Source organism: Bradyrhizobium sp. 21, from assembly GCF_023073335.1.
Taxonomy (GTDB): Bacteria; Pseudomonadota; Alphaproteobacteria; order Rhizobiales; family Xanthobacteraceae; genus Bradyrhizobium.
Genome location: NZ_JADPJG010000004.1, coordinates 111282 through 166683 on the forward strand (window position 1 = coordinate 111282; position 55402 = coordinate 166683).

55 protein-coding genes and 1 tRNA gene (1 of these 56 running past the window's edge) are annotated in these 55402 nt (G+C 64.6%); 23 read left to right on the forward strand and 33 right to left on the reverse strand.

The genetic code is table 11. The annotated features are described in order from the left end of the window. The 4 genes from IVB31_RS07960 to IVB31_RS07975 all read right to left on the reverse strand — a co-directional run. Positions 1–912: GAF domain-containing protein (locus tag IVB31_RS07960; protein ID WP_247320571.1), on the reverse strand; the 912-nt coding region annotated here is incomplete at its 3' end. Between the two features lie 95 nt (positions 913–1007). Next, the gene (locus IVB31_RS07965; protein ID WP_247320573.1) at positions 1008–4313 is read right to left on the reverse strand and encodes a carboxyl transferase domain-containing protein; all 3306 of its coding nucleotides are present in this window, start codon (positions 4311–4313) and stop codon (positions 1008–1010) included. Positions 4314–4440: 127 nt separating this feature from the next. Further along, the gene (locus IVB31_RS07970) at positions 4441–5124 is read right to left on the reverse strand and encodes an aspartate/glutamate racemase family protein (RefSeq protein WP_247320575.1); all 684 of its coding nucleotides are present in this window, start codon (positions 5122–5124) and stop codon (positions 4441–4443) included. A 12-nt stretch (positions 5125–5136) separates the two neighbouring features. Further along, a complete protein-coding gene (locus IVB31_RS07975) occupies positions 5137–6819 on the reverse strand; it encodes a cache domain-containing protein (RefSeq protein WP_247320577.1) in 1683 nt (560 codons plus the stop codon). 406 nt (positions 6820–7225) lie between these two features. Between IVB31_RS07975 and IVB31_RS07980 the strand changes: the two genes are divergently transcribed. Both IVB31_RS07980 and IVB31_RS07985 read left to right on the forward strand, forming a co-directional pair. Further along, the gene (locus tag IVB31_RS07980; RefSeq protein ID WP_247320578.1) at positions 7226–7594 is read left to right on the forward strand and encodes a hypothetical protein; all 369 of its coding nucleotides are present in this window, start codon (positions 7226–7228) and stop codon (positions 7592–7594) included. A gap of 11 nt (positions 7595–7605) precedes the next feature. Beyond that, the gene (locus tag IVB31_RS07985; protein WP_247320891.1) at positions 7606–8079 is read left to right on the forward strand and encodes a hypothetical protein; all 474 of its coding nucleotides are present in this window, start codon (positions 7606–7608) and stop codon (positions 8077–8079) included. Positions 8080–8082: 3 nt separating this feature from the next. On the opposite strand, the gene IVB31_RS07990 is transcribed toward IVB31_RS07985, so the two are convergent. Beyond that, positions 8083–8682, reverse strand: a complete 600-nt coding sequence (locus tag IVB31_RS07990; RefSeq protein ID WP_247320579.1) for a TetR/AcrR family transcriptional regulator — start codon at positions 8680–8682, stop codon at positions 8083–8085. A 168-nt stretch (positions 8683–8850) separates the two neighbouring features. Here IVB31_RS07990 and IVB31_RS07995 point away from each other — a divergent pair, with 168 nt between their 5' ends. After that, positions 8851–9228 carry a tautomerase family protein gene (locus tag IVB31_RS07995; protein WP_247320580.1) on the forward strand — a complete coding sequence of 126 codons (378 nt, stop codon included), beginning with the start codon at positions 8851–8853 and terminating at the stop codon, positions 9226–9228. 13 nt (positions 9229–9241) lie between these two features. On the opposite strand, the gene IVB31_RS08000 is transcribed toward IVB31_RS07995, so the two are convergent. Then, a complete protein-coding gene (locus IVB31_RS08000; protein ID WP_247320581.1) occupies positions 9242–10210 on the reverse strand; it encodes a GTP-binding protein in 969 nt (322 codons plus the stop codon). A gap of 3 nt (positions 10211–10213) precedes the next feature. Then, positions 10214–11704, reverse strand: a complete 1491-nt coding sequence (locus IVB31_RS08005) for an amidohydrolase family protein (protein WP_247320582.1) — start codon at positions 11702–11704, stop codon at positions 10214–10216. A 1347-nt stretch (positions 11705–13051) separates the two neighbouring features. Between IVB31_RS08005 and IVB31_RS08010 the strand changes: the two genes are divergently transcribed. Then, positions 13052–13336, forward strand: coding sequence for a type II toxin-antitoxin system RelE/ParE family toxin (locus IVB31_RS08010; RefSeq protein ID WP_247320583.1), 285 nt, complete (start codon positions 13052–13054; stop codon positions 13334–13336). A gap of 39 nt (positions 13337–13375) precedes the next feature. Next, positions 13376–13672 carry a HigA family addiction module antitoxin gene (locus IVB31_RS08015; protein ID WP_247313578.1) on the forward strand — a complete coding sequence of 99 codons (297 nt, stop codon included), beginning with the start codon at positions 13376–13378 and terminating at the stop codon, positions 13670–13672. Between the two features lie 35 nt (positions 13673–13707). Here the strand turns inward: IVB31_RS08015 and IVB31_RS08020 are convergent, their stop codons facing one another. From IVB31_RS08020 to IVB31_RS08030, 3 genes are all read right to left on the reverse strand, one after another. Beyond that, positions 13708–14253: a 2'-5' RNA ligase family protein gene (locus IVB31_RS08020; RefSeq protein WP_247320584.1), complete on the reverse strand. Its 546-nt coding sequence runs from the start codon at positions 14251–14253 to the stop codon at positions 13708–13710. A gap of 61 nt (positions 14254–14314) precedes the next feature. Then, positions 14315–14389 (reverse strand) — tRNA-Glu (locus IVB31_RS08025). Positions 14390–14645: 256 nt separating this feature from the next. Next, positions 14646–14990 carry a hypothetical protein gene (locus IVB31_RS08030; RefSeq protein WP_247320586.1) on the reverse strand — a complete coding sequence of 115 codons (345 nt, stop codon included), beginning with the start codon at positions 14988–14990 and terminating at the stop codon, positions 14646–14648. Between IVB31_RS08030 and IVB31_RS08035 the strand changes: the two genes are divergently transcribed. The 3 genes from IVB31_RS08035 to IVB31_RS08045 all read left to right on the forward strand — a co-directional run bounded on the left by IVB31_RS08035 (position 14989) and on the right by IVB31_RS08045 (position 17830). Further along, positions 14989–15996 (forward strand): RluA family pseudouridine synthase, encoded by a 1008-nt coding sequence (locus IVB31_RS08035; RefSeq protein WP_247320588.1) that lies wholly within the window; start codon positions 14989–14991, stop codon positions 15994–15996. The genes IVB31_RS08030 and IVB31_RS08035 overlap by 2 nt on opposite strands. A gap of 218 nt (positions 15997–16214) precedes the next feature. Next, positions 16215–17114, forward strand: coding sequence for an RNA polymerase sigma factor RpoH (gene rpoH / locus IVB31_RS08040; protein ID WP_247320590.1), 900 nt, complete (start codon positions 16215–16217; stop codon positions 17112–17114). 374 nt (positions 17115–17488) lie between these two features. Beyond that, positions 17489–17830, forward strand: a complete 342-nt coding sequence (locus IVB31_RS08045) for a hypothetical protein (protein WP_247320592.1) — start codon at positions 17489–17491, stop codon at positions 17828–17830. A 4-nt stretch (positions 17831–17834) separates the two neighbouring features. Here IVB31_RS08045 and IVB31_RS08050 read toward each other — a convergent pair whose 3' ends face one another. The 4 genes from IVB31_RS08050 to IVB31_RS08065 all read right to left on the reverse strand — a co-directional run bounded on the left by IVB31_RS08050 (position 17835) and on the right by IVB31_RS08065 (position 21367). After that, entirely contained in the window at positions 17835–18461 is a 627-nt protein-coding gene (locus tag IVB31_RS08050) for a peptidoglycan recognition family protein (protein WP_247320594.1), read from the reverse strand. 33 nt (positions 18462–18494) lie between these two features. Further along, a complete protein-coding gene (locus IVB31_RS08055) occupies positions 18495–19706 on the reverse strand; it encodes a GGDEF domain-containing protein (protein ID WP_247320596.1) in 1212 nt (403 codons plus the stop codon). Between the two features lie 581 nt (positions 19707–20287). Continuing rightward, positions 20288–20899, reverse strand: a complete 612-nt coding sequence (locus tag IVB31_RS08060) for a LysE family translocator (RefSeq protein ID WP_247320598.1) — start codon at positions 20897–20899, stop codon at positions 20288–20290. 96 nt (positions 20900–20995) lie between these two features. After that, positions 20996–21367 carry a response regulator gene (locus tag IVB31_RS08065; protein ID WP_247320601.1) on the reverse strand — a complete coding sequence of 124 codons (372 nt, stop codon included), beginning with the start codon at positions 21365–21367 and terminating at the stop codon, positions 20996–20998. Between the two features lie 139 nt (positions 21368–21506). On the opposite strand from IVB31_RS08065, the gene IVB31_RS08070 reads away from it, so the two are divergent. Further along, a complete protein-coding gene (locus IVB31_RS08070) occupies positions 21507–22340 on the forward strand; it encodes an SDR family oxidoreductase (protein ID WP_247320603.1) in 834 nt (277 codons plus the stop codon). Positions 22341–22550: 210 nt separating this feature from the next. On the opposite strand, the gene IVB31_RS08075 is transcribed toward IVB31_RS08070, so the two are convergent. Then, positions 22551–23375, reverse strand: a complete 825-nt coding sequence (locus tag IVB31_RS08075; RefSeq protein WP_247320605.1) for a lytic murein transglycosylase — start codon at positions 23373–23375, stop codon at positions 22551–22553. Between the two features lie 149 nt (positions 23376–23524). On the opposite strand from IVB31_RS08075, the gene IVB31_RS08080 reads away from it, so the two are divergent. Both IVB31_RS08080 and IVB31_RS08085 read left to right on the forward strand, forming a co-directional pair. Continuing rightward, positions 23525–24469, forward strand: coding sequence for an OmpA family protein (locus IVB31_RS08080; RefSeq protein WP_247320607.1), 945 nt, complete (start codon positions 23525–23527; stop codon positions 24467–24469). Between the two features lie 583 nt (positions 24470–25052). Beyond that, positions 25053–25289 (forward strand): hypothetical protein, encoded by a 237-nt coding sequence (locus IVB31_RS08085; RefSeq protein ID WP_007596614.1) that lies wholly within the window; start codon positions 25053–25055, stop codon positions 25287–25289. 18 nt (positions 25290–25307) lie between these two features. Here IVB31_RS08085 and IVB31_RS08090 read toward each other — a convergent pair whose 3' ends face one another. From IVB31_RS08090 to dnaG, 3 genes are all read right to left on the reverse strand, one after another. Next, positions 25308–25688, reverse strand: coding sequence for a DCC1-like thiol-disulfide oxidoreductase family protein (locus IVB31_RS08090; protein WP_247320892.1), 381 nt, complete (start codon positions 25686–25688; stop codon positions 25308–25310). A gap of 212 nt (positions 25689–25900) precedes the next feature. Continuing rightward, complete coding sequence (rpoD, locus tag IVB31_RS08095) at positions 25901–28057, reverse strand: RNA polymerase sigma factor RpoD (protein WP_247320609.1); 2157 nt, start codon at positions 28055–28057, stop codon at positions 25901–25903. A 374-nt stretch (positions 28058–28431) separates the two neighbouring features. After that, complete coding sequence (gene dnaG / locus IVB31_RS08100; protein ID WP_247320611.1) at positions 28432–30447, reverse strand: DNA primase; 2016 nt, start codon at positions 30445–30447, stop codon at positions 28432–28434. A gap of 161 nt (positions 30448–30608) precedes the next feature. Between dnaG and IVB31_RS08105 the strand changes: the two genes are divergently transcribed. Then, a complete protein-coding gene (locus IVB31_RS08105; RefSeq protein ID WP_247320613.1) occupies positions 30609–31172 on the forward strand; it encodes a chlorite dismutase family protein in 564 nt (187 codons plus the stop codon). Between the two features lie 57 nt (positions 31173–31229). Here the strand turns inward: IVB31_RS08105 and IVB31_RS08110 are convergent, their stop codons facing one another. Next, entirely contained in the window at positions 31230–31628 is a 399-nt protein-coding gene (locus tag IVB31_RS08110; protein ID WP_247320615.1) for a gamma-glutamylcyclotransferase family protein, read from the reverse strand. 202 nt (positions 31629–31830) lie between these two features. Next, the gene (locus IVB31_RS08115) at positions 31831–32742 is read right to left on the reverse strand and encodes a transglutaminase family protein (protein ID WP_247320617.1); all 912 of its coding nucleotides are present in this window, start codon (positions 32740–32742) and stop codon (positions 31831–31833) included. 91 nt (positions 32743–32833) lie between these two features. Here IVB31_RS08115 and IVB31_RS08120 point away from each other — a divergent pair, with 91 nt between their 5' ends. Next, on the forward strand, positions 32834–33640 hold the full coding sequence (locus IVB31_RS08120) for an N-formylglutamate amidohydrolase (protein ID WP_247320619.1): 807 nt from the start codon (positions 32834–32836) through the stop codon (positions 33638–33640). Here the strand turns inward: IVB31_RS08120 and IVB31_RS08125 are convergent. Next, positions 33637–34608, reverse strand: a complete 972-nt coding sequence (locus IVB31_RS08125) for a DUF3592 domain-containing protein (protein WP_247320621.1) — start codon at positions 34606–34608, stop codon at positions 33637–33639. The two genes, IVB31_RS08120 and IVB31_RS08125, sit on opposite strands and share 4 nt — an antisense overlap. Before the next feature lie 89 nt (positions 34609–34697). Further along, positions 34698–35315, reverse strand: coding sequence for a LysE family translocator (locus tag IVB31_RS08130; protein WP_247320894.1), 618 nt, complete (start codon positions 35313–35315; stop codon positions 34698–34700). 204 nt (positions 35316–35519) lie between these two features. Between IVB31_RS08130 and IVB31_RS08135 the strand changes: the two genes are divergently transcribed. The 3 genes from IVB31_RS08135 to IVB31_RS08145 are packed head-to-tail and all read left to right on the forward strand — an operon-like array spanning position 35520 to position 36806. Beyond that, on the forward strand, positions 35520–35834 hold the full coding sequence (locus tag IVB31_RS08135) for a helix-turn-helix domain-containing protein (RefSeq protein WP_247320623.1): 315 nt from the start codon (positions 35520–35522) through the stop codon (positions 35832–35834). Continuing rightward, the gene (locus tag IVB31_RS08140; RefSeq protein WP_247320625.1) at positions 35827–36297 is read left to right on the forward strand and encodes an SRPBCC family protein; all 471 of its coding nucleotides are present in this window, start codon (positions 35827–35829) and stop codon (positions 36295–36297) included. The genes IVB31_RS08135 and IVB31_RS08140 overlap by 8 nt, the downstream gene beginning before the upstream one ends. Then, positions 36294–36806, forward strand: coding sequence for an SRPBCC family protein (locus tag IVB31_RS08145; protein ID WP_247320627.1), 513 nt, complete (start codon positions 36294–36296; stop codon positions 36804–36806). Before IVB31_RS08140 ends, IVB31_RS08145 begins: the two co-directional genes overlap by 4 nt. 18 nt (positions 36807–36824) lie before the next feature. Here the strand turns inward: IVB31_RS08145 and IVB31_RS08150 are convergent, their stop codons facing one another. Beyond that, entirely contained in the window at positions 36825–37004 is a 180-nt protein-coding gene (locus IVB31_RS08150; RefSeq protein ID WP_247320628.1) for a hypothetical protein, read from the reverse strand. Positions 37005–37750: 746 nt separating this feature from the next. Between IVB31_RS08150 and IVB31_RS08155 the strand changes: the two genes are divergently transcribed. Further along, a complete protein-coding gene (locus IVB31_RS08155) occupies positions 37751–39979 on the forward strand; it encodes an ATP-binding protein (protein WP_247320629.1) in 2229 nt (742 codons plus the stop codon). On the opposite strand, the gene IVB31_RS08160 is transcribed toward IVB31_RS08155, so the two are convergent. The 7 genes from IVB31_RS08160 to IVB31_RS08190 form a co-directional block, all read right to left on the reverse strand. Further along, positions 39980–40423 carry a hypothetical protein gene (locus IVB31_RS08160; protein ID WP_247320896.1) on the reverse strand — a complete coding sequence of 148 codons (444 nt, stop codon included), beginning with the start codon at positions 40421–40423 and terminating at the stop codon, positions 39980–39982. 19 nt (positions 40424–40442) lie between these two features. Further along, on the reverse strand, positions 40443–40811 hold the full coding sequence (locus tag IVB31_RS08165; protein ID WP_247320630.1) for a nuclear transport factor 2 family protein: 369 nt from the start codon (positions 40809–40811) through the stop codon (positions 40443–40445). An 81-nt stretch (positions 40812–40892) separates the two neighbouring features. Then, entirely contained in the window at positions 40893–41360 is a 468-nt protein-coding gene (locus IVB31_RS08170) for a MarR family transcriptional regulator (protein ID WP_247320631.1), read from the reverse strand. An 8-nt stretch (positions 41361–41368) separates the two neighbouring features. Continuing rightward, positions 41369–42979, reverse strand: a complete 1611-nt coding sequence (locus IVB31_RS08175) for an acyl-CoA synthetase (RefSeq protein WP_247320632.1) — start codon at positions 42977–42979, stop codon at positions 41369–41371. A gap of 2 nt (positions 42980–42981) precedes the next feature. Then, positions 42982–44118 carry an epoxide hydrolase family protein gene (locus IVB31_RS08180; protein WP_247320633.1) on the reverse strand — a complete coding sequence of 379 codons (1137 nt, stop codon included), beginning with the start codon at positions 44116–44118 and terminating at the stop codon, positions 42982–42984. A gap of 128 nt (positions 44119–44246) precedes the next feature. Continuing rightward, entirely contained in the window at positions 44247–44702 is a 456-nt protein-coding gene (locus IVB31_RS08185) for a GatB/YqeY domain-containing protein (RefSeq protein ID WP_247320634.1), read from the reverse strand. Positions 44703–44735: 33 nt separating this feature from the next. Next, complete coding sequence (locus IVB31_RS08190) at positions 44736–45464, reverse strand: alpha/beta hydrolase (RefSeq protein ID WP_247320635.1); 729 nt, start codon at positions 45462–45464, stop codon at positions 44736–44738. Between the two features lie 146 nt (positions 45465–45610). Between IVB31_RS08190 and carA the strand changes: the two genes are divergently transcribed. Further along, positions 45611–46801 (forward strand): glutamine-hydrolyzing carbamoyl-phosphate synthase small subunit, encoded by a 1191-nt coding sequence (gene carA / locus IVB31_RS08195; protein ID WP_247320636.1) that lies wholly within the window; start codon positions 45611–45613, stop codon positions 46799–46801. Positions 46802–46918: 117 nt separating this feature from the next. Then, entirely contained in the window at positions 46919–47443 is a 525-nt protein-coding gene (locus tag IVB31_RS08200; protein ID WP_247320637.1) for a cupin domain-containing protein, read from the forward strand. 169 nt (positions 47444–47612) lie between these two features. Here the strand turns inward: IVB31_RS08200 and IVB31_RS08205 are convergent, their stop codons facing one another. Continuing rightward, positions 47613–48137: a DNA starvation/stationary phase protection protein gene (locus tag IVB31_RS08205; protein WP_247320639.1), complete on the reverse strand. Its 525-nt coding sequence runs from the start codon at positions 48135–48137 to the stop codon at positions 47613–47615. Between the two features lie 113 nt (positions 48138–48250). On the opposite strand from IVB31_RS08205, the gene IVB31_RS08210 reads away from it, so the two are divergent. Continuing rightward, positions 48251–48952 carry a methyltransferase domain-containing protein gene (locus IVB31_RS08210; protein ID WP_247320641.1) on the forward strand — a complete coding sequence of 234 codons (702 nt, stop codon included), beginning with the start codon at positions 48251–48253 and terminating at the stop codon, positions 48950–48952. A gap of 243 nt (positions 48953–49195) precedes the next feature. Here IVB31_RS08210 and IVB31_RS08215 read toward each other — a convergent pair whose 3' ends face one another. Further along, positions 49196–49567, reverse strand: coding sequence for a helix-turn-helix transcriptional regulator (locus tag IVB31_RS08215; RefSeq protein WP_247320644.1), 372 nt, complete (start codon positions 49565–49567; stop codon positions 49196–49198). Positions 49568–49677: 110 nt separating this feature from the next. Between IVB31_RS08215 and IVB31_RS08220 the strand changes: the two genes are divergently transcribed. The 3 genes from IVB31_RS08220 (at position 49678) to greA (ending at position 55139) form a co-directional block, all read left to right on the forward strand. Then, a complete protein-coding gene (locus IVB31_RS08220; protein WP_247320646.1) occupies positions 49678–50847 on the forward strand; it encodes an MFS transporter in 1170 nt (389 codons plus the stop codon). A gap of 141 nt (positions 50848–50988) precedes the next feature. Beyond that, a complete protein-coding gene (gene carB, locus IVB31_RS08225) occupies positions 50989–54453 on the forward strand; it encodes a carbamoyl-phosphate synthase large subunit (protein WP_247320648.1) in 3465 nt (1154 codons plus the stop codon). Positions 54454–54665: 212 nt separating this feature from the next. Continuing rightward, positions 54666–55139 carry a transcription elongation factor GreA gene (gene greA / locus IVB31_RS08230; RefSeq protein ID WP_027534300.1) on the forward strand — a complete coding sequence of 158 codons (474 nt, stop codon included), beginning with the start codon at positions 54666–54668 and terminating at the stop codon, positions 55137–55139. Between the two features lie 232 nt (positions 55140–55371). Here the strand turns inward: greA and IVB31_RS08235 are convergent, their stop codons facing one another. Next, positions 55372–55402, reverse strand: the end of a protein-coding gene (locus IVB31_RS08235; protein ID WP_247320651.1) for an Lrp/AsnC family transcriptional regulator. 449 nt of this gene lie beyond the right edge of the window; 31 of the gene's 480 nt are visible here — the last part of the coding sequence; its start codon lies off the right edge, out of view; the stop codon is at positions 55372–55374.

Sequence of the window (55402 nt, forward strand, 5' to 3'; positions counted from 1 at the left end):
TGGCCTCGCCCGCAGCGGCGGCGCGACATGGCCATGCCCCAACCGACTGCCATCGGCCCGGCGCAACTCGACGATGTCGTCCGCATTCTGCGCGGTGGGATGATCGAACTTGACGTAACGCGACAGATCGATGCCGGATGCGATCAGGCCGTCGGTGAGACCCAGCAGTGCGCGCGCCGAACGGCAGGCGCCGACGATGCGGCGATCGTCGTCATAGGCGAGCAGGCCGCTGCCACCGTCATCAGGCACGGTCGCGATCCAGGCGTTGCGGAAGTGGCTGCGGAAGATCGCGCCCTCCATGCGCCGCGTCGCCTCCATCGTCACTGCGAGCGCGAGCTGATGCGCGGCGCGTTCGAGATCGTCGCGGCATGAGGTGATGTTCACGGCACCGGCGAGGCGACCGGCCTGGTCGAACAAAGGCGCCACGGCGCAGGAGAACATGTGCCACTGCGCGCGAAAATGCTCGTCGCGATGCACCAGGATCGGCTTCTGCTCCGCAAGCGCCGTGCCGAGCCCGTTGGTGCCTTCGAAGGCCTCGGAAAAATTCGAGCCGGTATAGACCTTCCAGCGCATGAAGATCTCGGTGTCGGCCGCGCCGGGCAGCCGGCTCCACAGCATAGTGGCGCTGGGGTCGGCGAGATTGACGCAATAGCCGGTCTGGCGCAGCACGCGGGCGAGATCTTCCAGCTCCGGCGTTACGAGCCGGATCAGTTGCTCCATCGGCTCGGCGACATTGCGGACCTCGGCTTCGGTCAGCGTCTGCGGCGGGCCCTGACGGGCGGGATCGAGCTTGTGGCTGATCAGGCAGCGCCGCCAGGAATCGGCAATGCGCGAAGAGGCATCGACGTCGGCCACTTGGTTGGCGACGGACAAGACACGGGCGACATGGTTCGAGGCCGAAAGGCTGGCCATCGCGGACGTCTCCACCCTGTATTATTGTGCAAAGTCTGGCACCACAGGCCGGGATGTCAATCGGGAACCGGGCCGCAAAACTTGCTGCACCGCCCTCACCACGTATCGATGCATGGCCGCTTCTTCCCCGTCCTCGGCGGTGGCTTCGGCACTGATCGCAGCCCCGCCATGATCCAGCGCCGCGTCTCCGCGGGATCGATGACGTTGTCGATCTCGAACACGGAGGCGATCGAGACCGCTTTGCCGTTGGCATAGAGCTCGGCGACCTTGTTGCGATAATAGGTCTCGCGTTCGACGGGGTCGGCGATCGCTTCCATCTCCTTGCGGAAGCCGAGGCGGACGTAGCCTTCAAGACCCATGCCGCCGAACTCGCCGGTCGGCCAGGCCGCGGTGAAGAACGAGGCGTGGAAACCGCCGCCGATCATCGACTGCGCGCCGAGCCCATAGCCCTTGCGCAGCACGATGCCGAACAGCGGCACGGTGAGGCTCGCGCCTGTCACGAACATGCGCGAGACGTGGCGGACGATGGCGGTCTTCTCCGCTTCCGGGCCGACCATGAAGCCGGGTGTGTCGCAGAGCGAGACGATGGGTAGGTCGAAGGCGTCGCAGAGCTGGAGGAAGCGCGCGGCCTTGTCGCCGGCATCGGCGTCGATCGCGCCGCCGAGATGGCGGGGATTGTTGGCGATCAGGCCGAACGGTTTGCCCTCGATGCGGATCAACGCGGTGATCATGCCGACGCCATAGTCGCGGCGCAGCTCCAGCACGGACTCCTTGTCCGCGACGAGGTCGATCACGCTGCGGATGTCGTAGACGCGCAGGCGGTTCTCGGGAATCGCGCGGCGGAGCAGGCGCTGGTCGGCCGCCTGCCACTCCGTCAGCCCGCCCTGGAAATAGGACAGGTATTTTTGCGCGGCCCGCGTCGCCTCCTCCTCGTCCTCGACCAGGAGGTCGATGACGCCGTTCGGCGACTGGAACGTAACAGGGCCGACTTCGGCGGGATGATAGACGCCGAGGCCACCGCCTTCGATCATGGCGGGGCCGCCCATGCCGATCGAGGCGTTTTTCGTCGCGATGATGACATCGCAGCAGCCGAGCATCGCGGCATTGCCGGCGAAGCAATAGCCGGAGACTATACCGATCACCGGCACGAGGCCGGAGAGTTTTGCAAATTGCACGAAGGACGGGCCGTCAAGGCCGGTCATCCCGAGCCGGTCGGTATCGCCGGGCCGGCCGCCGCCGCCTTCGGCATAAAATACCAGTGGAACGCGCCAGTCTTCGGCAAGCGTCAGCATGCGGTCGATCTTCTTGTGGTTCATGTGGCCCTGCGTGCCCGCGAGCACGGTGTAGTCATAGGCCACGACCATGCAGCGCCCGCCTTCGGGACCAAACTTCTCGGCGTTGACGGTGGCAACGCCCATGACGAGGCCGTCGGCTGGTGTGTTCTTGACGAGATCGTCGAGCTTGCGCCGGCGCCGCTGCGCCGCGATCGCAAGGCTGCCGTACTCCATGAACGAGCCGTCGTCGACGAGCTGCGCGACGTTTTCGCGCGCGGTGCGCTGGTTGGTGTTGCGGCGGCGCTCGACCGAGGCCGGGCGATTTTCGTCGAGCGTATTGGCCTGGCGCGCGATCAGCTCGGCGAGATCGGGACGGATGTGGTCGAGATCGATGTCGGCCTCCGTTGCCGACGCATCGGCCGCGACATCGAGCGGCTCGAGATAGAGGATCGGCTCGCCATGCATCAGCGTGACGCCGTCGCCGGCGACGAGCTTCATGACCCGGCCGCCTTGCTCGGCCATGACCAGATGCTCCATCTTCATGGACTCGATCACGGCGAGCTGCTGGCCCGGGCGCACGACCTCGCCTTCCTTCACCTGAATAGTGACAATGGTGCCTTGCAGGGGCGCCGCGACCATTACCGTCCCTTCGGGCACGGTCTGTGCCGTATGCGCCTCGGTGCCGGGACCGCCGCTTCGCTCCGTCGCCGCAAAATAGAGTGGTTTGGCCGCGCCATCCGCGGCTTCGACGAGCTTGCCGATATTGCGGTCGATGAAATCGGTCGCGATGCAGTTGGTCCTGAAATCGGGATGCGCCAGCACGGCCTGGAGGAAGCCGATATTGGTGACGACGCCGTCGATCCTGAATTCGCGCAGGGCGCGCGAGGCCTTGGCGGCCACATCGTGCCAGGCTTCACTCGGCGTGTGGACGATGACTTTTGCCAAGAGCGAGTCGAAGGCGGCGCTGGTCTTGTAGCCGGCGTAACCGAAGCTATCGACGCGGACGCCCGGTCCCGACGGCGGCTCGAACACGGCAAGCACGCCGCCGGTGGGATGCGTCGCCCCTACCTCGTCCAACGTCTCCATGTTGACGCGGAGCTGCATGGCATAACCGCGCGGCTTCGGGATGGCCCCTTGCGCCAGCCCGAGCGACGCCAGCGACGCGCCGGCAGCGACGGCGAGCTGGGCGCGGACGAGGTCGAGGCCGAGCACCTCTTCGGTGACGGTGTGCTCGACCTGGAGCCGCGGATTGGCCTCGATGAAGGCAAAGCTGTCGTCCGCAGTGCCGTCGACCAGGAATTCGAACGTGCCGAGATTGTCGTAACACGCGGCAGCGGCAAGTTGCTTCGCCGCCTCGATGATACGGCCGCGCAAACTGTCGCTCAGCGACGGGCTCGGCGCCACCTCGATCAGCTTCTGGTGCCGGCGCTGGATGGTGCATTCGCGCTCCCAGAGATGGGAGATCGCGCCCTGGCGGTCGCCGATGATCTGCACCTCGATATGGCGCGCCTGCCGGATCAAGCGCTCGGCATAGACGCCGTCGAAGCCGAACGCGGCCTTGGCCTCGGACTGGCAGCGCGCGTAGGCCTCCGCGAGATCGGCAGCGCACTCGACCACGCGCATGCCACGACCACCGCCACCGGACATCGCCTTGATCACGATCGCCGCATTGCTGCCGAGGGAAACGAAGAACGCCGTGATCTCCTCAAGGCTCGACGGCCCGCTGGTGCCAGCAATGATCGGCACGCCACAGCGTTTTGCCAGTTGCCGTGCTGCGACCTTATCGCCAAACAATTCGAGCGCGGCCGGTGTCGGTCCGACGAAAGTTATGCCTGCATCCCCGCAGATTCGGGCGGACGCGGCGTTCTCGCTGAGAAAGCCGTAGCCGGGATGCACGGCATCGCAGCCGGCGTTGATCGCCGACTTCACCACCGCGTCGATATCGAGATAGGCCCGCGCGCCGCGACCGGGAATTTCGATCGCCTCATCAGCAACACGCACATGCAGCGACAGCGCATCGTCCGCCGGATGGATCGCGACCGTCGCAAGGCCGGAATCGGCCGCGGCGCGCGCGATGCGGATGGCGATCTCGCCGCGATTGGCGATCAGGAGCTTCTTGAACGACATGCAGCGTCTCCATGTCCGCGCGCCGAGGCGCGGGTCGGCAAGTCCGATGGTTCTGCTTCGTCACTTTAGCCGAGGCCGTCAAGCGCAAGGAAGCTGGTCGCTGCGGCCGTTCCCGCGGCCCGGAATATCAGTTGGTTGCACGCGCCGTGATGAGGCGGATAATCCGCGCCACGGCAGACGGAATCGGCGCGATGACCGGGACATTGAACATCGGCTGAAGCTCGCGCGCGGCTTCGCCCAGCGGCCCGCCACCGATGATGACGGCCTCGGCGCCATCCTGCGCGATGCAGGCCTCGACTGCGCCGGCGAGCGCTACGCGCAGCCGCGCGGTATCGCGCATCAGGTCGTGCGGATCGCCCTCCGCGAAGCGGGTGCCGGTGTAACGCGATCGCAACCCCAGCGCGTCCGACAAGGCGTCGATCTTCGCCTCGAGCAACGGCGTCGTGGTCGCCACGCCGAAACGGCGGCCATTCTCGGCGGCTGCCAGCATGGAGGACTCACCGATGCCGACCGCGGGCAGTTTTATCGCGGCCTTGATCCCGGCAAGGCCGGGATCGCCGAACGCGGAGACGATGATGCCGTCGCAGGAGCCTGCATGCGCCCGCGCGATCTCACCGACTTCGGGCGCGGCTGCGTCGAGCGCATCCGGCGACACGATCATCGGCGGCGCCCGCGTTGCCGTGGCGCCGACGATGTCGAAATTATCAGCCACGGCCGACGTCGCGATGGCGACCATCATTGCGGTGGTCGCCTCAAAACTGTTCGGATTGATCAGAAGGATGCGCGCCCGACGATTGGAGTTTTGGTCCATCCCCCTGCTATACTAGGCCGCCCGCACCCCCGCAACGAAAGCGCTGACTTCGTCTTCCAGCGATTGCAGCTTCTGCGTCAGCCGGCCGCTCGATTGCAGCACGAGGCCGGCGGCCTGGCCGGTCTCGGCCGTGGCATCGGTAACGCCGGAGATATTTTGTGAGACCTGGTCGGTGCCGGAGGCGGCCTCCTGGACGCTGTGGGCGATCGCCGCGGTCGCGGCGCCCTGTTCCTCGACGGCTGCGGCGATCGAGGAGGAAATCTCGTTGACCTCCATGATAGTGCTGCGGATGCTCTCGATGTTGCCGACCACCTGGTTGGTCTCGGCCTGGATCGCCGATATCTGCGCGCCGATCTCGTCGGTCGCCTTCGCGGTCTGGCTCGCCAGCGATTTGACCTCGCTTGCCACCACCGCAAAGCCCTTGCCGGCCTCGCCGGCCCGCGCCGCCTCGATGGTGGCGTTGAGCGCGAGCAGATTGGTTTGCGAGGCGATCTGGTTGATGAGGTCGATGACCTCGCCGATCTTGTGCGCGGCGGCAGCAAGTCCCTGCACGGTGTCGTTGGTGCGCTGACCGTCGGCGGCGGCCTTGTCGGCCACGCTTGCAGCCTGCGCGACGCGCTGGCTGATTTCGGCGATGGACGCCGACAGCTGCCCGGCGGCGGAGGCCACCGTCTGCACGTTGCTCGAGGCCTGCTGGCAGGCGGTGGCGACGAAGCTCGCACGGTCGGTCGCCTTGTTCGCGGTCTCCGACATGCCCTGCGCGGCCTGCTGCATCGCCCGCGCCTCGTTGAAGACGTCGCGGACCACGGCCTGAACGTTCGCCTCGAACTTGCCGGCGAGATCGGTCATCGTCTTGCGCTTCTCCTCGTCGGCCTTCTGCTTCGTCGCCTGCTGCTCGGCGTGCATCTGGCCGACAGCCGACGCATTGTCCTTGAACACGGCGAGCGCCTTGGCGAGCCCGCCGACCTCGTTGCTGCGGTCGGTATAGGGTACCTCGAACGCGCTGTCGCCGGCGGCGAGGCGCTCGGTCAGCGCGGTGATCTTGGCCAGCGGCCGGGTGACGCTGCGGCCGATCACAAAGGAGGCGCCGAGCACGAGCACGAACACGACGAGGCACACCAGCGCGAAGGTCGTCGCATCCTGGCGGAAGACGGCGTCGACGTCGTCGAGATAGATGCCGGTGCCGATAATCCAGCCCCAGGGCGCGAAACCCTTCACATAGGAGATTTTCCCGACCGGCTGGTCGAAACCAGGCTTGGGCCAGAGATAGCTGTAGAAGCCCGCGCCCTGCTTCTTGACGACGTCAACGAAGCCCGAGAACAGACGATTGCCCGTCGGGTCCTTCATGTCGGAGAGATCCTTGCCGTCAAGCTCGGGCTTGATCGGGTGCATGATCATCTTCGCGGCCATGTCGTTGAGCCAGAAATATTCGACCTTGTCGTAACGCAGGCTCTTGATCTCCGCGATCGCGCCGGCCTGCGCCTGCTCGCGAGGCAGCTTTCCATCGCTCTCGAGCTTCTGGTAGTGGGCCAGGATGCCGTAGCCGACATCGACCATGTGCTGCGTCTTGGCCTGACGGTCCGCGATCATCTGCGTGCGCAGGGTCGAGAGCGCGATCGGCGCCAGCGCGATCATGCCGAGAAGGCTGATGCCGACAATCAGGACCAGCTTGAAACTGATGCGGGAGAAAAACATCGGTGCTCGCAAGAATTGGAAGGGCTGATATGCCAGTTTATCCCGCTCCCCTTAGCAAAGCTTTAAGCATTCGGGTTCCCGAAATCCCCGCAAAACTGCGTGGAGAGGCCGCAGGCTGCCGGGGACGGCCGCATCCGAGATGCGAGCTCTTCAAAACTAGAAGGCCTCGATATCGCCCCTCCGAGCGTTGACTTGCCGGGGGCTCCGGCGGAACGATCGGCGCAGATCACCAGCGCCGGAACTGGCGTGAGCGCAGCCGAAGGCGAGAGGCTCAATGCATCAAACGACATCGACAGGGTCCCTCGATCTTCCCGCGCTGAGCGCGGCCGAGCGGCTTTTCATCTGGGGATTTCGGGCCAAAGCCCGCAGCGGAAGCGTCGTTCCGACCGCGGCCGACATCCGGCAAGTGTACGACCATTTTCGCGTGGGCGATGCCGTGCCTTCGCTGGAATCCATCATCGAGATCTTTGCGTGCACGGCGCATACGGCCATCGAGGTGCACTGCCCGACCTGCCCGCGCATGTCCGACTGCGAGCACGGAATCTTGCGGGCGATCGCCGCGGCACAGCAGCAACGCATCGACGCCGCGCGCGCGCAGTTCGAATGCTGGCTGCCGCCGGTCGGGGCCGATTGGGCGCTCGCACCCGTCCGGGGGCTTGCAACGATCTTCAGCATGGCGGGTCTCATCCTGCCCGACAGACAGGCTCCGCCTTTCGGCCATGACCGGACGATGGCGATGAAACGCTGGCTGGTCGGTAGCCCCACATTGCACTGACGAGATCGCTCATAATGCAGGATATTTGCGGCTCCGTGCCTGTCACGGAAGCCGGCCAGCCGCGGCTCTGTCCGCTCCAGGCCGCGCTTGCGGCGCGGCCTGACGTCGAAAGCTACGATGATTTTTGCCGCGTCGCGCTTTCGCTGTTACGGTTCATCGCAGCTGCCTATGCGACCGGCGCGTCCGATTGCTGGGAGGCGGCCTATCGCTTTGCCGACGAGGCGCCTGGTATCGCCGACAGCCCGCTGCTGGTCGCGCGCGTTGCCGCGCTCGTCAGAATCCTGCGCAGCGGAAGCCCATGCGAATTGTGCTTCATGCCGCCGTCGTGCCGGCGCCTGTCGAAGGACGAAACAGAGTTGATGCGACTGCTGGCGGTGGCGCGCCGCAACCAGCCCGGTGAACTCGAATCCATCGTCTGCCAGGTCGTCGGTCCCGGCAAGGAGGACGCGGCGACGCGGGCGGTCAACGCGCTCGCCTTGTGCTGACACCTAGCCTCCCTTCTTGCCGAGCACGAGATCGATCGTGTGGGCGGCGATCTTGCGCAGCTGCGGCTCGTCGCCGAAGGCGCGTTCGAGCACGGCGAGTCCGCGCGTCACGGTGATGATGTGCAGTGCTGCGGCCGCGGCATTGCCGTTGAATTCGCCGCGCGCTGCGCCCGCCGCCAACGTTTCCTGAACCAGAGCAGTGATGCGCGAGACGAGGTTCGCAAACGCCTGGCGCGCCTCCTCATCAAGCCCTTCGCCTTCGGCTGCGCCGAGTTCCATCAGTCCGCGCGTGGTCGGGCATCCGCGCGGCGGCGAGCCGGAGCGGAAGTTCGTGATGGTGAGGTCGAAGAACGCGGTGAGGCGCTTGCGCAACGAGCCCGCGCCGAGCGCCTTTTGCAGGGCGACGAGATAGTCGCCCGCATAGCGCTCATAGGCCTGGAGGAACAGCGCTTCCTTGCTGCCGAAGGCGTTGTAGAGGCTGCCGCGCTGAACACCGGCGTCGCGCGCGATGTCCGACAGCGACGTGCCACGGACGCCTTTGCGCCAGAACTGGTCGAACGCGATGCGCAGGACGTCGTCATGGTCGAACTCGCGCGGCCTCAAGACTTACTCCTCTGCCCGACAAATATATTTGACACGGTGTCAAGAATTTGATTTCTAGACATCGTGTCAAAAACTAACTGGGATTGATAGCCCGTTTCGTCAATGGGCCGAACGGCCGCGCCTGCATGCGCCCAGGCCGAACGAGCCCGCATGCAAAGGGACCAGCTCATGCCTCTCCTTCACATCTCGATGCGCGCCGGGAAGCCGGAAGCCTACCGGCAGGCGATTCTCGACAGCCTTTACCGCGCCATGCGCGAGGCGCTGAGCGTCCCTGAAGGCGACGAGTTCATGACCATCAGCGAGCATGCGCCTGCGAACTTCCGCTGCGGCAATGCCTACGGCGTCATTCGCAGCGACGACGCCGTGCTGATCCAGATCACCGTGTTCGCCTCGCGCACCCCTGAGCAGAAGCAAGCGCTGTACCGGCGGATTGCAGACCTGCTCGGCGAAAGCCCGGGCATCCGCCCCGAGGACGTGTTCGTGAATGTGCTCGATGCTCCCGCGGAGAACTGGTCCGTCGGCCACGGCATCGCGCAATTCGCGTGAGGCGGTTACAGCTTCACTTCGCAACACACGTCTCCATGATCCCGTCGAGCTCGGCCTTCGAGAGCACTCCGAGCTCGGCGATGAAGACGATCCGCGCGCGCGGCACGCCTAGCGTCGGCGCATCGCCAGAGGCGAGCGCGGCATCGCCGGGAGCGAGCGCGGCATCGCAAGGGGCGAGCGTCGCGCGGCCGGCGGCGAACTGGAACACCATCTGGCGCCCGGGCTGCTCGACGGTCTCGAACAGGCCTTTTGCGCGCGCCAGCTTCGGCGCCAGCCGGCCGATGGCCTGCTGCAAACGCGGCAGCGAGAGCGGCTGGTCCGAGGTCCAGCTCAGCGTTTCGAAGCGCTCTTCTGCGGGCCGTCGCGGTCCGGGCTCGCGTGGCGCGGACGCGCGAGCCGTGGTCGGGGGGAACAGCAACGCGGACGGAATCTTGCCCTGCTGGGCATCGACCACCACGGCGGGGACGCGCTGTGCGCGGACGGCCTCGCGCATCCGGATGCCCGCGCCCTCGCCCGCCAGATCCAGCTTGCTCAACGCCACGATATCGGCGACGCGCAATTGCGAGCGCTGGAGCGCATCGTCCAGGGCGGCTGGCGGCGCCGTCGCATCCAGCACGCAGAGCACCGTCTCCAGCGGCGCCTCGCGCAGGATCACGGGGTCCATCAGATTGCGGACGATGTCGGCGGGATCGGCGACGCCACTGGTCTCGATCACGATGTAGTCGGGTTTCGGATCGCGCCGCAGCAGCGTCGACAGCGTGCGCAGCAGGTCGCCTTCGAGCGAGCAGCAGATGCAGCCATTGGCGAGGCTGACCACGCCGTCGCTCGCGCCCGCGATCAGCTCGGCATCGATATTGATCGCGCCGAAATCGTTGACCACGGCGGCGATCCGCCGTCCCTCCGCATGCGCCAGCAGATGGTTGACGACGGTGGTCTTGCCGGCCCCCAGAAAGCCCGTCACCAGCAGAATGGGGACCGGCATGTCTCAGCTCCCGACGACGGGGCGGCGCACGGGGCGGCCGGGCCGCGCCGCCACGTCCAGCACGCCGTCCGTGATGAGCATCTCGCCGCTGACGACCAGATGCCGCACGCCTTCGGAGGGACGGTTCATCGCCGTGAAGGTGGCGCGATCAGAGAGCTTCTCGTAGTCGAACACGACGATGTCGGCATCGGCGTCCTTCGTGAGCCTGCCCTTGGCGCGCATCGCGGGCGTGCTCTGCGACAGGATTTCCGCCGGGATCAGCGCGCATTTGCGCACGCCTTCAAGCAGTGACACGGTCTTGCGCTCGCGCACCCATTCGCGGATGAATTTCGTGAAGCAGCCGGCCGAACGCGGATGCGAGGTGGCGTCATCCGGCAGCGGCCAGGCGTCGCCGGTGTAGGTCTTGCCGTCCGACGTCGTCCACGGCATCGCGTCGGATGCGATCGCGCCGCCGGGATAGAGCACCGACATGTCGAGCAGGTCGCGATGATGCGCATTGTTCTCGGTGTCGAGGATGTGCCAGAGCACCAGCGAGGACGGCTCGTCGGCCTGCGCCTTCAAGAGCTCCTCGCGATCGCTGAAGCGGTGGCCGTCGGTCACGCGCTGCACGGAGTCGTAGCCGGTGCCGTTGCGCGCGACGAATTCCGGGTCGCTGAAGAACGCCGCCGCCAGCACGGTCGAGCCGGTGCCGTAGGGATAGGCCTCGACCGTGATGGGCAGGCCCTGCGCCTGCGCCTTCTCGACCAGCACGCGGCAGCGTTCGATGTCGGTCTTGCTCGACGAGTTGAAATGGCAGATGTGCATGTGCGCGCCGGTGGCGCCGGCATAGCCGATCAGGCGGATATAGGCTTCCGCCGCGCTTTCGGGGTCGACGCGCGACATGTAGGCGACGTGGGTGAAGGTCGGCACGTCCTGCTTCGCCGCGAGCTGGCAGACCGCCGTCAGCTCCTGCACGCCGGCGCCCGGCGCATAGGCGTTGAGGATGCCGATGCCGATGCCGCCCTCGTTCAGGCCGCGCGCGAGTCGCTCCAGGATGCCTGAGACCTCCGCATCGCTCGCGACGTTGTCGATCCAGCGCCGATCGCGCATCGCGTTGCCAAACGCCTCCAGCGAGCTCTCTGCATTGGAGCCCGTCATCGCGCCAATCCGCGCGAAGGCCCAGTTGGTGGCGGCGCCGTAGTTGAGCACGCGGCCCTTGCGCGCCTGGCGCTCGTACCAGGAGCCAACCGGCAGCACGCCGGCCTCGAGATCGAGCGTCGTCGTGACGCCGTCGAACGCCTGCATCCGGTCCGCGGGGATCGACTGGCCATGCGCGTGCAAATCGATGAAGCCGGGCGCGACCACGAGCCCGGTCGCGTCGATCACCCGCTCGGCACCGCCGAGCGAGGTGCCGACCGCGGCGATCTTGCCGTCCACCACCGCCACGTCACCGATCGCATCCATCCCGCTCGCGGGATCCACCACCCGCCCGCCAGAAATCACCAAACCGCTCATATCGTCACTATCCTCCGCGCTGAAACCGCATCAAGGCAGATTCCGGGAGTAACGACCACCTCCACTGAAGCCGACGCAGCATGCTCGCACGGAAGGTCATGTCGTAGGAAAAATGTGGACAGGCGCGCGCGCTCTCGCGGCAGGTTTGGCCCGAGCTATGCTTCTCGCTTCACCCCTTCGCGAAGAAAGGGCGCAGGGAAGACCGGGCGCCGACTGGCACCCACAAAGCCCCCATGCGAAATGATTGCACACGCAATGCACAGGGGAGACACAGGGCAGCCGAGACCAGGCCTTCCCTGCGCGATGGTTTGACGGCCTATGCCGCGCTCTCCCCGGAGACGAGTTCCTTCTTGCCTCCGTCACCTCCGCGAAATGCACGGCACCGCGCCGGTTGACGCGCTGACGCCTTCGCAAAGGCTTGACCGTAGCAACGACGGCCAGGACCACACGGTTTCGCCGTACGCGAGCTGCCCTGCGTCGCCAAAGCTCCGCAAGACTTGAGCGCCGTCCGTCGATGCGGTTTGTGCCATGCTCACGAGGTTCATCTCGCCCTGCACGCACAAGCCCGCCTTTAACGCCGCCCGCGTCCACCGCACTCCAGCCCGCGTTCGTGACGACGTACGACCGCCCCTTTGGTGGGCTGGGATGGGTGATGGTTACGATATTTCCGAATTTCGGTAAAGTGGAATATTTTTGCGGGGAGGGGTTGACAGCAATCCTTGGTGTTTCGCCCGGCCGACACTCAGCGCGAAAATAAATCTGGGCCGGCGGCCTTCCGAGCATCTCGTTAGTCCCAAATCATGCAAATGTGAATCGCTCAGGGGCGCGAAATTGCGCCTGGATTCACCAGCAATCTCAGAGGGTAAACGGCCGCACAAATGATTATCTTGACTACGCATTGAGGCGAAATCCGCGTAACCCTTTGTAATTAAAAGCGCGGGGTCCAGACCGTGCCAGCGATTTTGTGAATATTTGCGAGCCGTGGTCCCGATAGAAGGTCGCCCAGATGGATTCGCTCTCTGATTTTTAAAGGAGAGCTAGGTCATGTCTGACCACCAGTTGCGTTTTAGAGGTCCCGGCTTTGATCTCGACGCCAAGGGTCCATTGGGGATTCTTGCTGCCATCATCATTGTCGGCATGGTGATGTGGTGGCTCCGCTAATCGGATTGGTGCACAGTCGCCGTAACCCGCTTATGCTTTCACCTTGCTTGGCATCAGACCATAGTCCTGTGTTGCCCGTCGACCTGTTCGCTCGGGCCGGCCCCAACCAAGCGCGGCGCCAACCTATAGTATCGCGCCGAGATACGAAGACCTTGCAATACGTATCCCAATGAGATACGTATTGCCATGATCAGGAGCTTCAAGGGGAAGTTCGCCGAGACGATCCTTCAGGGCCGCATGGTCCCGAAGGGATTTCCGGCGGACCTCGCAAAAGTCGCGCGCCGAAAAATGATCATGGTGGATGCCGCCGACTTTCTCGGCGCCTTGAATTCGCCTCCGGGCAATCGCCTTGAGGCCCTTAGAGGCGAACTGGCGGGCAAGCACTCGATCCGCATCAACGATCAATGGCGGATCGTGTTCAAATGGACCGATGCTGGCGCCGAAGACGTCGAGATCGTGGATTACCACTAATCAGACGGGCACTTGTGTCCGACCAAAAGGAGTTCGCTGATGGCAAGGAAATTGCCGCCGATTCACCCCGGGGAAATCCTGCGTGAGGAATTTCTCGTTCCGCTCAAGCTGACACCCTACGCCGTAGCGGCTGCCCTGAACGTGCCGCGCACCCGGATCGAGCGCATTGCGCGCGAAGAAAAGCCGGTGACAGCCGACACCGCGCTGCGGCTCGGCAAATTCTTCAAGACCGGCGCTGCCTTCTGGATGAACATTCAGACGCGTTTCGACCTCGAAACGGCCGAAGACGTGCTCGCGCCGCAGATCAAGAAAATCGCGTCTTACGAGGCAGTTTGAGCGCGATGCAGTCGCGCTGACGCCGGAAGGACCGGTCAAAATTGCAAGGCTGTCGGCAGTCTCTGCTCAGCGATGACCCGCACTGGCGGAAAGGCAACGCAATCCACCACGTCGAACACCACTTCAATGCTGCGATCAAATGCCCGTGCAAAGGCAATGGCATCATCGCGCCGTTCGTCGGCGACGCCAATGCCGAGCGTACAATGCGGCGTCCATGCGCCAGGCCGGTAATAAGGACGGCAATGTTCTGGATCGATTGCTGCGCTGATGGAGGCATGGATACGGGCCAGGTGCTCGTCGACCGCCGGCTGCGCCCAAACGACAAGGGGAGGACCTTCGAACCAGCGAATTCGTGTGAATTCGACGCGCAGTTGCGTTTCGCCAGTTGCGGCTGCCAGCATGGCGTCCCATGCGGCCTGCTCGTCGATCGTAGGCTCGTCGTAGATCGCAAATGTAAAATGCGGCAGGTAGCCGAGGGCACGCATCGACAGCTCGATTTCGAATGCGCCGACCTGCTCCCACAGCCGCTCGATCTCGCCTGCTGAACTATTGTCGGCCCGGATGTTGATCGCCAATGCCACAGGCTCACCCGAAGGGTGGAACAATCAAATCGAGATCAAGGCAAGGTTGGCTTCAGGCAAATGGCGCTCCCTAGGGGAATCGAACCCCTGTTTCAGCCTTGAGAGGGCCGCGTCCTAACCGCTAGACGAAGGGAGCGTGTGGGGGAGGACATAGCTGCGAATTTTGCCGGCGGCAAGGTGGGATTCACGGGTTTCGAGCGGCCTCTCGCCACCGTCGTCCTGGCGAAGGCCAGGACCCATTACCCCGAATGGTAATGGTTAAGGCACATCGGAGGGACGATCTCGTTCACGCAACTAGCGCCGGTGGTTATGGGTCCTGGCCTTCGCCAGGACGACGGCTGAGATTTGGCGGGCGCCCGGGTCTGCTACAGGGCGAGTTCCCGACCCCGGCCCTACGGCTCATTGGCGAATTTCAGCTTTCCGGCCGGTTTCAACGTGTGGACGTCGAAGGTGCGGATCTCGGTGACGCCGCCGATTTCGAGCGTGACCACGAGGCGGTCGCCGGCGACCCCGGTCGCCACGATCTTGGCGCCCTTCGGCAGGGCGGCGGTGACGTCGCCTACCGGTTCGGCCGCCCTTCCCTCGGACTTGAAAAGGCGGTAGCCCACGCCGATCAGGACGGCGCAGATTGCCAGCGCCGTGGTCAACCCCGCGATCAGCATCATCCGACGCACCCGCGCGAACAGCGCGGCCTGCTCGGGGCTCGGTTCGGGAACAGCGGTATCAGACGTCGTCATGGAAAATTCAGGCTCTGCGCAAAGGTTGGAGGTTGCCGTCACCGGCGACGAGGACTCGACCCGGCTCGACCGCGTGCTGGCAGCGCACCTCGCCGACCTGTCGCGATCGAGGCTGAAAGCCCTGATCCTGGCGGGCGCGGTAAGCCTCAAGGACGCCGCGATCCGCGACCCCGCTTATCACGTCGCATCCGGCGATACGATCACAATCGACGTGCCGGAAGCTATCCCGCCGGAGCCGAAAGGCGAGGACATTGCGCTGGACATCGTGTTCGAGGACGACGACATCGTCGTGCTCAACAAGCCAAAGGGGCTGGTGGTGCACCCCGCGGCCGGCCACGAGACCGGCACGCTGGTGAATGCGCTGATCGCCCATTGCGGCGGCTCGCTGTCCGGCATTGGCGGGGTGCGGCGGCCCGGCATCGTGCACCGGCTCGACAAGGACACGACGGGGCTGATGGTCGTCGCCAAGAACGACCTCGCCCATGCCTCGCTCACCGCGCAATTCGCCGACCACGGCCGGACGGGTGCGATGCGCCGCGGCTACATGGCGTTCGCGTGGGGGCTGCCGGGCCGCCATCGCGGCACCGTGGACGCGCCGATCGACCGCCACCCGCATGCACGCGAGAAGATGGCGGTGCGCCAGGGCGGCCGCGAGGCCGTGACGCATTGGGAGCTGCTGGAGACTTATGCCGGGCGGGACGGCAAGCCGATCGCCGGCCTGCTCGCCTGCGAGCTCGAGACCGGGCGCACCCACCAGATCCGCGTCCACCTCGCCCATATCGGCCATCCCCTGCTGGGCGACGGCGTCTACGGCCCGCATTTCAAGACCAAGGCGAACCAGCTAGGCCCTGAGTCGCAAGCCGCGCTGGCCGCCCTCGGACGGCAGGCCCTGCACGCTTATCTGCTGGTATTGGAGCACCCGAGGACCGGAGAACTTCTTCACTGGGAGGCGGCTTTGCCGGAGGATTTGCTTCTCCTCCAAGGGGCTTTGAAAGCGGCGCTATGACGCAGGCCGATTCAGAAAACCTTGACATTACAAAAAGTTATAGCTGCCACACGGGGACGTGACGTCAGCAATCCTTCCCTTTTTGCCCCCTCATGGGGTATATTGCGCCTGCGTTGGAAAGGACCAACGCGGAACATCGCAGCTACGGCCGGCTTTAACCCAGCGGTCGTCTGCCTGGCCCGCCGCTATCGGGGGCCTGAACCTTGGAGGGCTTCATAATGGCCCGTACCGCTACCCTGCCGGTCCTCAATGGAGAATCCGGCCTCTCTCGCTACCTCGGCGAAATCCGCAAGTTTCCGATGCTGGAACCCCAGCAGGAATACATGCTCGCCAAGCGTTGGCGGGAACATGATGATCGCGACGCCGCACATCAACTCGTCACCAGCCATCTCCGGCTCGTGGCCAAGATCGCCATGGGCTATCGCGGCTACGGCCTGCCGATCTCCGAGGTCGTCTCGGAAGGCAATGTCGGCCTGATGCAGGCGGTGAAGCGTTTCGAGCCCGAGAAGGGCTTCCGTCTCGCCACCTACGCCATGTGGTGGATCAAGGCGTCGATACAAGAGTATATTCTGCGTTCCTGGTCGCTCGTGAAGATGGGCACCACCGCGAACCAGAAGAAGCTGTTCTTCAACCTGCGCAAGGCGAAGAGCAAGATTTCGGCGCTGGACGAAGGCGATCTTCGCCCCGACCAAGTGGCCATCATTGCCAAGCGTCTCGGCGTCACGGCTCAGGACGTGGTCGACATGAACCGCCGCCTCGGTGGCGACGCGTCGCTCAACGCTCCGATCCGCGACGACGGCGAAGCCGGGGAATGGCAGGACTGGCTGGTCGACAACTCGCCCAACCAGGAAGCCATGCTGGCCGAGCACGAGGAGTATGATCACCGCCGTGACGCTCTCAACGGCGCCATGGGCGTGCTCAACCCGCGCGAACGCCGCATCTTCGAGGCCCGTCGCCTCGCCGATGAGCCGATGACGCTGGAAGACCTTGCGTCTGAGTTCGGCGTATCGCGCGAACGCGTCCGCCAGATCGAGGTCCGCGCTTTCGAAAAGGTGCAGGCCGCGGTCAAGGGCACGATTGCAAAGGCCGAACAGGCCGCGCTGGAAGCCGCGCTCTAAGCGCGGTTGCTTCCAGCCCCAAGAGGTTGGCGGATCGACAAGAGACAGAAAGCCGGCGGCAACGCCGGCTTTTTTGTTTGCGTGGGCATCATTTCGCATTCGACGTCATGCCCCGCCTGGTGCGCAATTGCGCACGGGGGCCGGGGCATCCAGTACCCCGCGGCGATCGTGACTGAACCGAGACGCTGGGGATTGCTGGATCGCCCGGCTTCTCCGGTCTAAACACTTCGCGGGCGATAGCAGCGGTGAATGAGACGGCCATCACAGTCTCCTTCCCTCAGCCGAAGTACAACCGAGTTCACCTTGAACCGACCCCGCCGGTCAACCGACCCAGAATGATCGGACCGACTGCGCCAATTGGACGACCTCCCATCGTGTCGATCATTTTGCAATCCACCGTCGGCGGCTTTTCCGCCCAGTTCATGCGCAAGCTGCCGCTGGTCGAGCAGGCGATGCGCGACCACGGCCTCGAGCCGTCGGAGTTCGTGATCTCCAAGGACTATGCCTCGACCGCGACGATCCCGATCATGGGACCGTTCTTCTTCAATTACAGCGTCTTCTTCGGCGAAGAAAAATTCACCGTCACCGAGCCGAACGACATGGTGTTCCTGGATTACTTCTTCAAGCGCGTGCTTGCGGCGGATGGGCCACCGGCCGTGCCGCGGCGTCCGGGATTGATGCGGCGCTTCTTCGGGTGGATGGCGCAGCCGGTGTGACGCGTCACTCGCCCCACATCCGCGCCAGCGTCGCGAGCCAGCAGCCCTCGCAATAGCGCGCATCCTTGTAGTCGATCCAGTTGTGCGCATAGACGTGGTCGAGCGGGATGCCGTAGCGCGCGCGCAGGACTTTTACGAGGATCTTCCACGCCGCGACCTGCGCCTCGGTCGGGCCCGTCGTGACGTCGGGATAGTTGCCGGCGAACTCGACGCCGATCGAATTGTCGCGCACCACCTGGCGATAGGTCGGTTTGTTGTCGATGTATTTGTTGTCGTTGCGGTTGGCGCCGTCGCCATGGGTCGGCATCAGATTCTCCGCGACCGCCCAATAGACCGTGCCGTCGGTTTCGACCCACAATGTGACGCCGCGCCGCGTGGGATTCTTCGATTGCTCTTGTGCGCCGCCGCGGGCCGAACCTGTCGGCCCCTCGGTCTGGTGCACGATGATGTTGCGCCAGGGTCTGGCGTTGCCGACATCGCCCCATGGCGCCAGCCATACCAACTTCAGGCCGGGAATGTCGGGCGTGCCGGAGACCCGCGCGAGCTTTGCGAGCTCGGCGTCGGTTGCGGCGGCGGGTGCGATCAGAATGAGGGCGGCGAGAATGGCCGCGAGCAGGCGGGGCATCATCATGAGGGTCCAACAACGGACCCAGCGTAGCAGGCTTTACGCGAATTTGCGCGCGGCCTCACTGAGCCCGGCCGGCTCGGGCGAGAGTGGCGGCCCCGGATCGTAAACCGCAAAATCGTTCTTGCCGTTGTTCTTGGCCGCATAGAGCGCGTGGTCGGCATGTGCGATCAGGCGGTCCGGATATTGGCCGATGTCGCGATCCCACTGCGCCACCCCGATCGAGATCGCGATCGGGATGTCGCCGCCTGTGCAATTGGCTGCATCCTGACGGCAGACCTCGAGCACGCGGCGGGCGATCGCGGCCGCCTCGCGGGAGGACGATGACGGCAGCACCACGCAGAACTCGTCTCCGCCGGTGCGGGCGAGCATGTCGCCGGGCCTGAGCCGCGTCTGCGCCATCAGGGTGAAATGCCGCAGGCAGGCATCGCCGGCGGCGTGTCCATGGGTGTCGTTGATGGTCTTGAAGCCGTCGAGATCGATCACCAGTAGCGAGAATGGCTCGCCGCTGCGCTCCGAGCGGGCGCATTCTTCACCCAGCCGCTGCAACAGATGCCGCCGGTTGGCGACGCCGGTGAGATCGTCGAGCAGCGCGAGGTCGGCGACCTCGTTGCGCAGACGATCCATCGCCATCAGCAGGAAGCCGAAATTGAGAGTCATCGACAGGAACAGGAGCCCCAGCACCATGACGGCATGCGCCTGACCGCCGGCCTTGGCCGAGAAATCGGCGCCGAGCAGATTGCCCACCGTGCGGACCGCGAGGATCGCGATGATCGCGAGAATGACGATGCCGGACAATCGGGCGCCCGGACTGACGCGGCCTTCGGGCGGCGACAGCAGGAGACGCAGCGCCAGCACCAGCGGCAGGCCCTGACCGAGCGTGTAGCTGAGCATGCGCAGCGGCATGTGATCGAAGCCGACCATGAAGACCACGACGCCGGCGAGGCTCACGCCTCCCGCCGCGGTCATGATGCGCCACGAGACCGGCCGGTGATAGAAGCGTTGAATGCCCATGGCGGCGAGGCAGCTCGCCGCGATGACACCGGCCGCGCCGAGCAGGAGCGGCAGGGGAGAATCGACCAGCAGGCGGATCAGGGCCGTCATCGCGCCGGTCGCACCGACGAAGGACGACGCCATCCAGAACCGCGCGGCCGCAAATTTCGGATAGGAGCGCGTCACGTAGGCCCAGATCAGGCCGAGCGCCAGGAAGTTGACGACGAACACCATCCAGAGTGTCGGCACGTTCAGCATGGCGCGCGCAGCCTCGCGCTCCCCGTCCCTCGCAGCCGTCCGTGCATGACCCGTCCCCGTTTTCTTGCCGGGAACAATGCCGCTGTCGCGCTTAACGGAGTCTCACTGCGGTCCTCGAAAGCGCGCCTTTGGTTTTGGATTCATGAACGGCCGGCCGCGGTTGTCGAATGGTTAGGCATGTCGCCCGCGATGACGCGACCGACGCGGCGAAGCGGATTCGCGAGCCAAAATCACCTGAAAACGCATCTGAGCTGTGGATAACGCGATGACACGGATGTGACAGCGCGGGGCAGACGGGCGCGAATCTGCTGAGCTTGTCGTCGAGGATGTTGCGAGGCTGGCCCTCCGCCGAGCATCCCTCGTGTCGCGTTTAACCATGAACCCTTAAGAGGATACTATGGCTAAGAAAGCGAAGAAGGCGAAGAAGGCGACGAAGAAGAAGGCCAAGAAGGCAGCGAAGAAGAAGTAACGAGGCTTCTTATTCTTTGCCCGGGTGGAGCACGCTCCGCCCGGGCGTCGGGTGGGAGTTCTGATCTAGAAGATGGCGGGCGCAAGGCCCGCTTTTTTATTGGGCGGAGGATCTACCGCTCGGCGAACGCGAGCTTGGCGCCGAGCGCGGCGAAGCCGGCGGCAAAACTGCGGCGCAGCCAGGCCATGACGCGCGGGCGGGAGATGACGCGCTCGCGTACCGAGGCGGCACACAGGCCGTAGACCACGAACACCGCAAACGTCATCGCCATGAAGGCGCCGCTCAATTCCAGCATCCGCCCCAGCACATTCGCCTCGTCCGCGGCGATGAACTGCGGCAGGAAAGCGAGGAAGAAGATCGACAGCTTCGGATTGAGGATGTTGATCAGGAAGCCGGTCACGATGACGCGGCCGGCCGAATGCTCGCGGATCTCGCCGTCGACCGCCAGCGCCCCGGTCTCGCGCAGCGCCTGCCAGGACATGTAGAGCAGATAGGCGACGCCGCACCATTTCAGCGCGGCGAAGGCGAGCGCGCTGGTGTGCAGCACGGCGGCGAGCCCGAGCATCGCGGCCATCATGTGCGGCACGATCCCGAGCGTGCAGCCGAAGGCGGCAGCGATGCTCGCGCGCGAGCCGCGTGTCAGCGCAGCAGCCAGCGTGTAGAGCACGCCGGTGCCGGGCGAGGCGACCACGATGAGCGAGGTGAGCAGGAAGGACAAGGTCATGGACGAACCTTATCACCGCTCCTTGCGGCAAGAAAGCGGGGCCGAGAAAGCGAACCCTAGAAAACAAGCCGAAGAAAGCTGGTCCGGGCTCCGCCTTCAAGACAGCGCGATCTCCGCCTCGCGGAGCACGTCGAGCGGCGCCCATGGCTTGGCCCAGAATTTGGCGCCGTCGGGCAAGGGCTGCATCAAGGGGCGTCCGGAGGTGACGACGACGTCGAGCTTCGGATGGCGGTCCTTGGCGACGTGCGCGAGTTCGACGCCGCTCATGCGGCCGGCAAGCTGCACGTCGGTCAACATCAGGCATAGCGCTCCGCCGTTCTTGTCCAGCACGCGCTCTGCCGCTTCGGCGCTTTCACACTGAATGACCTGGTAGCCGCTCTCTTCCAGAAGGAGACAGAGCATCTCCCGCTGCATGACGTCGTCTTCGACGATGAGTGCAGTTGCAGGAAATGGCTTTGATTGTCCCATCGATCGCTCCCAATGCTGCGTGCCGCCGCCCAGGTCAGCCCAAGTAACTTACGTTAAGGACCCAACTCGGATACGGTTCGGTTCCATTCTGAAAAAATGTAAATCTTGGTTCCCGATGCGGGGCTTGACGGGAGAGAACATGACGATGATTCGCGGTGCGGCCGCCATCACGGGAGCGGCGAGCGGCATCGGCCGTGCGCTTGCGATCGAACTGAGCCGACGCGGCTGCGATCTCGCGCTCGCCGATCGCGACGAGGCCGGGTTGAAGACGCTCGCGGCCGAGATGGGGCAAGGACCCAGGGTCAGCCTGCATCGCGTCGACGTCAGCGAGCCCGCCGACATCGCGCAGTTCGCGACCGAGGCGACAATGGCCCATCCCGCGCTCGGCATCGTCGTCAACAATGCCGGCGTGGCGCTGATGGGCTCGTTCGAGGAGATCGACCAGGCGCAGATGGACTGGCTGTTCGACATCAATTTCTGGGGCGTGGTGCACGGCACGCGCGCCTTCCTGCCGCATCTGAAGACGATGGCAGAGGCGCACATCGTCAACGTCTCCTCGATCTTCGGCATCGTCGCGCCGCCGGGCCAGTCGGCTTATGCCGCCGCGAAATTCGCGGTGCGCGGCTTTTCCGAGAGCGTGCGGCACGAGCTTGCGGTGGCGGGAAGCCCCGTCAAACTCTCGGTCGTGCATCCCGGCGGCGTCGCCACCGCCATCGCGCGCAATTCGCGCACCGGGGTCGGCGTCACCGACAACGCCCGCCGCTCGCAATCAATCGAGCGGTTCGAGAACGCGGCAAGGACCACGCCGAAGGACGCCGCGCTGCGCATCATCAGGGGCATCGAGAGAAACGAGCCGCGCATCCTGATCGGCAACGACGCCCGCTTCATGGACCTGTTGCAGCGTTTTCGCCCCGGAACGTACTGGGCGCCGTTGCAGCGTAAGCTGGAGAGGATGGCGAAGGGGACGAAGTGAGGCACGACGCGATGGCGCGATGACAGACGTCACCGGTGCGCCACACCCGCCGCCGTCGTCCTGGCGAAAGCCAGGACCCATAGCCACCGAATTCAGTTTGGCGAAGACTGGCAGTTACTCAGCATGTGACTGTGAGTCGTTGTAACGAGTCGCGCCTGGGGTAAAGGGTCCTGGCTTTCGCCAGGACGACGGCGGAGAGGCATCACGCCCTCACTGTCCCGCCAGCCGATCGGCAAAATACCCGATGGTCTTGCGATAGATCACCGCCCTGTTCCATTCGCGCATCGCTTCGAAATTGGCGGTGCCTTCGCCGTAAGGCTGGCCCATCTTGAAGCCGCTGGTGTGGAGCAGGTTCGCGGTCGAGGCGAGCACGTCGGGGACGCTGTGGCGGAGATCGACGTGGCCGTCGCCGTCGAAGTCGACGCCGTATTTGATGTAGGAGGACGGCAGGAACTGGGTCTGGCCGATTTCGCCGGCATAGGCGCCGATGAGGTCGCGCAGCGGCAGGTCGCCACGCTGCACGATCTTCAGCGCCGCGAGCAGTTCGCCCTGAAACAGATCGGTACGGCGGCAGTCATGCGCGAGCGTCGCCAGCGTGCGGATCACCGGCAGCTTGCCGATGTCGCCCTTGCCGAAATCGCTCTCCAAGCCCCAGATCGCGACCAGGATAGTGCGGGGCACGCCGAACTGCTGCTCGATGCGCGAGAGCAACGCGGCGTGACGCTGCAACAGCGCCTTGCCGCCATTGATGCGGCCGGGGCCGACGCGGGTCGAGACATACTGCTCAAAACTCTTGTTGAAGGTGTAGCGCTGGCGCCGGTCGAAGGCGAGCACCGCGCCGTCCTGAGCCACCCCGCTGAGCGCCGCGCTGGTCACGCCTGCCGAGACGCCGGCTGCCTGCGCTTCCGCGGTCATGCTGGCGACAAAGCTGTTGAAGTCGCCGCCGCAACGCGCGGCCTGCGCCGATCCGCTGGCGAGACAAACAAGGAAGGCGGTGGCCAAGCCTCGTCCGAACATCGGGGCGTGTCTCAACATGCGGGAAAATCCTTTGGAACTATGCGGGAAAGGCAGCGCGATCATGCCCGGGAACAGGATTCGCGTCAAAGCGGCAAAACCTGGCCAGAACCCATCACGTCGTGGCCGCGACAAAGGAGCAGCGCTCCCCCCGTCCCCAACCGAACGAGATGACCATGCCCATTCCGCGCCGGATGCTCGCTGTCGTCGCTTTGCTCTCCTTCACCTTCACCGTCACCGCCGCATCCGCACAGACGCGCGATGTCGCCGGCTCCCGCGACTATCCCGGCATCGGCCGCTTTGCCGGCAGCGTCATCACCGGCTATGTAATGAAGGATTTTGACGCGGCGCGGATGCAGGCGGCCCCCTTCAAAGACGGCCAGCCGGCCGATGCGCGGCGGCTCGAGGGCCGCGTCTTCCGCATCGCCTATCGCACTAATCCCGGCCCCTCGATCCTGGAGGTGTCGCGCAATTTCGAGACGCAGTTGGCGAAAGCCGGCTTCGAGACCCTGCTCGCCTGCGACACTGATGCCTGCGGCGCCATACCGTTCACCGAGGCCATCGACACGCTGCCCGTGCCGCAGATGTGGGTCGATGGTTTCAACTATCGCTATTACGCCGGCCGCAAGACCGAGGGCGGGCGCGAGACCTATGCCAGCGTCCTCGTCAGCCAGAACAACCAGGAGATCACCGCGCAGGTCACCGTCGCCGAGTCAGGCGCCATCGCGAACAAGATGGTGGACGCCGCCGCGATGGCGAAGGGCCTCGGCGAGACCGGCCACATCGCGCTCTACGGCATCTATTTCGACACTGACAAGGCCGTGCTCAAGCCGGAAAGCCGTCCGACGCTCGAGCAGATCGCAAAGCTGCTGACGAGCCAGCCGCAACTCAACGTCTTCATCGTCGGCCACACCGACAGCCAGGGCGCCTATGAATACAATCTCGACCTGTCGAAACGCCGCGCCGAAGCGGTCGCAGCCGAGCTGGTGAAGAGTTTTCGCATTACGCAGGCGCGGCTGCGCACTGCCGGCGTCGGCTTGCTGGCGCCGGTCGGTTCGAACGCATCGGACGCCGGCCGCGCGCTGAACCGGCGCGTGGAGCTGGTGGCGCCGTGAGAGCGCACCTCTCGGGCTGACAGCGCGCGTACGTATTGAGATGTGCGTCGTGTTGAGGGAACTCGCTTTCCGCGCAACTCGCTTTTGCACATCGGATCACACAATCTGCACGCAGGCGGGAAGACATGCAGGCGGGAAGACATGCAGGCCGAAGACATGCAGGCCAACGCGCTTTCCTACAAGGCGGAAAACGCTCGCTGCGTTGCGGCAGCGCGAAGATGAACAAAGTGATTTGTTCGTCCAAGCAGATCGTTTGGGAACTCAACGCGCGCGGGATCCAACGCATATCTGATCCGCTGGCAGCGACTCGACGCCGTCATGATTGGCCTTGCCATCGCATGGCGCAGCCTATAGCCTTCTATTCTAGGTTGTCGCCCCGCCAGCCCCGGGCGACGCTGGAGACCAAAAATAAACGGCGGGCTTCTCGGCCCGCCGTTTATTGAGGAAGCGGCACTAGCCACCCCACAGCGCTCGGCGCCTCCCTCCGGCAAGCGAACCTCGTCGATCGATCGGTCCCGCGGCTTGCCCCCCCGGCCACCCCAAAGCCATTTGACTATGGCGCCCTGATCGACGACAAGCCGCCATGGCCAAAAAACCCGGAACCAATCCCAAAGGCGAATTCGCCTTCTTCAACGTCTTCTATGAAGACGGCTCCCAACGCTCCAACCGGCGCGTGCCCGCGGAATTGCTCGGCGGCCTCGACGGCGACGAACCCGCGCGCGCCTTCATCATGGAGCAGGACCGCGAGATCGCCGAAAAATCCGGCCGCCCGGCGCTCGAGATCAAGAACCTCGAGCGGGTCGGGGCGAAGAAGAAATAGGCCGATCCAAGCCGGCGCTCACCAGCGCCCGCTCCGCTTGTTCCAGGCAAACAGCAGATCGGCAAACCGGTCATAGACGAACCGCGTGAACGGCAGCGCCGCGCGATTGCCGAACAGCGCCGCAAGCCACCCCTCCCCCGGCGTCAGCCGCCAGAGCGCGATCGCCACATCCGCACCGACGATGAGCCCGCCCGCCTCATCGGTCGCGTGCAGGCGGCGCCTGATGTCGTCGAGCGTAGCGCCGAACTGCGCCAGCGCATCGGGCTGTTCGTTGATATCCCTGAATTCGATCGTGCCCGCGCGCACCAGCGCCAGCAGCTTGTTGCGCTGCCAGTCGATGCCCGCGTCGCAGACGGGGCAGCGGGTGTTGTACCAGACGGTAAGCTTGGCCAGCATCATCGAAGCATAGATGTCGATCCTCACGACGTCGAGGCTGGAGCCATCCACGTGGAATTCCAGAATCGATGCGCCTTTCGCGCCGGAAGCATAAGCCGATAGAAAAGCAGATGAGCCTCTTGGCTGAACGCTGCCGACAAGTAGGCACCAACGAAAACGGCGGGCTTTCGCCCGCCGTTCTTGCCTCAACAGACCGCCAAGCAGTGGCGCCTGAACTAATTATCCAAAAAGCTCCGCAGCTTCCTTGACCGCGACGGATGCTTCAGCTTCCGCAGCGCCTTCGCTTCGATCTGACGGATACGCTCTCTCGTCACCGAGAACTGCTGGCCGACTTCCTCCAGCGTATGATCCGTGTTCATGCCGATGCCGAAGCGCATGCGCAGGACGCGTTCTTCGCGCGGCGTCAGAGATGCCAGCACGCGCGTGGTGGTCTCGCGCAGGTTCGACTGGATCGCGGCGTCGATCGGCAGGATCGCGTTCTTGTCCTCGATGAAATCGCCGAGATGTGAATCCTCCTCGTCACCGACGGGGGTTTCGAGAGAGAGCGGCTCCTTGGCGATCTTGAGGACCTTGCGGACCTTCTCCAAGGGCATGCCGAGCTTCTCGGCGAGCTCTTCCGGGGTCGGCTCGCGGCCGATCTCGTTGAGCATCTGGCGGCTCGTGCGCACGATCTTGTTGATCGTCTCGATCATGTGCACGGGGATGCGGATGGTGCGCGCCTGGTCGGCGATTGAGCGGGTGATCGCCTGCCGGATCCACCACGTCGCATAGGTCGAGAACTTGTAGCCGCGGCGGTACTCGAACTTGTCGACGGCCTTCATCAGGCCGATATTGCCTTCCTGGATCAGGTCGAGGAACTGCAGGCCGCGGTTGGTGTATTTCTTGGCGATCGAGATCACGAGACGGAGGTTGGCTTCCACCATCTCCTTCTTGGCCTGACGGGCTTCGCGCTCGCCCTTCTGCACGGAGTGCACGATCTTGCGGAACTCGATGATCTCAAGGCCGGTCAGCGCCGCGAGCTGATGCACCTCGTGGCGGAGGTCCTTGATGCGGTCCTTCTCGTGATGGACGAAGTTCTTCCAGCCCTTGGCCGACAGCTTCGAGACACGGTTGAGCCAGCGCGGATCGAGCTCCGAGCCGGTGTAGTTGCGCAAAAAGTCCTCGCGCGCGACGCCGTGGCTGTCGGCCAAGCGCATCAGGCGGCCCTCATGCGAGACGAGGCGCTTGTTGATGTCGTAGAGCTGCTCGACCAGTGAGTCGATACGCGCCTGGTTCAGGCGCAGCGACTTCACCTCGACGATGATCTCGTCCTTGAGCTTGCGATATTTGCGCTCCTGGTGCGGCGAGAGCGAAGGCCCGTGCGAGGTGCTCTCGAGCTGGTTCTGGATGTCCTGTTCCTGAAGCTTGCGCAGCTTCTTGTAGCTGTCGGCGATCTTGTCGAAGATCTCGACGACCTTCGGCTTGAGCTCGGCCTCGATCGCCGCAAGCGACATCTGGTTCTCGAACTCGTCGTCCTCGTCCATGTCGGCTTCGGCGGCGGACTCGGCCGGGTCCTTCTCGCCTTCGCCGGCATTGCCGGGCGCAGGCGCGGCGCGGAACGGGGTCGGCGACGGCGGAGCGGCGGGCGGCGCCACATGCGCGGGCGCGGCACCAGCGACGGCGGCCTGGCCGCCCTCGGCCGGCGCTTCGCCATTCTCGCCGTTGGGACCGGCGATCATCGCGTTGTTCATGCCGGCCTTGGCGTCGGGACCGGCATAGGTCGCTTCGAGATCGATGATGTCGCGAAGGAAGATCTTGCCTTCGTTGAGCTCATCGCGCCAGATGATGATGGCCTGGAAGGTCAGCGGGCTTTCGCAAAGCCCTGCGATCATCGCCTCGCGGCCGGCCTCGATGCGCTTGGCAATCGCGATTTCGCCTTCGCGGGACAAGAGCTCGACTGTGCCCATCTCGCGCAGATACATGCGCACGGGATCGTCAGTGCGCTCGCCCGGCTCGCTCTTCTTGACCTCGGTGACGGCCTTCTGGGTGACCTCGACGAGCTCGTTGTCGGTCTCGTCCTCGCCGCCCTCGTCCTTGTCCTCTTCGCCTTCGCTATCGTCGGCTTCGGTGACGTTGATGCCCATGTCCGAGAGCATCGACATGATGTCCTCGATCTGCTCGGGCGAGGTCTGGTCGGACGGCAAAACTTCGTTGAGCTGATCGAAGGTCACGAAGCCGCGCTTCTTGGCCTGCTTGATCATCTTCTTCACGGCCGCGTCGGACAGATCGAGCAACGGCGAGGGCGCGTCCTGGGAGTCCTTCTCCGGCGCGTCCGCTGCCTTGTCGTCTTTTTCCTTGTCCTTCGCCTGCAGCGTCTTTGCCTTGGTGGCCATCCATTGCTCCTAAACGCGTTTCACACAGACGCTCGCCGCGCCCGCGCGAAATCACTTGAACCTGTTGCTCGACGCTCTCGCTTCGTCAGATCTCGACACGGAAAGGGCGGCGCGCATATCTCTCGCCACCCCGACCTTTCTCTCGCCGGATTTGCCTAACGCTTCGTGAGCCTCTTTGTCGCAGCGGATGCAGGTGAAGTGCCAACAGCTCTTGCGCGGATTCATTCCTGACGCGTCTGTTCTGCCTGCGGCCGCCTGGTGGCCAAAGTGCTACAAGACCGTTAAGCCTCGATTAACCCTGTTTTTGCCGCCAAACCTCGGATTTGGCGAGTCTTTTAGCGGTTCCGGCCTTGGCCGTCCGCATGATTCTTTCATCACACGCTCTTCTGGAACCGGCCCGACAGCTCGCCAAAACCCTCGATCAGGGCCTCGGTGCCGTCGACTTCGCCTATCCGAGCCTTGACGTCGCGCAGCCACGCCATATTGGCCTCGCTGGGATCTTCCCCCAAGGCCAGCTCGGCGTCTTTCAGCTCTCTAAGTAGTGAATGCCACTGCCGATGCAAGGCAACGAGCTGATGCCAGGTGGAGAGAACGTCGTCCCGTGCGGCGCCCTCGCGGGCGCCCCACACCGCCTGGGTCGTGATGCCGCCCTCAACCCTTTGAATAAGCTGCAAAAAACCACCCTTTTCGAGATCGTCGCGCATCTTTTCGGCCAGCTCGCCGGGGTCCGGTGAATGGTGATGGTCGTTGGCAAAGGCGGCGATGATGCCGGCCCGGAGCTTATGGGCCTCGGGATGGGCCAGCTCCAGGGCCGCGACCTCCTCGAGATGCTCGTGCAGCAGCCAGGGGTGGTTGATCAGGCTCTGCAGGATCAGGGCCTCGCGGCGCGAGATGGCGCTGCGCTGGCTGCGCATGATCGGGCTCGCCGCCAGCTGGGCGCTCGCGGCCTGATAGGGGCCGGAGGGCAAAGGGGCGGATCCGGGCTGGCCGCGGCGTCCCTGGCCGCCAAATCCCTGACCGCCGAATCGATTCGCGCCCCCCCCGCCCCGGGGCTGGAACTGGCGGCCGGCGGCGCCGGAGCGGAAATTGCCACGGCCGGCAAAGCCGCCGCGTCCCCCGTCGGGGGCGAAGGTGCGCTGGAGCCGTTCGGCAAGATCCTGCCGATAATAGCGCCGCACCACCTCGTCGCGAATGCCGTCGGAGAGCTCCTTGACGCGTGCCTCCAGCGCCGCGCGGCGCTCGGGCGTGGCAAAGTTGCCGCCTTCGAGCTCGCGCGACCAGATCATTTCGGCGAGCGGCTTCGCCGCCGCGATCACCTCCTCGATGGCGCCGCGGCCACTGGTACGCACGAGATCGTCGGGGTCCTGCCCTTCCGGCAGCAGCGCGAAGCGCAGGCTCTTGCCCGGGCTCAGGAACGGCAACGCGAGATCGGCCGCGCGGTAGGCGGCCTTCTGGCCGGCGCGGTCACCGTCGAAGCAGAGGATCGGCTCGTCCGCCATCTTCCAGAGCAGCGCGAGCTGGTTTTCGGTGAGCGCGGTGCCGAGCGGCGCCACGCTGCCGGCAAAGCCCGCGGTGACCATGGCGATGACGTCGACATAACCTTCGACCACGATCAGCGCGCTGCCGTCATGGGTGGCCTTGCGCGCGGTCTGGTGGTTGTAGAGATTGTCGCCCTTGTGGAAGAGCGGCGTCTCCGGCGAGTTCAAATATTTGGCCGGAACGTCCTTCTCCAGCGCGCGCCCGCCGAAGGCGATGACGCGGCCGCGCAGATCCGTGATCGGAAACATCACGCGATCGCGGAAGCGGTCATAGGGCACCGGGATGTCGTCGCCGGCCACCAGCATGCCGGTCTCGACCATGTCCTCGACGGAGACGCCGAGCTTACCGAGATGCTCCTTCAGCGCGAAACGATCGGGTGAGGCGTAGCCCAGCCGAAACTGCAATTGCGTCGCCGGCGAGATCGCGCGGTCGGCGAGATAGCCGCGCGCCTTGGCGCCGACGCGCGAGGCCAGCGTCTCCGCGAAAAACTTGGCCGCGAGATCCATGACCTCATGCAGCGATTTGCGCCGCTGCTCGTGCCTGGCAGCGTCGGGCGTCACCGCCGGCAGTGGCAGGCCCGCCATGTTGGCGAGCCGCTCGACGGCCTCCGCGAACGGCAGGCCGTCGGTCTCCATCACGAAGCTGATGACGTCGCCATGCTTGCCGGAGGAGAAGTCGTGGTAAAAGCCCTTCTGGTCGTTGACGTAGAAGGACGACGTCTTCTCCTGCTGGAACGGCGACAGCCCCTTCCACTCCCGCCCGGCCTTCTTCAGCTTGACGCGCTTGCCCACGACTTCGGAGACCGAAAGCCGGGCACGCAGCTCGTCGAGGAATTGGGGCGTGAAGCGCATGATGTTGATTTCTGGGGTGAGTCGGGCGTTAGGCCAGTCGGATAGGCATATAAGGATGGCCCTGGGAAATACGAAGCACTTGGGGCTTCTCCCGGTTATTCACAGGTCGAAAGCTTCGACAGGGAGCTTGAACTGAGCCCGGTTCCACGCTTCCATGGGCCATGTTCAGGACCTTTCGAGGCGGCCAGAGCGGGGGGTGGCGCATCACCTCGATTTCGCCGGTGAAGGGCGAGCCCCTCGCCTTCATGCCGGCGCTGTCGGTCACCGACAGCGAGGCCATCTCATTGCCGCTGGTGCCCTCGCGCAACGCCTGGCGGCTGGTCGGTGTCGCCAGCAGTTTGCGCTACACCGAGCGCGGCGAGAAGCAGCAGCTCACCGCCGTGCAGGCTGGCCTCGGCCGGATCGAGGCCACCTCTGCGGCGCTGATCCCGATCCGCAAGTCGCAGGCCTGGTGGGAGCTGACCCAGGAAGAGCGCCGCCGGATATTTGAAGACAAATCGCACCACATCGCGAGCAGCCTGCGCTTCCTGCCGGCCATCGCACGGCAGCTCTATCATTGCCGCGACCTCGGCGGGCCCTTCGATTTCCTGACCTGGTTCGAATTCGCGCCCGCGCACGCCTCGCTGTTCGAGGAGCTGGTGGCGATGCTCAGGCGAACCGAGGAGTGGACCTATGTCGAGCGCGAAGTCGATGTGCGCGCGGTGAAGGAAGTGCTTTCGGCCTAAATCATGATCCGGAAAAGTGCGCAGCGGTTTTCCGAGAAGATCATGCTCGGCAAATAACTAGTGCTCCAGGAAGCGGCCGGTCTCGATGAGGGGCAGATCGGTCACGGGCCAGTTGTAGATGTAGGTCCAGGCTTTCTCAGCGGTACCGTCCGGCAGCGTGACGTCGATCAGCTTGCGCAGATATTCGGTCGGCTCCGGAAAGCCCTCGCCGCAGGCCTCGTACATGTCGAGCTCGCCCAGGAGCTCGTCGGGCACGCGCATGTGAAAGAGTTCGCCGTGGACGCGGTCCGACGGCCCATCGGATAGCAGCAGCCCCGGATAATGCTTTACCAGGACGAGCCGGCCGCGGCAGGTCGCCTCTCCCAGAAAATCCGCGTGGCCCGCGAGCAGCCGCGCCATCGGATGGTCGAAGCCGCGCATCAGCGTGCCGTAGACGAAAAGACGATCGGAGGTCATGGGCGCTCTATAGCCGTGAATTAAGCGGAGCGACAGCGCTACACATTCGCTGTCGTCCCGGCGCAGGCCGGGACCCATACCGCGTGATCTATCGATGCGGATGGTAGGAATACCGAACGACGATCTTCGCCAAATTTCTTCCTGTGGTTATGGGTCCCCGCCTTCGCCGGGACGACGATGGAGAGATTGTGCGCGCATTTCTTTAAGAAACCTCGGTTGCCAGCGCCCGGCCGCTGCGCTGCTCGTCCGAGACCACCTTGATGCTCACCTCCATGGCGTCGAACGCGTCCTGCGCGCCGATATAGACGCCGTGCAGCGGGATCGCCTGGCGCGGGTCGCGGGCGACCGCGACGCGGATGAGGTCGCGGGTGCCGACGATGCCGTTGGTCGGATCGAATTCGATCCAGCCCGCGCTCGGCAGATAGACCTGCACCCAGGCATGCGTCGAGCCGCCGCCGACATGGCGCTGCGCGATGTCTTCCGGCACGAAGATGTAGCCGGAGACGAACCGCGCGGCGATGCCGAGCTGGCGCAGCGCCTCGATCATGAACAGCGCATAGTCGCGGCAGGTGCCGGTGCCCGATTGCAGGGTCAGAAGCGGATGCTGTGTACCGGGCTCGTGACGCTTGCGGTAATTGAACTGCTTGCGGATGGCGTGCGTGATGCCGCTCAGGATCTTGAAGGTCGGCGACGGCGAATCCTCGTCGAGGAAGCCGCGTGCCCACTCCGCGATCTCGCCTCCGGTATCGGCATATTGCGGCGTGATGTACTGGACGAGATCGGGAAACTCCTCGTCGTCATAGACGAAGGGATAGAAATAGGCGGGATCGTCCGGCGTCAGTGCGAACTCCTCGACCGGATTGTGTTCGACGGTGACGTGCCAGTCAAAGCACAACGTGTGCGCGCGTTCGTCGAAATCGGCGATCGCGACCGAATTGCCGAACACGTCGTGGATCCAGTGCAGCGACATCGGCTCGGGCGAGATTTTGAGCTGGCTGTCGAGCACGCGCAGATCGTGCCCGTCACGCGGACGCAGCATGATCTTGTGTTCGCCGAACGCCACGGGGCGGTTGTAGCGATATTCGGTCTTGTGATGAATGGTCAGCAGCGGCATCGTCAGGCAATCATGATGAGTTAGGGCGGAGCAATCTATAGCGATTTCCGCCCGATTCTTGGAGTGACTGCTTCTACATTAGGCAATCAGGATGGCTTTGGACACAGTCGACGCGGCCGATCAACTCCTCGGCGAGGGTGACATTCCGCCAGTGCATGAGGTGAATGCGCAGGCGACATCGCCTTTTTTGCTCATTTCGGATCATTACGGACGGATCCTGCCTCGCGCGCTCGGCGATCTCGGCGTCACCGAGGCCGAGCTGACGCGGCACATCGCCTGGGACATCGGCATCGCCGGTGTCGCCGATCGGCTGGCTGGGATGCTGGATGCGCATCTGGTCGCGCAGCGCTATTCGCGGCTCGTGATCGATTGCAACCGGCCGCCAGGGGCCGTGAGCTCGATCCCCGTCATTTCCGAGGCAACAGCAATCCCGCGCAACGAGGGCATCTCCGAGGGCGAGCGCGCCGCAAGGCGCCGCGAGATCTTCGAGCCCTATCATCACCGTATCGATGCCGCGATCGACCGCCGCCTGCACGGCCAGCGCCCGACGGTGCTGGTGTCGCTGCACAGCTTCACGCCGGTCTATGCCGGCGTCGCCCGGCCCTGGCACATCGGCGCACTGTACAACCGTGACACCGTGCTGCCGCAGCTGCTGCTCAAGCATCTGCGCAGCGAGAGCGATCTCGTCGTCGGCGACAACGAGCCCTATGCAGTGAGCGACCTCACCGACTACAGCATTCCCGTGCACGGCGAAGCCCGCGGCCTCGTCAACACCGGCATCGAGATCCGCCAGGATCTCATTGCCGACCAGTCCGGCCAGCAGCAATGGGCCGAGCGGCTGGCGCGGATTTTTGCGGAGATCGAGCTGGAATTGCGCAGGGAGCGGCTGGTCGATTAGCCGCCGCGCGTCGCGACGAACATTGCGAGCGCGGCAAAGATCGCGGCGATGCCCCACAGTAGCCAGGCGATGCGGCGGGGGCCACTCGTATCGAGCGTGGCCTCGGCCGGGTTGTCGGGATTGACACGCACCTCGACGGTCGCGCCATCCTGGTAGCGCGCCATGAGCTTCTTCAGCATCGCATCGGACCCCGACGCGACGCGCGCGCATTCATTGGTGTAACTGACGTTGTGATAGCGATAGGTGTAGGTCACGCGCTTGCCGAACATCTCGGTGCCGCGGCGCTCGCCCGGCTCGCTGGCCTCGTGATATTGCTCTAGTCCCGACAGCTTGATCGTGCCCCGCACCACCGGCCAGCGCGTCGCCATCGACGCCTGCCGTCGCACCCCATACCCCATCAGCGCGATGACGAGCCCGAACGCGCCGAGGCCGACGACGAGGCCCGCGAGATCGGGCCGGGCGACGTGGTGCGCGAGGTATGCGTAAGTCTGGTTGAGCCCGAACGCCGAGCCGAACACGATGCCAAGTGCGATCGCCGTGCCGATGCCGAGGCAGCCCCACAGGCCCTTGGGCAGGTCGCGCTCGAGCACGGCCTGATCGGGATGGCGCGGATGGTAATAGACGGTGACGATGCTGCCGGCGGGATATTTCGCAAGCTTCTCGGCGACCTCGAAATTGCCGAGATCCTCGCCGATCGAGATGCGGTTACAGCGCAGCTTGCGGCTGCCCACCGCATATTCATACGTCACGTTGGCGAAATTGCGTTTCTCAAGGCGATAGCCCTCCTCGCGGTCGCTGTCGGAAACCCTGACCTCGCGCGCCTCGGCAACCGAGGTGATGACCTTGCCCGGCGCTTGCGGCCAGTTGCGCGCCTCGCGCACCTGCCAGGTCTTGACGATTGCGGCGACCAGGACCAGTCCGAGCGGTCCGAGCAACATCGCATAGACGAACCAGGGCAGATCGGGCACGGCCAAATTCCTTCGTCAGCGGCAATGCCCGATTGGACGCATCGCCGCGGACGAAGGTTCAACCGGCAAGCTCGCTCACTTAGTCTTGCTCATTTGGCCCGGATCAACGCCAGCCAGATGCCGCCGCCGATCATGAAGCCGCCGGACACGCGCGACACCATGCGGGTGCGGCGCGCCGAGAAAAAGCCGCGAGCCTGACCGGCAAGCAGCGCGTAGATGCCGTCCGTCAGGCCGGCAAGCACCATGAAGGTGACTCCGAGCACCAGGACCTGCGACAGGTGATCCTTGCTCATGTCCATGAATTGCGGAATGAACGCGCCGAAGAACACCAGCAGCTTCGGGTTCGACAACGCCACGACAAAGCCCTGTAAAAGAAAGCCACCGCGTGGGGGAGGCGGCGGCGCGTCGGTGTCGACGCCCTCAACCGGAGAGCGGATCAGCTTGATACCGAGCCAGACCAGATAGGCCGCGCCTGCAAAGCGCACCCAGTTGAACCAATAGCCCATCGTCGCCATGAGCGAGGTAAGGCCGACCGCAAGTATACCAATCACGATCAACAGCCCCACCTGCACGCCGAAAATGTTGGTCAGCGCAGCACGCGTGCCATGACGCAGCCCGTTGGCGATGACGAGAGTGACGATCGGCCCCGGCAGCAGCGCCAGCGCAATGCAGGCGGCGACGAAGGCGAGATAGGCTTGCATGGACATCATGGGGAGGACTCGGCTCGGAGCGGTTTGCGGCATTAATGCATGGCGGAGCCGGGAACGGAAGCTCGTCGTCCGCAACGCTGCGGTCGCAATTGCAGAAGCCGCGTTTTGCGCGCCGTACAGCTCGGCGCCGTCGCAGCGGAACGCGCCGGGCGGCTAGCACCATCTTGACATGCAACCATTTGGTTGCCTATTATTGCCGCCATGGATGACGTCTTCAAAGCGCTCGCCGATGCGTCGCGACGGTCGCTGCTCGACGGGCTTCACGCCAGAAACGGCCAGACGCTGAACGAACTCTGCGAAGGCCTCGCGATGACGCGCCAGGCCGTGACCAAGCACCTTGTCATCCTCGAAGAGGCCGATCTGGTCACGACCATCAGGCATGGCCGCGAGAAGCTGCACTATCTCAACCCGGTGCCGATCCACCAGATCGGCGAACGCTGGATCAAGAAATTCGAGCGCGGCAAGCTCGCCGCGCTCAGCGAGTTGAAACGCCAGTTGGAGAAGCGCGATGAGTAAGCCGGAGTTCGTCTACGTGACCTACATCGAGACCACGCCTACGAGGCTGTGGGAGGCGCTGACGTCGAGTGAATTCACGCGGCAATACTGGTTCGGCGCCGAGGTCAGATCGGACTGGAAGATCGGCTCCCCCTTCGCGCTCCTGATGGAGGGCGAAATCACCGATTCCGGCGAGATCCTCGAGGCAGATCCGCCGCGGCGCTTGTCCTACAGCTTCAAGCACCAGAAATACGAGGAGCTGCGCGGCGAGCCGATATCGCGCGTCGTTTTCACGCTCGAACCGTTCGGTTCGCTCGTGCGTTTGACCGTGTTGCATGACGGCTTCGTCGCGGGCGGCAAATATCTCGGTGCCGTCTCCAATGGCTGGCCGGCGATCCTGTCCGGGCTCAAGAGCCTGCTGGAGAGAGGTCAGGTGCTCGCGATTCCCCGCGCCGCGCTCAACAAGGGATTCGACGCAAAATGAACCTCGAACAGTTCAAGCCGCTCACCGTCTACACCATCTACATCGCCGCAACGCCGGAGCAGGTGTGGGAAGCGCTGACGTCGGCCGAGTTCAGCCGCAAATACTTTTCCGGCTTTGCGGTGGAGATGGAGCCGAAGCTCGGCGGTCGCTTCATCGTGCGCGCACCCGACGGTTCGGAGCACATCTCCGGTGAAGTGTTCGAATACGATCCGCCGAACAAGCTGACGGTGACGTGGAACGTCAACTGGCCCGACCTCGTCGCCAAGCTCGGCACCACGCTCGTCACTTACGCGATCGAGCCCGCCGGTGAGGCCGTCCGCCTCACCATGAGCGAACGCCACGACCGTCCGCTCGGCGACGACATCCTCTCCGGCGGCCGCGCCGGCTGGCCCGCCATCCTGTCGGGGTTGAAGAGCCTGCTGGAAACCGGCAAGGCGCCGCAGATCAAGATGTCGCCGCCGGCGCAGATGCTGGAGGCGTTGAAGGCGATGGGTATCAAGACGCCGTAGCGGACGGCATCTGCGCCCTCATTGCTTCTTCTTCGTCAGCGGTGGATGGATTTCGTCGATCTTGCGAAGGCAATTCGCTTCCGAATCGTGCGGGCCCGAGACAAAGGTCCCGCTGACCTTGATCGCGTACCAGCCCGACTCTACGCCGAGCCGGAGCGCTTCCTCAGTCTTGACGTGCCGTGGGGAGAGAGTTTGCATCAGGTGCTTTCGGTTGGCGTTCGATCTCGGATCGAAGCACGGGGGAATTTTAGCGAGCGTCCGCGGCACGGGCCTGCCGCGTCTGACCCACCCGCTGGCACGGGCATAGGCGCAACGACCGCCTTACGACGTCGCGATGAGTCGGCTCCGCCGGTGCCAGGAATGAGTCGTTTCACGTCGTGCGCGAATAGTCGTGGCGCTGGGTATGCGCAGGGACGACCTGTTTTTCCGACATTGCCGCACCGTGCGCGCAATCAGTGCAATTAGCTATCGTTTTCTCGCCCGTGTCGCGCTTTTGAAGCGCCGAATGCACTCTCGGTCGGATAAGGCGGGCCGCTGCATGAACGGAGGAAGCTGGCAGGTCTTCGATCCGCGCAACACCACGCCGCGGATCGGCCGGGTTCTGATCGCGCAGGGACGTGATGGGCGAATGGCTCGCAGCCGGTCGCGTCCGGCACCAGATAGACCATGCAGCGCACGCGAATGACCTCTATATTGGCGATCTGCGTGCACGCGCGAGTTGAGTGCCGGATGAGAGTATCCCGGTGCCGCCGGCGGAGACCCGGGAACAGCGCCAACTCAGCTTCGACTCGTCCTTCAGAGAGCTCATCCGTGCTGCACGCGGCTCGAATCTTTCCCGCCGAGGAACTTTTTCGGCCCGATGGCTATGGACTGGGCGGAGGGTGGTGCCGCAGATTGGGTCTTTGAACCAGCACGCGCGATGATCCGGATGGACCGCCCGACCGATGAGCTTGCGTACCCGGCTACTGATACTCGTCATCGCGGCCATGCTGGTGCCGGCGAGCCTCGTTGGCTTGCGGTTCGTGCAGAACAGGACCAGCGAAATCAACGCCGCCCTGGCCAATCTGGCGGCGTCGGCCGACGACATTGCGAGCGATCTCGGCGAGAAGATTCAGGGCACCGCGCAGCTTCATTACGGCCTGGCCCGTGCGCGCGACCTCGACACGCGCGACAAGGCGGCGTGCTCGGCGTTTCTGTCGGATGTGCGTGAGGAATACCCCCAATTCACCGGAATCTTGACCATCGATCCGGACGGCAGCCTGTTCTGCGACTCGTTGCGAACCAATCGCACCCTCGATCTGCGGGATCGCGCCTATTTCAAGCAGGCGCTGGTCTCGCGCAGCGTCGTGGTTGAGCCGGTATTCGGGCGGCTGACCGGAATATCGGTGCTCCAGATCGCATATCCGGTGCGAACGGAGGCGGGCGCGCTGAAAATGGTGCTGCTCGCCTCGTTCAACCTGCGCAAATTCGCCGAGTATCACCACAAGCGGCTGCTCGCCGAGAAGGAGATCCTGCTCGTCGACGGCAAGGGCACGGTTCTCGTCGCGCCTTCGGGAGGCGGCTGGACCGAGCCCGTCGGCGCGTCGATTGCGGGATCCGAGCTGCTGCGCTTCGCGACAGCTCCCGATCAAAAGGCATTTCAGGAAGTGACCGGGCGCGACGGCCGCGCGCAGGTCTGGGCCGTCGCCCACTCGCCTTCGACCCGCGATGCCGGCCTCTACATCCTGGTCGGACGGTCCAAGGACGGACTGGTCGCGGCGGCTAGCCGCCGACTCTACGAGGACATGGCGATCCTCGCGCTGGCCTCGCTGCTGCTGCTGGCCGGCGTATGGATCCTCGCGACCGTCAGCGTCGGCCGCCAGGTCGGGCGGCTCGCCAGCATGGCGAAGAGGCTCGGGCTCGGCGATCTCAGCGCACGAATTCCCCCTCCCCATCCGCGCGGCGAGCTGGGCGGATTGATGAGCCTCCTCAACGGCACCGCGGAGTCGCTCCAGCAGCAGCGCGCCGCCATCGCGGACCTCAACCAGAAGCTCAGTCAATCGCAGAAGATGGAGGCCATGGGCCAGCTCACCGGCGGCGTGGCGCATGATTTCAACAATCTGTTGACCGTCATTCTCGGCAATTCGGAGCATCTTGCCGAAAGGCTGGCGGGAAACAAGGAGTTGCACCGGATCGCCAGCGACATCGCGACCGCCGCCGAGCGGGGCTCCGACCTGACGCGGAGCCTGCTCGCCTTCGCGCGCAAGCAGCCTCTGAGGCCGCGAGACATCGACATCCGCGAGAAGATTCGCGAGATGGAGCCGTTGTTGCGCCGTCCGCTGGGCGAGCACATCGAATGCACCTTCGCGCTCGAACACGATGTGTGGTTGACCAGCGTCGATCCCGGCCAACTGACGACTGCGCTGCTCAATCTCGTGCTCAACGCGCGCGACGTCATGCCGCTGGGCGGCAGGCTGACCATCGAGGCGCGCAACACCTCGCTCGGTGACCTCGACCTCGACGTCAACGGCGAGCCGCGGCCAGGCGACTATGTCATGGTGGCCGTGACGGACACCGGCAGCGGCATGACCGCCGAGGTGGCGAGCCGTGCGTTCGAGCCGTTCTTCACCACCAAGGAGGTCGGCAAGGGCACCGGGCTCGGCCTGAGCATGGTCTACGGGTTTGTGCGGCAGTCCGGCGGCCTGGTGCAGATGCAGTCCGAACCGGGGCAGGGCAGCGCCGTCAGGCTGTTCTTTCCCCGCCTTGCCACGCCGCCGAACGCGGCTCCGTCACCCCCTGAGCGCATCGTCGCGCTCGACGGACGCGAGACCATTCTCGTCGTCGAGGACGACGACATGGTTCGGGCCTATGTCGAAAACGAGCTGAAGACACTCGGCTACCGCGTCATCACGGCGGCGAACGGCCCGGCGGCGCTCGACTTGTTGCGCCAGTCCGGGGCCATCGACCTGCTGTTCACCGACGTCGTGATGCCCGGCGGCATGTTCGGGCCGGAGCTTGCCAGGCAGGCAACCCAATTGCGTCCCGGGCTCAAGGTGCTCTTCACCTCCGGCTACAGCCAAAATCCCGTCAAGGCGCCCGACGGGCTCAGTGACGCCCGCATCCTGACCAAGCCGTTCCGGCGACGAGACCTCGCCGCGATGCTGCGGTCGGCCCTGTCGGCGCCGTCGCGGTAGTCAGGAGCGTGACCCGAGGAGAAGCGCCGCACCAAGATTGGCCGCGAACAAAGCCGCATCGAAGACGAAGATCCTGAGCATCGGGCCCTTCAGCACCGGCCAGTAAGCTACCCCGACGCGCCCTCCGCGCATCAGGACCGGAAGGTTGTAGGCGAACTGGCTGAAGTGGCAGGCGGCAAAGAACAGGAACAGCACGAGCTGCGCTTCGACCGGCTGGAAGAAAACCGGACGGGCAACCAGAAGATAGAGCGACAAGAGACCAATCGGCAGATTCATCCCGCCCAGGAAGGCGACGCTGGCGGACAGGGTCGGCGCGATCGGATTGCTGCGCTCTTCCCGCGGCAGCAAGATTTTCAACGTATTGCGCTGGGCAAGACTGAACTGGATGAAAGCGCCGCCGAACCAGAGCGCGTTGAGCAGCAGAACGAAATCCGAAAGGCGCATGACTATTTTCCGTAAAAGGCTATTTTCCGTAAAAGGCTTCGCTGCGCACCACACGGCCCGCATCGTCGAAATCCATGAACTCGCTGGCGCGCGTGTCGCCCAGCTGCCACCACACGGTCAGTCGCGCGATCGCCGCATCCCAGCTCCAGCTCAGGATCTTCAATTCGGCGCTTTCGATGTGGCCATAGGCTTTGCGCCAATAGGCGCGGATGTTCTCGGCGCCCGAGACGGTGGAAGACCCCGTCAGTGTGAGAGCAAGAGGGCTGCGCATCTCCGCGTTATCGGCAAAATGCGCGACGACCGCGTCGATATCCACCCTGCACCAGCTTGCGCACCATGCCGCGACAAAGCGTTCAGCGGCCGTGCGATCCATTTTCAGTGCGCTCATGGCGCGGCCCTCCCCTGGCCCGTTGGCCGGGAAAGTGGCAAAGCTTACGCCTCATGTCAACCATGTTGACTTCAGAGCTCGTCAGTTCGCGTCGGCAATCGCCTCCATGACGCCCATCCACGCCGCCGCACCCGGCGCCCCGACGCGATCGAACGCCTCGCGCAGCACCTTGCGCTCGTGGTCCGAGGCCCGCTGCTCGACGCGCTGTCCCGCGGCCGTCAGGCGCAGCAATTTTGAGCGATGCTGCTCGGGCGAGCGCTTCGACGTCAGGAGCTTGCGCTCCAGCAACAGGTTGAGCGGCCGGTTCAGAGCCTGCTTGGAAATGCCGAGAATCTCGATCAGCGAGCCGATCGCGATATCCGGCCGGCGCGCCACCACGTAGAGGATACGATGGTGCGGGCGCGACAGGCCCTGCTTCGCAAGATATTCGTCGGCCTCCAGCGTCATCCCGCGCCAGCCGTAATACATGAGCTCCAGCGCCGCATCGAGATCGTGCAGCTTCGTGAGCGAAGCGCGGTGAAGTCCCGCGGCCTGAGAGGTCTTTGCCATTGAAGAAGCTACCCCCTCGCCCGCAGCTCGCGCCGCAGCACCTTTCCCGTCGCCGTCATCGGCAGCGTCTCCGCGAACTCGACGAAGCGCGGATATTCGTGGGCGGCGAGCTGCACCTTGACGAACTCCTGGATCTCGCGCGCGAGCGCGTCGCCGGCGGCAAAGCCCGGGCGCAGCACGATCCAGGCCTTGATCGATTCGGTGCGGATCGGATCGGGGATGCCGACCACCGCGGCCATCGCCACCGAGGGATGCTTCATCAGCGTGTGCTCGATCTCGGACGGGCCGACGCGATAGCCGGCGGTGGTGATGACGTCGTCCTCCCGGCTGACATACCAGAAATAGCCGTCCGCATCCTGGATACCGAGATCGCCGGTCAACAGGAATTCGCCGGCATATTTCTTCGCCGTCGCGTCCGGATTGCGCCAATATTCGAGCATCGTGCACGGGCACGGCTGGCGCACGCCGATGATGCCGCGTTGTCCGCGCGGTAGTTCCTCGCCCTTGTCGTTGACGATGCGGACATCGAAGCCCGGCGTCGCCTTGCCCATCGCGCCGGGGCGGATCGGAAATAGATTTGCGTTGCTGCCGATCACGAGGTTGCACTCGGTCTGACCGAACACTTCGTGCGCATCGATGCCAAAGGTCTCGCGCACCCAGCCCAGCATTTCGCCGCCGAGGGATTCACCGCCGGTAAAGATGCTGCGCAGCTTGACGCCCGAATGCGTCACGCCGGCCTGCCGCATCAGCTTAAGCGCCGTGGGCGGCAGGAAGACGTTGCGGACACCGAGATCGGCCATCATCTGCATCGCCGGCTGCGGCTCGAATTTTCGCGCGCGATGACCGACCAGCGGAATGCCGTGATACCAGAACGCGAACAGACCGTTGACGAGGCCGCCGATCCAGGCCCAGTCCGCCGGCGTCCACATGAGATCGCCGGGGCGCGGCAGGAAGTTGTGACACATCTCGACATTAGGCAGATGGCCGAGCACGACACGGTGCGCATGCAGCGCGCCCTTCGGATTGCCTGTCGTGCCGGAGGTATAGATGATCAACGCGGGATCGTCGGCGGAGGTATCGATCGATTCGAAGGCGGGCGATGCTGCCTTCACCGCATCCCAGAATGATTTTGTTCCGACCGGCGCGCGCTCGCCGACGACATAAACATTCTTCAGGTCCGGCAAGCGGTCGCGGATCTTCTGAAGCTTCTCCCAGCCCGCCTCGTCAGTGACAATGGCCTTCGCTTGCGAATTCGACAGGCGGAATTCCAGCGCGTCCTCACCGAACAGCGCGAACAGCGGGATCGAGATCATCGCCGAGCGGAACGCCGCCATATGCGCCACCGGCAATTCCAGCGATTGCGACAGGAACACTGCGACGCGGTCGCCGCGGGCAAGACCGTCCGCCTTCAGCACGTTGGCGAAGCGGCGCGACATCTCCGCGACCTCGTCGAAGGAGGTGCGCGTGGTGGCGCCGTTCTCGTCGACATAGACCAGCGCGAGGCGGCCCGTGCCGTCGGCATGGCGGTCGCAGCAGGCCTCCGCCATGTTGAAACGCGCCGGGATGTCCCAGCGGAAGTCGCGATAGAGCTCGTCGTAGGTTGCAGCTTCGGTGAGCATGGCTACCGCACCGTCCGAAAGAATTTTCTGACCTCGCCGACATACAGCTCCGGCTGCTCGAACGCGGCGAAATGGCCGCCCTTCTCCATCTCGCTCCAATGCGTGATGTTGTGGAAGTTCGGTTCCATCCAGCGCCGCACCGGCGTGATGATCTCCTTGGGGAAGACTGCGACGCCGGTCGGCACCTTGACCACAGGCGACGTCCGGCGCTTGCCAAAACTTTCCCAGTAAAGCCGCGCCGACGAGGCCGCCGTCTCCGTCACCCAATAGAGCATGACGTTGTCGAGCAGCTCGTCCTTGGTGAAGATGTTTTCGGGATGGCCGTCGCAATCGGTCCAGGCCCAGAATTTCTCCAGGATCCAGGCCGCCTGCCCGCTCGGCGAATCTGTCAGGCCGTAGCCGAGTGTCTGCGGCCGCGTCGCTTGCTGCTTCGAATAGCCGGAGTCCAGGTCGACGTAATGCTTGAGGCCGGCGAGCGCGCGCTTCTCTTCCGCCGTTGGTTCGCCCTCGACTTTCGGCGCTGCGTTGAAGGCGAGCGTGATGTGGATGCCGGCGCAATGCTCGCCGTCCTGCATGCCGAGCGAGGTCGTCACCGCCGAGCCCCAGTCGCCGCCCTGCGCGCCGTACCTGACATAGCCGAGCCGGTCCATCAGCTTTGCCCAGGTGGCGGCGATGCGATCGACGCCCCAGCCGGTGCTCTTCGGCTTGGCCGAGAACCCAAACCCCGGCAGCGACGGACAGACAACGTGAAACGCATCCGCGGGATTGCCGCCATGCGCGGCGGGATCGACCAGCGGCGCGATCACCTTCTGGAATTCGACGATCGAGCCGGGCCAGCCATGGGTGATGATCAGCGGCAGCGCCGACGGCTCCTTCGAGCGCACATGCAGGAAGTGGATGTCGAGCCCGTCGATCTCGGTGGTGAACTGCTCGAAGCGATTAAGCTTTGCTTCGCGGGCGCGCCAGTCATAGCCGTCCGCCCAATAGGTGCAGATCTCCTGGATCCATGTCAGCGGCGCGCCCTGGCTCCAGTCGTCAACCAGTTCCGCCTCCGGCCAGCGTGTGCGGGCAAGCCGCGACGTGAGGTCAGCGAGGATGTCGTCACTGACGGCGATGCGGAACGGTTTGATGGCGGTCATCGGTTGGCTCCCGAGCTTCTCGTCATTCCGGAGCGCGCCTCTCGGCGCGTGCCCGGAATCCATTCACACAGAGCCGGCGGCTCGATCGATTCCGGGTTCGACGCTTCGCGTCGCCGCGGAATGACAACCTAACCCGTCAGCGCTGCCTTCACGAGACCAGAGGCCCTGCCGAAATCCATCTGGCCGGCGTACTTCGTCTTCAGCACGGCGATCACCTTGCCCATGTCCTTCATGCCGGCCGCGCCCGTCTCGGCAATGGCGTCCGCGATAGCCTTCTTCACGTCGTCGTCCGACATCTGCTTCGGCAGATAAGCCGAGATGATCGCGATCTCCTCGCGCTCTTGAGCTGCAAGCTCGGCACGGCCGCCCTTGTCGTAGAGCTCGACCGATTCCTGGCGCTGCTTGATCATCTTCTGAAACACGCCGAGCAAGTCGGCATCACTAAGCGGTGGCTTGCCGTTGCCGCGCGCGTCGATGTCGGCGTTCTTGATGGTCGAGTTGACCATGCGCAGCGTGGACAGCTTGCGCTCGTTCTTGGCCTTCATGGCCTCCTTGACCGCATTGTTGATGTCGTCGCGCAGCATGGTCGTGCTCCCCTAGAATATCCGACGCCTGATCTAGGCCGTTCGCGGCCCTGAGACAACCGGGGTTCCCAGCCATTCGACCAGCGCCCGCACCGTTGCCTCGGGCTGCTCCGGCTGCGGCAGATGCCCGCAATTCTCGAGAACGACGAGCTTCGCGCCGGCAATGCCCTCCGCCATCTCCTTCGAGAACGCGTTGGGAATCGTGTTGTCGGCATCGCCGGTCAGCACCAGCGTCGGGCATTTGATCGTCGCCAGCGTCGGCCGTGAATCCACCCGCGCGATGATCGCGGTCTGCTGTCGGAGATAACCTTCGACGCCGACGTCCTCGCCCTGCTCATGCACGAGCTGGCGAATGCCTGAATCGTCGCGGCGCGAGGGATGCACCAGTTCGGGGAACATTTCTTCGCGCGCGGCCCGCAGCTCGCCGCGCCTGGCCCGTTCCATCAGGCCGCGGCGGCGCGCGGTCGCCTCCTCCGCATCTGGCCGCGCCTGGGTGTTGATCAGCGCGAGCTTCAAAACCCGCTCGGGCGCCTGGCGCATGATCTCGAGCGCGATGTAGCCGCCCATGGAATGGCCGGCGAGCGCGAAGCGCGGCGGCGTCTCGCTCAGCACCCGCCGCGCGATCGCCGCCATGCTGTCGTCGCGAATATGGTTGGCGACCATCACCGGGCCGAACCGCCAGAGCGAGGGGATGACCGGGGCGTAGATCCGGGCCGACGACGCCAGCCCCGGAACCAGCACAATAGGGGTCGTCTGGTCCATTATTGCCTCCCACGCCCCGGAATTTGCCGGAAATTATGCCGCCGAGCTTAGGGGCCCGAGGAGAGCTGTCAAATATGCAAAAACGCATGTGAATCGACGCATCTCCGCTTTGACGCCGGCGTCCGCGGAGACTATGAACCGGGCTCATGACACAACATGACAACGATCCCGCCTGGCCGGACCACAAACCGACCGCGCTGTTGGTGCTCGCCGACGGCACGGTGCTGGAAGGTTTTGGCCTCGGCGCCGAGGGCCAGGCCGTCGGCGAAGTCTGCTTCAACACTGCGATGACCGGCTATGAAGAGATTCTCACCGATCCCTCCTATGCCGGCCAGCTCATCACCTTCACCTTCCCGCATATCGGCAATGTCGGCACCAACGAGGACGACATCGAGACGGTGAACATGGCCGCGACACCGGGCGCGCGCGGCGTGATCCTGCGCACCGCGATCACCGATCCCTCGAACTACCGCGCCACCAAGCACCTCGACCAGTGGCTGAAGGCACGCGGCATCATCGGCCTCTCCGGCATCGACACCCGCGCGCTGACCGCGCTGATCCGCAGCAAGGGCATGCCCAACGCCGTGATCGCGCACGCCAGGGACGGCGAGTTCGACCTGCATGGCCTGAAGGAAGAAGCGCGCGAATGGCCGGGCCTCGAGGGCATGGACCTGGTCCCGATGGTCACCTCCGGCCAGCGCTTCACCTGGGACGAGACACCGTGGCTCTGGGACAAGGGCTTTGGCCGCCAGGACAAGCCTGAGTTCAACGTCGTCGCCATCGACTACGGCATCAAGCGCAACATTTTGCGTCTGCTCGCCGGCGTCGGCTGCAAGGTGACGGTGGTGCCGGCGACGACCTCGTCCGAAGATATTCTTGCGATGAAGCCGGACGGCGTGTTCCTGTCGAACGGTCCGGGCGATCCGGCCGCGACCGGCAAATATGCCGTGCCTGTGATCCAGGACGTGATCAAGTCGGGCACGCCGACGTTTGGCATTTGTCTCGGCCATCAGATGCTCGGCCTCGCCGTCGGCGCCAAGACGAAGAAGATGCATCAGGGCCATCACGGCGCCAATCATCCCGTCAAGGACGAGACCACCGGCAAGGTCGAGATCACCTCGATGAACCACGGCTTCGCCGTGGACGAGCACACCCTGCCGAAGGGCGCGACGCAGACCCACATCTCGCTGTTCGACGGCTCCAATTGCGGCATCCAGCTCGACGGCAAGCCTGTGTTCTCGGTGCAGTACCACCCCGAGGCCTCGCCAGGTCCACGCGACTCGCACTATCTGTTCCAGCGATTTGCGGATTTGATGCGGCAGAAGAAGAGCGCGTAAGGCGCGCTATCGCGGTGCATTCGGAAAAGCCCGGGGCTCCTCCCGGGCTTTTTCGTCAAAGGAACGTCGTCTCACACCTCTCGTTGACCCCTGCTACGCTTGCGCAGGAGTCCAGCCATGTCCGCCATCCGCGACAATGCCGAGCCGCTCGCCATCGTGTTCGAGGATGACGGGCTTGTGCCCAACAACATCCTCCCGTTCCTGGTCTACCAGGGTGCGGTAACGCTCGATCCGAAGCGCCCCGAGGAGACGATCGAAAGTCTGTTCGAAGCGAACGGCTGGGGCGGCACGTGGCGCAACGGCGTCTTCGACTATCTGCATTATCACGCGACGGTGCATGAGGTACTTGGCGTGGCGCGCGGCAGTGCGCGGGTCCGCTTTGGTGGCGACCACGGCCAGGAGCTTCAGATCAAGGCCGGCGACGTCGCGATCCTGCCGGCTGGCACGGGGCATCAATGCATCAAGGCGAGCGATGATTTCTGCGTGATCGGCGCCTATCCGCCGGGTGCGAAGATGGTGGTCACGCGGGCAACGGCGGAGAACCACGCCGAGGCGCTGAAGACGATACCGAAGGTCGCGCTGCCGCCGTCCGATCCTGTGACGGGCAAGGATGGGGCACTGATGCGGCTGTGGCGATCATGAGTCGCGAACGCTAGCTGCACACTTCGCCGTCGTCCCGGCGCAGGCCGGGACCCCTACCCACAGGGAGAAGTTGTGGCGCGAGATTGCCCTTGGACGAGTCTTCGCCAAACCAGCTTTCGTGGTTATGGGTCCCGGCCTTCGCCGGGACGACGATGTTGATGCGGTCCGCCTACGCCTCGTTGCCGCCTTCTTGTCTCGTGGCCTCGAACAGGAACCAGGTGCGGCGCTCGGTTTCGTCGATGAAGTTTTCGAGGATGCTCGCGCTCGCCACATCGCCGGCGTCGTCGCAGACCTCGTGCGCCTTGCGCATCGCGCTGGCGACATGCTTGTTGTCCTGCATCAATTCGCGCAGCATCTCGCGCGGCGGGACGTAATCCTCGTTGTTGTCCTTGATGGTCTGGAGTTTTGCGACCTGGCCGATCGACTTCAGCGTGGTGCCGCCGATCTTGCGGACGCGCTCGGCGAGCTGATCGGTGGTGGCGAAGATCTGGTCGGATTGCTCGTCGAGCAGCAGATGATAGTCGCGGAAATGCCGGCCACTGATATGCCAGTGGAAATTCTTGGTCTTCAGGTACAGCGCGAACGCGTCGGCCAGAAGCACGTTGAGCGCCTCCGAGACCTTCTTGACCCCATCGGGCGACAGATCGGTGGGGGTATCGAGGTCGGGCGAGACCTTGCTGGGGGCTTTGCTCACGGGAAACCTTCCTGTTAGGACGCGGACATTGACGGCGCGCCGTCGCACCCCTAACGCAGGCGGGCAGCGCCGGTTCCTTTAGCGGAACCGTTTGGCCGGGACCCTCGGATACCATGGACGATTGGATCGATTATTACGACTCGACGCATACGATCTATGTCAGCAAGTTGCATCGCGATTTGCACTTCCAGATCATCGCGCGGGATATCATCGGCTACATCTCCTCGCCCGAGGCCGTGGTGCTGGACTATGCCTGCGGCGAGGCGCTGTCGGCGAGCCAGGTGGCATCCGCCTGCGGCAAGCTGATCCTCGCCGAGCCCGCGCCCGGCGTGCGCGGCCGGTTGATCGCGCGGTTTGCCCCGAACACGAAGATCCGCGTCCGCTCGCTCGACGACGTCCGCATGATGCAGGAGCAGTCCATCGATCTCGTCGTCATGAACTCGGTCGCGCAATACATGACGGCGGGCGAGCTCGACGGCGCACTCCTCAACATCCGCCGTATCCTCAAACCCTCCGGCAAGCTGGTGCTCGGCGACATCCTCCAGCCCAATGTCGGCATGGTCAGGGACGTCATGGCCCTGCTCGGCTTCGGCCTGCGTCACGGCTTCTTGAAGGATGCGCTGGTCGGGCTGATCAGCACCGCCCTGTCAGATTACCGTCATCTGCGCACGCGCATCGGGCTGCAGCGCTACAGTGAGGAGGAGATCACCGCCAAGCTCAAGGCAGCCGGCTTCGCGGTCCAGCGCGCTCACGGAAATATCGGCCACAATCGGTGGCGCATGACCTTCGTCGCGCGGCCGCCTCTCGTGCGTTAAGCATATCGTCTGCCTGAGGTGGCTTGTCGCACCCCGATCGGTAATGATCGCCGCGGCCCGGTGGCGGAAGCGTTTACGCGGGGGCGATGCATCGCTCTTTATCCTGGTTCAAATCCAGGCCGGGCCTCCACGCTTCGCCCTGCGGGGCTACGCGTGGCGCAGCCACGCCAGACCCGAAGGGGCGAAGCGTGTCCGGCGTAGCTGGAGCGATGCGCAAGCGTAGACGGACTGCCCGCCCGAACCTCAGCTCGCTTCAACCGTTTCGCACTCCGTCAGCAACTGAAGCCGGTCGGCGTCGCGCGTGGCCGATTTGATCACGGCGTCGAGCAGGCCGGGGAAGCGTGCATCCATATCCTCCCGGCGGAGCCGCATGAAGCGGTTGGTGCCGGCGACGCGCGTCAGCATCAGGCCGCATTCGCGCAGCTTGGCGAAGTGATAGGCGAGATTCGACTTGCCGCTGAGCCCGTTGAAGTCGCCGCAGCACAATTCGCTACTGACACGTTCCTGCTGGGCGAGCTGGTACACGATCGCCAATCGGATCGGATCGCTCAGGCAATCCAGAACCATCGGCAGCTCGATCTGCTCGCGGGTGGGGTGGGAAGGCGTGCGGCTCATGATCTGAGGATCATACTGAAGCCGCCGCGATGTTCAATAGTTCTTGAACCAATTGACTCCTGAACCGGCCTCATCGATAGTTCAATAAACATTGAACATAGGACTTTCCAATGAGCGTGTTCTGGCTGGCCTTGGCGGCCTTCGCGATTGGTACCGAAGGCTTTGTCATTGCAGGGCTTTTGCCATCGGTCGCCAGCGACTTGTCGATTTCCGTCCCGGCCGCCGGGCAATTGGTCACCGCCTACGCTCTCACCTACGCGGTCGGCTCCCCGATCCTGGCGGTAACATTGAACAATATCGACCGCCGCACCGTGCTGGCCTTGGCGCTGGTGACCTTCATCGCCGGAAACCTCGCGGCAATGGTGGCATCCAGTTACGTCCTGCTGCTGGCCTCGCGCATGCTGATGGCGCTGGGCTCGGGGCTGTGCATGCCGACCGCGCTCGCGGTGTCCGTGGCGGTCGCCTCGCCGGAGCGGCGCGGCCGCGCAGTGGCGCTGGTCACGTCGGGACTCACGGTTGCGACCGTTATCGGCGTCCCGCTCGGCAATCTCGTCGGCAGCCTGTTTGGCTGGAGTGCGACCTTTGCCATGGTCGCCCTGATCGGCGCCGTCGCGCTCGCGGGCCTGCTGCTCGGCCTGCCCCGAGGCTTGCCGCGCAACACGGCCTCGCTCAGCGAGCGGCTGGCGGTGGCGCGTCACCGCCATGTCCTGGTCGCGCTTGTAATCACGACCCTATGGGCACTCGGCGGCTTCACCATGTTCACCTATTTCGCGGTTCCGCTGCGCGGCCTCGGATTCGACGCTTCGCAGATCAGCCTTGCGCTGCTGGTGTTCGGTGGCGCCGCCGCGATCGGCAACATGCTCGGGGGCGTCCTGGCCGACCGGCTGGGCACGCTTGCCACCGCAGCACTCGGGCTCGCCGGAATGGCGAGCGCGCTTTTCCTGCATTCGTTGGTGCTGAAATTCCTCCCAGGCCAGGCGCATTGCGCGATCCTGGGCCCGATCTTCCTCCAGGGGATTTCGGGCTGGGCGTTCTATCCGGCCCAGATCGCCGGCATCATCCGGATCGAGCCGCAGGCCTCGATGATCGCGCTCTCTCTGAACGCTTCCGCGATGTATCTCGGTTTCGCCATCGGCGGGGCGCTCGGCGGCGCGGTGTTGGCCACCCTCTCGTCAAGCGACCTCGGCTGGATCGGCGGAGCCAGCGTCGCAGCCTCGCTTCTGCTGCATCTCGCCCGGGGCTGGCAGGCCCGGTCAAAACCGGTCAAAATTGCCGGTTGATGGGCATTTTTCGGGGTTTCGCCGCCCCGAAAACTGGTCTAAGACCCACCCGCGCGCAAGGGAGACCACGCGCTCTCGGCCAAGGGACGCGCAGCAAGCGCGCCCTTTTTTTGTGCCCAAATTCCACTTCGGCGAGAGTTGATGCCCAAACGTACAGACATCACCACCATCCTGATCATCGGCGCCGGTCCCATCGTGATCGGCCAGGCCTGCGAGTTCGACTATTCGGGCACCCAGGCGGTGAAAACGCTGAAGGAAGAGGGCTACCGCATCGTCCTCGTCAATTCCAACCCGGCCACCATCATGACCGACCCGGAATTGGCGGACGCGACCTATATCGAGCCGATCACGCCCGAGATCGTCGCGAAAATCATCGAGAAGGAACGTCACGTCATTCCCGGCGGCTTCGCGCTGCTGCCGACCATGGGCGGCCAGACCGCGCTGAACTGCGCGCTGTCGCTGCGCCAGCAAGGCACGCTGGAAAAGTTCGACGTCGAGATGATCGGCGCCACCGCGGACGCGATCGACAAGGCCGAGGACCGCCAGCTGTTCCGCGAGGCCATGACCAAGATCGGGCTCGAGACGCCGAAGTCGCGGCTCGCCAACGCCTCGGCCCTGAAGAAGTCCTTCCGCGACAAACGCCAGGCCGAACGCGAGAAGCTCTCGGGCGCGGCCCTCGAAGAGCACGATCGGCAGTGGACGATGGGCGAGAGCGACCGCCGCAAGCGCTATCAGGAATATGCGCTGGGCCAGGCGCTGATGGCGCTGTCCGAGATCGGCCTGCCCGCGATCATCCGTCCCTCCTTCACGATGGGCGGCACCGGCGGCGGCATTGCCTACAACAAGGAAGAGTTCCTCGACATCATCGAGCGCGGTCTCGACGCGTCTCCGACCAACGAAGTGCTGATCGAAGAATCCGTGCTCGGCTGGAAAGAGTACGAGATGGAGGTGGTGCGCGACAAGAAAGACAATTGCATCATCGTCTGCTCGATCGAGAACCTCGATCCGATGGGCGTGCACACCGGCGATTCCATCACGGTGGCACCGGCGCTGACGCTGACCGACAAGGAATACCAGATCATGCGCGACGCCTCGCTGGCGGTGCTGCGCGAGATCGGCGTCGAGACCGGCGGCTCCAACGTGCAGTTCGGCGTCAATCCCGAGGACGGCCGCATGGTCGTCATCGAGATGAACCCGCGCGTGTCGCGATCCTCCGCTTTGGCTTCGAAAGCCACCGGCTTTCCGATCGCCAAGGTCGCCGCGAAGCTTGCGGTCGGCTACACGCTCGACGAAATCGCCAATGACATCACCGGCGGCGCCACGCCGGCCTCGTTCGAACCGACGATCGACTATGTCGTCACCAAGGTGCCGCGTTTCGCCTTCGAGAAATTCCCCGGCGCCTCCACCACGCTGACGACGTCGATGAAGTCGGTCGGCGAAGTCATGGCGATCGGCCGCACCTTCCAGGAAAGCCTGCAGAAGGCGTTGCGCGGACTCGAGACCGGATTGACCGGCCTCGACGAGATCGAGATCGAAGGTCTCGGCCGCGACGACGACAAGAACGCGATCCGCGCCGCACTCGGCACGCCGACGCCGAACCGGCTGCTCCAGGTCGCGCAGGCGATGCGGCTCGGCTGGTCGGACGAGGAAATCTTCAACTCCTGCAAGATCGACCCGTGGTTCCTCGGCGAGATGCGCGGCATCGTCGTCATGGAGGAGAAGGTCAGGAAGAGCGGCCTGCCCGGCAACGCCTTCGGCATGCGCACGCTCAAGGCCATGGGCTTCTCCGATGCGCGGCTCGCGGTGCTCGCGCAGACGACGGAAGCCGAGGTGACGGCGAAGCGGCACGCGCTCGACGTCCGCCCGGTCTACAAGCGCATCGACACCTGCGCGGCCGAGTTCGCTTCGCCCACCGCCTACATGTACTCGACCTACGAGGCGCCGTTCGCGGGTACGCCTGCGGACGAGAGCAAGCCGTCGGACAAGAAGAAGGTCATCATCCTCGGCGGCGGCCCAAACCGTATCGGCCAGGGCATCGAATTCGACTATTGCTGCTGTCACGCCTGCTTCGCGCTGCATGACGCCGGCTACGAATCCATCATGGTCAACTGCAACCCGGAGACGGTGTCGACCGACTACGACACCGCCGACCGGCTCTATTTCGAGTCGCTCACCGCCGAGGACGTGCTGGAGATCATCGCCAAGGAGCGCACCAACGGCACGCTGCATGGCGTGATCGTGCAGTTCGGCGGCCAGACTCCGCTGAAGCTGGCGCGCGCGCTGGAAGCTGCCGAAGTGCCGATCCTCGGCACCTCGCCCGACGCCATCGATCTCGCGGAAGACCGCGACCGCTTCAAGCGGGTGCTCGACAAGCTGCGGCTGAAGCAGCCGAAGAACGGCATCGCCTATTCGGTCGAGCAGGCGCGGCTGGTCGCGACCGATCTCGGCCTGCCGCTGGTGGTGCGCCCGTCCTACGTGCTCGGCGGCCGCGCGATGCAGATCATCCGCGAGGAGAACCAGCTCAGCGATTACCTGCTCGGCACGCTGCCGGAGCTGGTGCCGGCCGACGTCAAGGCGCGCTACCCGAACGACAAGACCGGCCAGATCAACACCGTGCTCGGCAAGAACCCGCTGCTGTTCGACCGCTATCTGTCCGACGCGACCGAGATCGACGTCGACTGCCTGTGCGACGGCAAGGACACCTTCATCGTCGGCATCATGGAGCACATCGAGGAAGCCGGCATCCATTCCGGCGACAGCGCCTGCTCGCTGCCGCCGCACTCGCTCGATGCCAAGATGATCGGGGAGCTGGAGCGGCAGACCCGCGAGCTCGCGCTCGGCCTCGACGTTGTCGGCCTGATGAACGTGCAATACGCCATCAAGGACGGCGAGATCTACGTGCTCGAAGTCAACCCGCGCGCCTCGCGCACGGTGCCCTTCGTCGCCAAGGTGGTTGGCACGCCCGTTGCGAAGATCGCGGCGCGCATCATGGCCGGCGAGAAGCTCCCCGACTTCAAACTGAAGAAGGCCGACTTCGACCATGTCGGCGTGAAGGAATCGGTGTTTCCGTTCGCCCGCTTCCCCGGCGTCGATACCGTGCTCGGCCCCGAGATGCGCTCGACCGGCGAGGTCATGGGCATCGACCGCTCCTTCGCGGTGGCGTTCGCCAAGAGCCAGCTCGGCGGCGGGACGCGGGTGCCGCGCAAGGGCACGGTGTTCGTCTCGGTTCGCGAGAGCGACAAGACGCGGATCGCCGAGGCCGTTCGCGAGCTGCATTCGCTCGGCTTCAAGGTGCTGGCGACGTCGGGCACGGCGCGCTTCCTCACCGACCAGGGCATCCCGACCGAGAAGGTGAACAAGGTGTTGGAGGGACGGCCGCACATCGTGGACGCCATCACCAATGGCGACGTCCAGCTCGTCTTCAACACCACCGAAGGCCCGCAGGCGCTCGCCGACAGCCGTTCGCTGCGTCGCGCGGCCCTCTTGCATAAAGTGCCGTATTACACCACTCTTTCCGGGGCCGTGGCGGCCGCGCAGGGCATCCGCGCCTATCTGGGCGGGGACCTTGAGGTTCGGACCCTGCAGAGCTACTTTTCGGAAACCTGATCGCGAGCGGAAGGCCAAACCTTCCGCTAAGTGATTGGCGATGAAGCCACAATGGCCGGAGGAACTGTCCGGCCATATGGTCGTTCTGTTCCGGCGCCAAGCCCATATGAACGTCCGGCGGCGGGTGCGTTGAGCCTCCGGATAGACTGACGAATCAAGTTGCGTGCGCGCTGACATGTCGGGGCGCGCGCGACCGAAGGACGAGAGAAGAGATGGAAAAGGTACCGATGACAGCGGGCGGCTTTGCAGCGCTCGGGGAAGAATTGAAGAAGCGCCAGTCGGAGGACCGTCCGCGGATCATCGAGCATATCGCCGAGGCGCGCTCGCATGGCGACCTGTCGGAAAACGCGGAATATCATGCCGCGAAGGAAGAGCAGTCCCACAATGAGGGCCGCATCGCCGAGCTCGAGGACAAGCTTGCACGCGCCGACATCATCGACATCTCTAAGCTGTCCGGCGACACCATCAAGTTCGGCGCCACCGTGACACTTGTCGACGAGGACACCGAGAAGAAGGCGGTTTGGCAGATCGTCGGCGAGGTCGAGGCCGACGCCAAGAAGGGCCGCATCTCCATCACCTCGCCGCTCGCGCGCGCGCTGATCGGCAAGAAGAAGGGTTCGACCGTCGAGGTCAACGCACCCGGCGGCGCCAAGGCGTATGAGATCACCAAGGTGGAGTGGCGGTAGGGATTTGCCGCTGCGTATGATTGAAAAGGCCGCGCACTGCGCGGCCTTTATGTTGCGGGGAATGTGAGGTGAAGCGCTCACTCAGCCCTCGTGTCCCGGACGCGCTGCAGCGTTCTTACGCTGCTGCGCTGAGCCGGGACCCAGAAGGCAACGCGGATGCGGTGAGATGGGCCCCGGCTCTGCAGCGCACCGCTGAAGAAGCGTTGCGCTGCGTCCGGGGCACGAGATCGGGCTACCTCCGCCCCTTGACGTCCAGCGGCACG

Excerpts from the sequence above, each read along its gene's own strand:
- IVB31_RS07965 (WP_247320573.1), bottom strand. The coding sequence starts at position 4,313 with ATGTCGTTCAAGAAGCTCCTGATCGCCAATCGCGGCGAGATCGCCATC.
- IVB31_RS07970 (WP_247320575.1), bottom strand. The coding sequence starts at position 5,124 with ATGGACCAAAACTCCAATCGTCGGGCGCGCATCCTTCTGATCAATCCG.
- IVB31_RS07975 (WP_247320577.1), bottom strand. The coding sequence starts at position 6,819 with ATGTTTTTCTCCCGCATCAGTTTCAAGCTGGTCCTGATTGTCGGCATC.
- IVB31_RS07995 (WP_247320580.1), top strand. The coding sequence starts at position 8,851 with ATGCCTCTCCTTCACATCTCGATGCGCGCCGGGAAGCCGGAAGCCTAC.
- IVB31_RS08000 (WP_247320581.1), bottom strand. The coding sequence starts at position 10,210 with ATGCCGGTCCCCATTCTGCTGGTGACGGGCTTTCTGGGGGCCGGCAAG.
- IVB31_RS08005 (WP_247320582.1), bottom strand. The coding sequence starts at position 11,704 with ATGAGCGGTTTGGTGATTTCTGGCGGGCGGGTGGTGGATCCCGCGAGC.
- IVB31_RS08010 (WP_247320583.1), top strand. The coding sequence starts at position 13,052 with ATGATCAGGAGCTTCAAGGGGAAGTTCGCCGAGACGATCCTTCAGGGC.
- IVB31_RS08015 (WP_247313578.1), top strand. The coding sequence starts at position 13,376 with ATGGCAAGGAAATTGCCGCCGATTCACCCCGGGGAAATCCTGCGTGAG.
- IVB31_RS08035 (WP_247320588.1), top strand. The coding sequence starts at position 14,989 with ATGGAAAATTCAGGCTCTGCGCAAAGGTTGGAGGTTGCCGTCACCGGC.
- IVB31_RS08030 (WP_247320586.1), bottom strand. The coding sequence starts at position 14,990 with ATGACGACGTCTGATACCGCTGTTCCCGAACCGAGCCCCGAGCAGGCC.
- rpoH (WP_247320590.1), top strand. The coding sequence starts at position 16,215 with ATGGCCCGTACCGCTACCCTGCCGGTCCTCAATGGAGAATCCGGCCTC.
- IVB31_RS08050 (WP_247320594.1), bottom strand. The coding sequence starts at position 18,461 with ATGATGATGCCCCGCCTGCTCGCGGCCATTCTCGCCGCCCTCATTCTG.
- IVB31_RS08055 (WP_247320596.1), bottom strand. The coding sequence starts at position 19,706 with ATGCTGAACGTGCCGACACTCTGGATGGTGTTCGTCGTCAACTTCCTG.
- IVB31_RS08060 (WP_247320598.1), bottom strand. The coding sequence starts at position 20,899 with ATGACCTTGTCCTTCCTGCTCACCTCGCTCATCGTGGTCGCCTCGCCC.
- IVB31_RS08065 (WP_247320601.1), bottom strand. The coding sequence starts at position 21,367 with ATGGGACAATCAAAGCCATTTCCTGCAACTGCACTCATCGTCGAAGAC.
- IVB31_RS08070 (WP_247320603.1), top strand. The coding sequence starts at position 21,507 with ATGACGATGATTCGCGGTGCGGCCGCCATCACGGGAGCGGCGAGCGGC.
- IVB31_RS08075 (WP_247320605.1), bottom strand. The coding sequence starts at position 23,375 with ATGTTGAGACACGCCCCGATGTTCGGACGAGGCTTGGCCACCGCCTTC.
- IVB31_RS08080 (WP_247320607.1), top strand. The coding sequence starts at position 23,525 with ATGACCATGCCCATTCCGCGCCGGATGCTCGCTGTCGTCGCTTTGCTC.
- IVB31_RS08085 (WP_007596614.1), top strand. The coding sequence starts at position 25,053 with ATGGCCAAAAAACCCGGAACCAATCCCAAAGGCGAATTCGCCTTCTTC.
- IVB31_RS08090 (WP_247320892.1), bottom strand. The coding sequence starts at position 25,688 with ATGATGCTGGCCAAGCTTACCGTCTGGTACAACACCCGCTGCCCCGTC.
- rpoD (WP_247320609.1), bottom strand. The coding sequence starts at position 28,057 with ATGGCCACCAAGGCAAAGACGCTGCAGGCGAAGGACAAGGAAAAAGAC.
- dnaG (WP_247320611.1), bottom strand. The coding sequence starts at position 30,447 with ATGCGCTTCACGCCCCAATTCCTCGACGAGCTGCGTGCCCGGCTTTCG.
- IVB31_RS08105 (WP_247320613.1), top strand. The coding sequence starts at position 30,609 with ATGTTCAGGACCTTTCGAGGCGGCCAGAGCGGGGGGTGGCGCATCACC.
- IVB31_RS08110 (WP_247320615.1), bottom strand. The coding sequence starts at position 31,628 with ATGACCTCCGATCGTCTTTTCGTCTACGGCACGCTGATGCGCGGCTTC.
- IVB31_RS08115 (WP_247320617.1), bottom strand. The coding sequence starts at position 32,742 with ATGCCGCTGCTGACCATTCATCACAAGACCGAATATCGCTACAACCGC.
- IVB31_RS08120 (WP_247320619.1), top strand. The coding sequence starts at position 32,834 with ATGGCTTTGGACACAGTCGACGCGGCCGATCAACTCCTCGGCGAGGGT.
- IVB31_RS08130 (WP_247320894.1), bottom strand. The coding sequence starts at position 35,315 with ATGTCCATGCAAGCCTATCTCGCCTTCGTCGCCGCCTGCATTGCGCTG.
- IVB31_RS08135 (WP_247320623.1), top strand. The coding sequence starts at position 35,520 with ATGGATGACGTCTTCAAAGCGCTCGCCGATGCGTCGCGACGGTCGCTG.
- IVB31_RS08140 (WP_247320625.1), top strand. The coding sequence starts at position 35,827 with ATGAGTAAGCCGGAGTTCGTCTACGTGACCTACATCGAGACCACGCCT.
- IVB31_RS08145 (WP_247320627.1), top strand. The coding sequence starts at position 36,294 with ATGAACCTCGAACAGTTCAAGCCGCTCACCGTCTACACCATCTACATC.
- IVB31_RS08150 (WP_247320628.1), bottom strand. The coding sequence starts at position 37,004 with ATGCAAACTCTCTCCCCACGGCACGTCAAGACTGAGGAAGCGCTCCGG.
- IVB31_RS08155 (WP_247320629.1), top strand. The coding sequence starts at position 37,751 with ATGAGCTTGCGTACCCGGCTACTGATACTCGTCATCGCGGCCATGCTG.
- IVB31_RS08160 (WP_247320896.1), bottom strand. The coding sequence starts at position 40,423 with ATGCGCCTTTCGGATTTCGTTCTGCTGCTCAACGCGCTCTGGTTCGGC.
- IVB31_RS08165 (WP_247320630.1), bottom strand. The coding sequence starts at position 40,811 with ATGAGCGCACTGAAAATGGATCGCACGGCCGCTGAACGCTTTGTCGCG.
- IVB31_RS08170 (WP_247320631.1), bottom strand. The coding sequence starts at position 41,360 with ATGGCAAAGACCTCTCAGGCCGCGGGACTTCACCGCGCTTCGCTCACG.
- IVB31_RS08175 (WP_247320632.1), bottom strand. The coding sequence starts at position 42,979 with ATGCTCACCGAAGCTGCAACCTACGACGAGCTCTATCGCGACTTCCGC.
- IVB31_RS08180 (WP_247320633.1), bottom strand. The coding sequence starts at position 44,118 with ATGACCGCCATCAAACCGTTCCGCATCGCCGTCAGTGACGACATCCTC.
- IVB31_RS08185 (WP_247320634.1), bottom strand. The coding sequence starts at position 44,702 with ATGCTGCGCGACGACATCAACAATGCGGTCAAGGAGGCCATGAAGGCC.
- IVB31_RS08190 (WP_247320635.1), bottom strand. The coding sequence starts at position 45,464 with ATGGACCAGACGACCCCTATTGTGCTGGTTCCGGGGCTGGCGTCGTCG.
- carA (WP_247320636.1), top strand. The coding sequence starts at position 45,611 with ATGACACAACATGACAACGATCCCGCCTGGCCGGACCACAAACCGACC.
- IVB31_RS08200 (WP_247320637.1), top strand. The coding sequence starts at position 46,919 with ATGTCCGCCATCCGCGACAATGCCGAGCCGCTCGCCATCGTGTTCGAG.
- IVB31_RS08210 (WP_247320641.1), top strand. The coding sequence starts at position 48,251 with ATGGACGATTGGATCGATTATTACGACTCGACGCATACGATCTATGTC.
- IVB31_RS08215 (WP_247320644.1), bottom strand. The coding sequence starts at position 49,567 with ATGAGCCGCACGCCTTCCCACCCCACCCGCGAGCAGATCGAGCTGCCG.
- IVB31_RS08220 (WP_247320646.1), top strand. The coding sequence starts at position 49,678 with ATGAGCGTGTTCTGGCTGGCCTTGGCGGCCTTCGCGATTGGTACCGAA.
- carB (WP_247320648.1), top strand. The coding sequence starts at position 50,989 with ATGCCCAAACGTACAGACATCACCACCATCCTGATCATCGGCGCCGGT.
- greA (WP_027534300.1), top strand. The coding sequence starts at position 54,666 with ATGGAAAAGGTACCGATGACAGCGGGCGGCTTTGCAGCGCTCGGGGAA.